Source organism: Vibrio rumoiensis 1S-45, from assembly GCF_000286955.2.
Lineage (GTDB): Bacteria > Pseudomonadota > Gammaproteobacteria > Enterobacterales > Vibrionaceae > Vibrio > Vibrio rumoiensis_A.
The window spans coordinates 57,672-115,342 of sequence record NZ_AJYK02000043.1 but is presented as its reverse complement, the minus strand read 5'-3'; the positions used below and the strand labels follow the sequence as shown (position 1 = coordinate 115,342).

The window sequence follows — 57,671 nt, the reverse complement described above, 5'->3', positions numbered from 1 at the left end:
TATGCCTTTGTGCATCCAGATACCAAAAAGTCGCTCTTTGAAGCGGGTAAGCTTACCATTATGCTGATGTTTATCATTGCCAGTGCATTGATCTTAAAACACGTATTAACGGAAGAGCGCATTCCTCAAATGATCACTGAGTCGATGCTATCAGCAGGGTTTGGGCCTATCACCTTCTTGATTATGGTGAATGTCTTGCTCTTGATTGGTGGTCAGTTTATGGAGCCTTCAGGACTGTTAATTATTGTTGCGCCTTTAGTGTTTCCGATTGCAATTGCATTAGGTATTGATCCGATTCATTTCGGTATCATGATGGTCGTGAATATGGAGATAGGCATGATAACGCCTCCGGTGGGTCTGAATTTATTTGTGACTTCTGGTGTGGCTAAAATGTCGATGTTGAATGTAGTAAAAGCAGCGCTACCTTGGGTTGGTGTTATGTTCTTATTCTTAATTATCATTACCTATGTTCCAGCTATCTCAACTTGGCTCCCAACCTTGTTAATGGGTCCGGAGATCATTATTAAATAACCAAATAATAAATTTGGTATTGAAGTTTTGGCCTAGATTGGAAACAGAAGTAACGATTCACTTGTTAGGTTAAGCTTTTCAGTCACGCCCCTAGATCTTCCTAGCTAATACTTGGGTCTTGGGTCTAGGGGCGTTTTTTATGTCGGTTATTTAACTTATTGTTCTTACTTATAGTTATCTTTATCGAGTTGGTAGCGCTGCATTTTGTCGTATAACGTTTTTCTTGGCAGTTGCAGTTTTTCCATGGCAAATTTTATACTGCCATCAACTTCAGAAAGGGTTTGCTCAATCAGCATTTTTTCAAATTCAGCGACTTGTTGCACAAGCCCAACAGCGGCGTTGGTTTCTTGAGAAGCTTCTGGGGATTTTCCATCTAGATCATTTAACTTGCCCAGTAGTACAAAGCGTTCTGCTGCATTTCTCAGTTCGCGGACATTTCCGGGCCAATCATGGCTAAGCAAACGTTGCAAATCTTGATTGGAAAGGCTGGTGGCCGCTTTACCATAACGAGCAGCAGCCACTAACAAGAAGTGATGAAAAAGCGCGGGAATATCTTCACGTCGTTGGCGTAGCGGTGGCAGATCTAAGGTGACGACGTTAAGCCGGTAGTAAAGATCTTGGCGAAAGGTTTGTTGCTCAGACGTTTGCCTTAAATCTGCTTTGGTCGCCGCAATCACACGAATATTAATCGGTATCGATTGGTTAGAACCAATGCGTTCTATCTGGCGCTCTTGTAGCACTCGTAATAAACGGATTTGTGCCTGCATCGGCATGGATTCAATTTCATCAAGGAAAAGAGTGCCACCATCGGCGTATTCAAACTTACCTATTCGACGGCTTTCAGCGCCAGTAAATGCCCCTTTTTCATGGCCATATAATTCACTTTCTATTAAGTTCTCCGGGACCGCACCACAGTTCACAGCCACAAAATTTTGATCGCGTCGACTGCTTTGTTCATGCAATGAACGGGCGACTAATTCTTTACCAGTACCGGTTTCCCCATACAGTAGAATATCGGCATGTGTATCGGCTATCTGATTGATGGTTTGGCGTAATTGTTCAATGCTCGCGGTGTTACCAATAATCCGAGGGCCAAGGGTTTGATTGGCTTTTAGTGCGATTTTTAGCTGTTCATTTTCAAGTAATAATTGACGTTTATCTATGGCTCGTCTTACGGTTTCGATCAGGCGGTCGGATGAAAATGGCTTTTCGATAAAATCGTAAGCGCCATCGTGCATCGCTTTTACCGCCATAGAAATATCCCCATGTCCTGTGATCAATATGACAGGTAATTTGGCATCTTTTTTTTGTAAAGTGGACAACATAGCCTCACCAGAAATACCTGGTAAGCAAATATCACTGATGACAACTTTTGGCATATTGCCTTCTTGCATAGCAATTAATGCCGATTCAGCGTCAGCAAAAAACTCGGCGTTTAAATCGGCTAATTCAAAGCTTTGCTCTACGGCAACTCTTAGATCGAGTTCGTCATCAATGAAAAATATATCCGTCATTACGTTTTCCTTTTTAATTATTCTGTTTTTTGGAATAACATTGGTCGCTAGGGCGCGATTAAAGCCGTTTATACTTTTACTTACTTAGCGGTATGGTAAGAGTAAATTTTGCCCCGCCAGAATCTTTATTCTTAGCCGAAATTGAACCCTTCATGCTCTGCATAATTTGTTGAGAGATAGATAAACCCAGCCCCAAGCCATTTTGTTTACTGGTATAAAATGGGTCAAAAAGGTGATCGAGTTGGTCTGAGCGGATCCCACAACCATTATCACTAATATCAATCTTGATACCGTCTTGATTGGCTTTCAGTTCAAGCTCAATATGTTTTTGCTCTTGGTCAGATACCGCATGAATTGCATTGGTGAGGGTATTAATAATGACTTGCTCTAAAGCAATCGGGTTTACTTTTGCCATGATGGGGTCTGTGGGTAAAATCAGAGCCACATGTACGCCTTGTACTTTGAGCTCTGGTTGCATTAAGTCATAAGCTGATTTAATGACAATCGCCACATTGGCATTGATTAAATCATTCGCGGAGGTCCGTTTAGCGAAATGCTTTAATTGCTGGCTGATTTTTGCCATTCGAACCGTGAGTTCAGAAATACGTTCTAAGTTCTTCTGCACTTTTTCATTATCGTTTTTCAATAGAAATTGTTGGGCATTATCCGAAAAGCTACGAATGGCGGCGAGTGGGTTATTTAACTCATGGCTAATACTGGCAGACATTTGCCCCAAAACAGCCAGTTTGACGGTTTGAATCAACTCATCTTGGGTTTGTCGTAGGGCATTTTCTGTTTGAATACGAGTGTGAATTTCTGTGTGCAATTCTGCGGTTCTTTCCAATACTTGAAATTCAAGTTCTTGGTTGGCTTGAGCGCGTATCCTCTCTATTTGTAATAACCGAATCTTACGCTGGCGATAAAATAAAACGATAAAAAAGAGTAAAATTGCCATTAAGGTAAAAATGAATAACACACTCACGACATCCCACACAACCAGCATTTTTGGGGTTAAAATACGAACATTAAGATCTTGCTTGGGTAAGTATTGAGACACCGACATATAGCGGTGATATAAACCTTGTTGGCCATTAATGTAGATTTCGATAGGTTGATTACTTAGGTTGCCAATAAAGCCAAGTGACGATATTTGTTTGTCCAAATAGCGACGGCCATGTTGAATTTTTAAAAGAGTAGATTGAGGTAGGTCGATCAAGCTTTTGTATAGCCAACTATCTTGGTCTGTCATCATCACAATGTGATTGTTATCGCTGACTACGAAATGGTTTTGTTGATCGTTCCAGTTATTCTCAATAGTTGAAAGTTGAATTTTCACGACAACCACGCCGATGATTTCTGCCGCGTGAATGATAGGGGAGGAATAATAATACCCTCTCAATCCAGACATAGAACCTAAAGCAAAATATTGGCTGTTTTGCCCTGAAATTGCCTGTTGAAAATAAGGCCTAAAAGAGAAGTTTTGCCCAATGAAAGTGGCTTTGTCTTTCCAGTTACTGGCCGAAATAGTATTGCCTTTTTGATCAATTAGATAAATGTCGGAGGTATTAACTAATTGATTTATTTGCTCAAGATACCGATTGGTGACTTCTATTTGCGCAGAATTTTTATGTTCTAATAATGTGTTGGTTAGGCGCTTATTTTGAGCAAGTAATTGTGGGATAAACGCGTATTTATCTATTTGGGTGAGAAAGTGCTGCGAGAATTGTTGCAACTGCAATTGGCTGGTATTTAAACGTGACTGATAATAATGTTGCCACGAAAAAAAGACGGCACAAATAGCCACAGAAAAATACAGAATAAATGAGATAACAATAAAGGGTTTTGGTTTTCTCACAGAGCGTTCTCATTGGGAAGTAGGCTTTAGAATAAGCATCCACATACAGGTTGCCAGTTTGCCTATTGGAAACCTGAGCTGGATCTCTTTTTCTGAGTTTAGTGAAAAAAACCGTTAGATTCCCTTGAAAAGTGAGGTAACGTCCCCATTTAATTCACATATCCTAATAATTAATCATTTAGGACGAGAATTTAGGACTTATCTCGACAGTCGCGGTTCAGATCGCTAGAATGATGCGTCGAATTTTATCCTGAGACTAATTGGAGAGGCCTTTCACTTTGATTTTTATTGTGAATTTTGTTTGTGATAAAAATGAAAAAGGTTTCGCTCATTAGTTCAGTCATCGCTAATCTCTGTAAACCAGTTTGATTCGTTGATTGATGCTCACAATTTTATGTGTTCAATTGAACGCAACACAAGAAATGTAGCTAACACTAATCTTGAGAGGAATACTCTTTAGAACCATACGTTAGTTCATACGCTCATAATTATTGAGCCAGTTTTGAGGTTTATAAATAATGCAAGCTACTGTTGAAACTCTAGAAGGCCTAGAACGCCGTCTTACTATTACTGTTCCTGCTGCTAACATCGAAGATGCAGTGACAGCTGAATTGCGCAACATCGCGAAAAACCGTCGTTTTGATGGCTTCCGTAAAGGAAAAGTACCGATGAAGATGGTTGCACAAATGTACGGCAAAGCAGTACGTCAAGACATCATGGGTGAAGTGATGCAGCGTCACTTTATCGAATCAATCGTTAAAGAAAAAATCAACCCAGCAGGCGCACCAACGTTTGCTCCTGTTGAGTTTGAAGAAGGTAAAGATCTTGTCTTTACTGCAACTTTTGAAGTTTACCCAGAAGTTGAATTGAAAGGTTTAGATAACATCACTGTTGAAAAACCAGCAGTAGAAGTTAAAGAAGAAGACGTTAATGAAATGATCGAAACACTTCGTAAGCAACAGTCTACTTGGGCTGAAGTTGAAGAAGTCGTTGGCGAAACAAGCCGTGCAACTATCGATTTCGTTGGCTACATCGACGGTGAAGCATTTGAAGGCGGTAAAGCAGACGCTTTCCCTCTTGAAATGGGCCAAGGTCGCATGATCCCTGGTTTTGAAGACGGTATCCTAGGTAAGAAAGCGGGCGAAGAATTTTCTATCGACGTGAACTTCCCAGAAGATTACCACGCTGAAAACCTAAAAGGTAAATCAGCTAAGTTCGATATTAAATTGAGCAAAGTTGAAACTCGTGAGCTTCCTGAACTAACTGATGAGTTCGTTGCTAAATTCGGCGTAACTGAAGGCGGTGTAGACGCACTTAAAGCTGAAGTTCGTAAGAATATGGAACGTGAACTTAAGCAAGCAATCAAAGGTCGTATCAAAGAGCAAGCGATCAATGGTCTTGTTGAGCAAAACGAAATGGACGTACCTTCTGCACTTATCGACCAAGAAGTTGAAGTGTTACGTCAACAAGCAGCACAACGTTTCGGTGGTAACCCTGAAGCAGCAGCTCAACTGCCACGTGAATTGTTTGAAGAGCAAGCTGCTCGTCGCGTAAAAGTTGGTCTACTTCTAGGTGAAGTAATCAAGACTGAAGAATTGAAAGCTGATGATGAGCGCGTGAAAGCACTTATCGAAGAAATGGCGACTGCTTACGAAGATCCATCAGAAGTTATCGCTTACTACGAGCAAAACGAGCAGATGATGAACAACATCCGTAACGTGGCTCTAGAAGACCAAGCAATTGATGCAATCATTGCTAAAGCAAAAGTTTCTGATAAAGAAGTTAGCTTCAATGAGTTAATGAACCAGCAACAACCTGCTTAATCTTTCATTTTGTTAAGTAAATCAGGTTTCGCTGAGCAGAAGGGTTGACAGCCTTTTAACTCTTTTGCTAACAATGGCTCGATATGACTCTCTTTTCTATGAGTAGATCATTCGGGCCATTTATTTTTATAGCTTGCTACAACAATCGTTATTCTCGGTTGGCATCGGTAAGCATCTAGGTTTATGATTAATCAAACGATTATTGCATTTATAAACTTATCCACTACAGGGAAAGCGAATATGAGCTACCAAGAAAATCATTCCATGTCTCCAATTGTTGATGCGCTTGTACCAATGGTGGTAGAGCAAACGTCTCGTGGTGAGCGTTCATACGATATCTATTCTCGTCTATTAAAAGAACGTATTATTTTCCTTACTGGGCAAGTCGAAGACCACATGGCAAACCTTGTTGTGGCTCAGTTACTGTTTTTAGAGTCAGAAAGCCCAGATAAAGATATTTTTCTTTATATCAACTCACCAGGTGGTTCTGTAACAGCAGGTATGTCTATCTACGATACTATGCAGTTTATCAAACCAAATGTGAGTACAGTATGTATGGGTCAAGCGTGTTCAATGGGCGCATTCTTATTGGCTGGTGGTGAAAAAGGTAAGCGTTTTGTGCTACCAAATTCACGCGTGATGATTCACCAACCACTAGGTGGTTTCCAAGGCCAAGCGTCTGATATTCAAATTCACGCACAAGAAATTTTAACCATCAAGCAACGCTTAAATGGCTTACTTGCTGAGCATACTGGCCAGCCATTAGACATCATCGAGCGTGATACCGATCGTGATAACTTCATGTCGGCTCAACAGTCGGTTGATTACGGTTTAGTAGACGCCGTGCTTGAAAAACGCCCAGCGTAAAGACTTCAAGGCACTTTGAAGTGAAATTTTTACTCGTGCAATCGGGTCATTACTTGAAAGTGTCGATGTTTTCTTTAACTCAACGGTTTCCTACAAAGCAATGTACAGAAATTTGTTGTAGACTGAATTTAAGAAGAAAAGGCTAAGAGGTTAGCGAATGACAGATAAAAGCAAAGAGGGTGGTAGTACTAAACTGCTGTATTGCTCTTTCTGCGGTAAAAGCCAGCATGAGGTTCGCAAGCTGATCGCAGGTCCGTCCGTATATGTGTGTGATGAGTGTGTCGACTTATGTAATGACATCATCCGCGAAGAAGTGAAAGACGTGGTTCCGAAGAAAGAATCGGAAGCGCTGCCAACGCCAAAAGACATTCGTGAACACTTAGACGATTATGTTATTGGTCAAGACTACGCGAAAAAAGTGTTGTCTGTTGCAGTGTATAACCACTACAAACGTTTACGTAATGGTGATAAGACCAAAGATGGCGTTGAGCTAGGTAAGAGTAACATCTTGCTGATTGGCCCAACCGGTAGTGGTAAAACACTGCTTGCTGAAACATTAGCTCGTTTCTTGGATGTTCCTTTCACAATGGCTGATGCAACTACGTTGACAGAAGCGGGTTACGTGGGCGAAGACGTTGAAAACATCATCCAGAAGTTACTGCAAAAATGTGATTACGACGTAGCGAAAGCAGAGCGTGGTATCGTTTATATTGATGAAATTGATAAAATTTCACGTAAAGCTGAAAACCCATCCATCACGCGTGATGTATCCGGTGAAGGTGTGCAACAAGCACTTCTGAAACTGGTTGAAGGTACGGTTGCATCGGTTCCACCTCAAGGTGGACGTAAGCACCCTCAGCAAGAGTTTTTACAAGTGGACACATCTAAGATCCTATTTATCTGTGGTGGTGCATTTGCTGGCCTAGATAAAGTGATTGAACAGCGTGTTGCCGTTGGTACTGGTATCGGTTTTGGTGCGGATGTTCGCAGTAAAGACGAAAGCAAAACCATCAGTGAATTGTTCAAGCAAGTCGAGCCAGAAGATTTGGTGAAATACGGTTTGATCCCAGAATTCATTGGTCGTTTACCTGTCACTACCACGCTGACAGAGCTTGATGAAGACGCATTGATTCAAATTCTTTGCCAACCAAAAAATGCACTGACCAAACAATACGGTGCACTATTTGATTTGGAAGGCGCAGAGCTTGAATTCCGTGAAGACGCATTAAAAGCGATTGCGAAGAAAGCAATGGACCGTAAAACTGGTGCTCGTGGACTTCGTTCAATTTTGGAATCAGTATTACTTGAAACCATGTATGAGTTGCCATCAAACAAAGATGTGACCAAAGTGGTGATTGATGAATCTGTAATTAAAGGGGAATCTGAGCCTCTTTTGATTTATCAAAATACTGAAAACCAACTCGCAAGTTCTGAATAAATCAGAATAAAGGCGAAAATATGAACAATAAGGAGGCGGTAAGCCTCCTTTTTTTATTTATGTTATTGAAACTAGCTAGATAGCCCCCATATACTCCTCAATGAATGTGCAAACGGAATAGAGAGAATAATATGAACTTGGAGCGTTCCGAGCGTATCGAGATTCCCGTATTACCCCTACGTGATGTTGTGGTTTATCCACACATGGTCATTCCACTTTTTGTTGGCCGTGAAAAGTCGATTCAATGTTTAGAAACCGCAATGGAAACCAATAAACAAGTATTATTGGTTGCACAAAAAGATGCGGAAACTGACGAGCCTACTATTGATGATCTGTTTTCAACAGGAACAGTTGCAACGATTTTGCAGTTGCTAAAGCTTCCTGATGGCACAGTGAAAGTACTCGTCGAAGGTCAACAACGTGCCAAAGTGCATACCTTTTCAAATGAAGACTTCTTTACTGCCGATGCGGAATTTTTGCTGACCCCAGAAGTTGATGAACGAGAGCAAGAAGTTATTGTTCGCAGTGCAATCAATCAATTTGAAGGCTTTATTAAGCTTAATAAAAAGATCCCACCTGAAGTTCTGACTTCGTTAAATGGGATCGATGAAGCTGCGCGTTTGGCAGATACTATTGCTGCGCACATGCCACTTAAGCTCAATGATAAGCAACGTGTCCTTGAGATCCCAAATGTGGTTGAACGCCTTGAGTTTTTAATGGGGATGATGGAATCGGAAATCGACTTGTTACAAGTTGAAAAACGTATCCGTGGCCGCGTTAAAAAACAAATGGAGAAATCACAGCGCGAGTATTACTTGAATGAGCAAATGAAAGCCATTCAGAAAGAGCTCGGTGATATGGATGATGCTCCAGATGAATTTGAAGCGTTAAAGAAAAAAATTGAAGACGCTAAAATGCCAAAAGAGGCACGCGAAAAAACGGAACAAGAACTGCAAAAGCTGAAAATGATGTCACCAATGTCAGCTGAAGCCACCGTTGTGCGTAGCTATATCGATTGGATGGTTGGTGTGCCTTGGAGTAAGCGCTCTAAAGTGAAAAAGAATTTAGCCAAAGCCGAAGAAATCTTAAATGAAGATCACTATGGTTTAGAGCGAGTAAAAGAGCGCATCTTAGAGTATTTAGCGGTTCAAACCCGAATTAATAAACTCAAAGGTCCTATTCTTTGTTTAGTCGGTCCTCCGGGTGTAGGTAAAACCTCATTAGGACGTTCGATTGCGGCTGCTACTGGACGCCAGTATACGCGTATGGCGCTTGGTGGTGTACGTGATGAAGCGGAGATCCGTGGTCACCGTCGTACTTACATTGGTTCAATGCCAGGTAAACTTATTCAGAAGATGTCTAAAGTGGGCGTTAAAAACCCATTATTCTTACTGGATGAAATCGACAAAATGGCTTCAGACATGCGTGGTGATCCTTCTTCAGCCTTGCTTGAAGTTTTAGATCCTGAGCAAAATAACTCATTCAACGATCACTATCTTGAAGTGGATTATGACCTGTCGGATGTTATGTTTGTCGCGACATCGAATTCAATGAATATTCCGGGTCCGTTATTGGATCGTATGGAAGTCATTCGTTTGTCTGGTTATACCGAAGATGAAAAGCTCAACATTGCTAAAAAACATCTAACTGATAAGCAAATTGAACGAAATGGTTTAAAACCTGCGGAAATTACCATCGAAGATTCTGCGATCATCGGGATTATTCGTTATTACACACGTGAAGCTGGTGTGCGTAATCTTGAGCGTGAGATTTCAAAAATCTGCCGTAAAGCCGTGAAGAATATCTTGCTCAATCCTGAGTTGAAATCTGTGACCGTAACAATGGATAACTTGAAAGAATATCTTGGTGTTCAGCGTTGCGATTATGGTAAAGCAGACGATAGCAATCGTATTGGCCAAGTAACTGGGCTTGCTTGGACAGAAGTTGGTGGCGATTTATTGACCATTGAAACTCAATCTATGATAGGTAAAGGTAAATTGACTTATACCGGTTCATTGGGCGATGTCATGCAAGAGTCGATTCAAGCGGCAATGACGGTTGTTCGTTCACGCGCTGAAAAATTGGGTATTAATCCTGACTTCTACGAGAAGCGTGATATTCACGTACACGTGCCAGAAGGAGCAACACCTAAAGATGGCCCAAGTGCAGGTATTGCGATGTGTACAGCGCTTATTTCGAGCTTAACGGGTAACCCTGTTCGTGCGGATGTGGCCATGACAGGTGAAATTACCCTGCGTGGTGAGGTGCTGCCTATTGGTGGGTTGAAAGAGAAATTACTTGCAGCGCATCGTGGTGGCATTAAAACTATTCTTATTCCAAAAGACAACGAACGTGATTTGGAAGACATTCCAGCCAACGTCATTGCTGACTTAGTGGTGAAACCAGTCCAATGGATAGAAGAAGTTTTGCCTGTCGCTTTAGTAAATGACCCTACAGGTTGTGTGATTGGTATCACAAAGTAGTGATATTAAACAAGTTTAGTTGAAAGTTTGACGCTGACAGGACTGAAAGTGCTTGTCAGCGTTTTTTTTCAAGGCTAAGTTAACCTTGATAGACCTGAGCTGATAGTCGAAAAAGACATTAAATAAAAACGGTTCAGTCTTAATTATTTGTATAGAACATATATTGTCAATTTGAAGTTGATAGTGAAAAGGGGAACAACAAGTGAATAAAACTCAACTAGTAGAAAAAATTGCCGGTGACGCTGATATATCTAAAGCTGCAGCTGGTCGCGCATTAGATGCATTTATCGACGCGGTAACAGAAACATTGAAAGCTGAAGAGCAAGTTGCTCTAGTCGGTTTTGGTACTTTTAGTGTTCGTACTCGTGCAGCACGTACTGGCCGTAACCCTAAAACGGGTGACGTAATCCAAATCGCTGAAGCTAAAGTACCTGCTTTTAAAGCTGGTAAAGCATTGAAAGATGCTTGTAATTAATATTGTTTCTGATGGTTTTTAACCATCAAAAGGTGAACAGGTTTGGGTTTTTACGTTTAACCTCAATCTTTCTCTATCAAAAAGCGCATCTTACTGGTGCGCTTTTCTTTTTCTGATATTATCGACGTAATATTTTTTATCTTACCAAGCGTCGTTTTCTACAAGTAATGTTATAGGTAAGTAACATTATGCGCAGTTTACTGCATTTGGTGTCAGTCAGTATTGAGAGAGCAATTAAATTATGATGGATCGACTACGCGAAGGCGTAAATGGCATCGCAATTAAAATCATCTTAGGATTAATTATCCTTTCATTTGTCTTTGCCGGTGTGGGTAGTTACTTAGTTACTGGTGGCAGTAACACTGCTGCTAAAGTAGGTAATACTGAAATTGATCGTGGTTCATTTGAACAAGCGTATCAAAATGAACGTAATCGTATGCAATCTCAAATGGGCGATTATTTTTCTACGCTTATGGGTGATCCGCAATACGTACAATCTTTTCGTAAAAGCGTTTTAGATCGAATGATTAACGATGTGTTACTAGAAGAGTATGCAAAATCATTAGATTTACGTATCAGTGATGATCAAGTACGTCAGTTAATTTTGACAATGCCTGAATTCCAAACCGATGGTAAGTTTGATCAAGATGTTTATGCTGCTACATTGCGTCGTGCAGGTTTTAACGCCGATAGCTTTGCTGAGTATTTACGTAAAGATCTACTGCGTCAGCAAATTGTTTCTTCATTGCAAGATACAGAGTTTACATTACCAAACGAAGTGACTCAGCAAAGTGAGCTGATGACACAAAAACGTGATGTTCAATCGATTGTGTTGAATGTGAGTGATTTTGCTAAGAAAGTCAGTGTCACTGACGAAGAACTGGCAACTTATTACAAAGAACATTCTGATCAGTATGCTCGCCCTGAGCAAATGAAAGTGGCTTATATTGAACTTTCAGCTGACCAACTTAAAAAATCGATCACGATTACTGATGAAGAAGCGCAGAAGTATTACCAAGATCATTTGGATAAGTACTCAACAAAAGAACAACGTAAAGTACGCCATATTCTGATCAAAGATGAGAAGAAAGCCGAAGACGTGTTAGCTAAACTGCAATCAGGTGAAGATTTCGCTAAATTAGCAAAAGAAACATCTGAAGACGTAGGTAGCGCTAAGCAAGGCGGTGATCTTGGTTGGATCGAAAAAGGGGTGATGGACCCTGAGTTTGAAACTGCAGCATTTGACCTGAAAAATAAAGGTGATATTTCTGCGATTGTAAAATCGAACTTCGGTTACCACATTATTCAATTAGAAGATGATAAAGCACCCGATGCGAAACCCTACTCTGAAGTGGCGGCTGAAATTAAATCTGATCTTGTCGATGAAAAAGCACTCGATCAATTCTATAAGTTGCAAACTAAGCTAGAGTCAGTGGCATTTGAATCACCAGATTCGTTAGATGATTCAGCAAAAGCGATTGATCAAAAGATTCAAACGACCGATTTTATCTCACCTGAAACGGCACCTGATGTACTTAAAGTGCCAGCCGTTGCTAAAGCACTGCAAAATTCAGATGTGAAAAAAGAAGGTTTGAACTCGGAAGTTCTTGAAGTGGCTCCTGAGCACATCATTGTTGTTCGTGTGAATGACTTACGCTCTGAAACAACGCTGCCTCTTGAAGAAGTTAAAGATAAAGTGAAAGCTCAACTAGCGGCTTCAAAAGGCGAACAAGAGGCATTAAATCTTGCATCTAAAGTTGTTGACTCGTTGAAGAAGGGCGATGATTCAATATTGTCTGCAAACCAACTAACATTTGGTGAAACACAAAATATTGATCGTCGTTCACCTTTAGCGGCTCAAGCATTTGCGTTGCCTCATCCTGAAGATGGCAAAGCAACGTATGGTCAAACTAAAGATGAGCAAGGTAATGTTGTCGTTCTTAAATTGAATAAAGTTACAACAAGTGATGATACTCAATTCCAACAACAAATTGCTTCTCAGCTATTACGTATGAATAATCAACAAGACCTAGAAGCGGTACTGGATTCACTACGTAAAACGACTAAAATCTCTTATGAAGCGATCTCTGAGCAATAATCTGGATTTTTTATAAGTGTCAATAACCAAGAGCTGCCAGTGCGCAGCTCTTTTTTTATCCATTTGAAAGCTATTTATCCATTCACCATCACCTCAAACAAAGTTCAACATCATCATTCTTTAATACCTTTCTTGTGCATCACTCACTTGCCTCTGTAATTAATATGCCTGTAACTTAGTTTAAAGGTTGCAGTGCTTCTCATGTCCATTTTTGAGACAAATCGACATTCCAGTTTCGTTTAGCGTTAAGTTTCTTTTTAAAAAACAGGAGATGTGTAAATGAAATTAATTCGTAGCTTTTTCATGGTGTTACTTTCAATGGGTTTGGTTCTAAATGTTGCTTATGCTGCAACAGATACCAGTACAAAGCATGAAGGGATTGAAATCACAGTGAATGTGAATAAAGCCGATGCAGAAGAAATTGCGACTATGTTGAAAGGCATTGGAGAAAAGAAAGCACAAGATATCGTGGATTACCGTGCAGAACATGGCAACTTCAAATCAATCGATGACTTGACGCAAGTGAAAGGTATTGGTCAAGCGACTATTGAGAAAAACCAAGGGCGCATTGTTTTATAATGCATTCTTGAATGATGCCCAAGTGCTGACAGGTGCGTGATCCGCTTTCCTTGTTGTGACTTGGGCATGATCGATTTAAGTTTAGCTATTCTTGGATTGGCGTATCAATTGAGATGGTCGAAAAAGAATAAAACTTAAAGTAAAGCCAGTTAAGCAACCAAACAGATGAGCGTTGATCGCTACGCTTGCGCCAATCAATGCTTCACTTCCCGTAGGTGAACCAAAAGCCTGTTCCCAAGCGATCTTGATGATTAAGCCTAACACGAGCCATAGGCTGTTTTTGTTACCTTTTCTATATTCTGTTAGTGCGTAACAAGCAAACAAGCCATGCAGCACCCCTGACAGCCCTACGTAGATTTGCATCGAGGTTATTAAGAGCAATGTGCCAACACTAAAAGATAAACAAGCAACAATCAGGCTAAAGGATTTGACTCTTAACTCGGGCTTAAAAATATAACAAATTAACCATAAACCTATCAGGTTCATGCCTAAATGATAGAGATTGGTATGCGTAAAGTTTCCTGTTACGATCCGCCATACTTGACCAGTAAGAATCGCACTATGATCCCAAAGCATCCATTCATTAAGAATAGGAATTTGGAACGCGATCATAATTGCGCTAATGATGAAAAGTAAAAGGATCAATTGGAACCCCATGTCTCGATATTGTGTTCAATGCGGAAAGGCTAATAATGCCTGTATTTGTGATTGGATTAAACCCATAGATGCGCAAATACAGCTGGTGATCCTTCAGCACCCATCAGAAACCAAGCGACCGATGGGAACTGCCAAAATATTACACTTGAGTTTATCAAGGTGTGAGTATTTCGTGGGTGAAGATTTTTCTCAGAATGAAGCATTAAATCAATTGCTCACTGATGATCAATACTTGTCTATGGTGTTATATCCGAGCGAAGAAAGCCGTGTTTTGTCGTCAGAGTCACTGAATCAGATTAACCCATTGAATAAAAAGATCCGCTTAATTTTAATCGATGGAACTTGGAAGAAAGCCTATAAAATATGGCAGCTATCGACCAATTTACATCACTTAATGCCAATTGCCTTACCGAATAATTTGGTCGGTAACTATCGTATCCGTAAAGCACCAAGTGAGCAGCACTTATCGACTGTTGAGGCCGGGTTTCATGCATTGTGTATTATCGACACAGAAACCGATTTTTCGCCGCTAATGAATACATTTACTCAAATGGTTGATTATCAAATTGCCCAAATGCCAGAAGGAGTATTTGAGAAAAATTACATTAAGTTAAATTAGTGAATCTAAGTGATACTGACTTCCTGTACTATTGGAGCTTAAACGGAATTAAATCAAAATGATGTATGCGCCGAAAACAGTTGTTGATGCATACGCTGAGCGTAACCATCCGTCATCGCGGAAATATAATCGGCTAAGATACGAGTTCCGCCTTGGTGATCGGTTTCTGCTTCTTGCCATTTTTTCTTGGTTGCATCTGGTAATAAGCGCATTGGATCAGCATTTAAGGCTTCAAAAATATCCATGATGATTTGCTGACCTTTATATTCAAATTGTTGAACTTCAGGTACATGAATAACGTATCGGTTTACAAAGTTTTTGAATACATCTAAAGCGTAAGCCATCGGGGCATCTAGGTAAGCATTGGTACTTAACAGTGGATCATCAAACTCAGATTCACCGTAGACTGGTTTGAGCTCAATGCTGGTCAATAACGCATTTACAATTCCGCCAATAGCATCTTTTCGTTCATGATGTTGACCTGAAAATAATTTTTCGCTCAATGTATCGATGTTTTTCTCAAACCACTCGTCACCGCAATCGGCAAGCTTACTGGCTGCACCTTCTTGCCATTGCTTGCGATTCACCATATCTAAGACGATGGCATCTTCCAAATCATGCACGCCATAAGCGATGTCATCGGCCAGTTCCATGATTGAACAATCAAGGGACTTGAAACGAGTTTTTTGATGTTCGTATGGGTTGCTGTCACTTTGCTTTCTTTTGGTCGCAAGCAGAGCTCTATCATGTTCAGATAATGGTTCTAAAACCCAATTTAAGAAAGGCAAATCAATGTCGTATATACCTTTAGCGGGCAGCCAATCTCTTGCTTTTAGTTGGCGTGGTGTCGCCACATCGTTAGGGCGTTGTTGAGCATGTACTTGGCTAATTAAGGCTGGGTATTTTAGTAGCCCGAGCAGGGTTCTTCTTGCTAAGTTCATACCATAAAACTCGGTATAAGGTTCAATTTGAGTCACGATGCGAAATGTTTGGGCATTGCCTTCAAATCCGCCGTGATTGCGCAGCATATAGTTGAGCGCGACTTCACCACCATGACCAAAAGGTGGGTGACCAATATCATGAGCAAGGCACAAGGTTTCGATTAGGCTCGCCGGTGGTAATAAGTGTTTATATTCAGGCTGCTTGCGTTTGAGCTGCTCTAAAATACCAGTGCCGATTTGCGAGACTTCAAGTGAATGCGTTAAGCGAGTACGGTAGAAATCATTTAAACCGGTGCCATGTACTTGAGTTTTCGCTTGCAAGCGGCGAAATGCAGCAGAGTGCAATACGCGCGCGCGATCGCGTTGATAGACATCGCGGTGATCGTTGCGTCTTAGCTTTTGCTCATTATTAATACGAGCTTGCCAAGTGTCATTGTTGGTCAGTTGAAAACGTGTCGATTCAGTAGATGATTTTACTTCCATGATGGCTCGCTATATTTCACTTATAAGGGCTTAGCTTATTTCATCTAAGGTTAGCTCAAAACTTGGAGCAAAAACATCAAGGAAATAACGCATCTCTGGTGTTTCTCGCTCTTGCAGCGTTTTTTCTAAACGACCTTTTGCTAGTTCGTATTCGTGATTACCTGCCGACAGTTCTTCTAAACATTTCAAATAGGCACAAAGGCTGTCTGCTTGTTTTACCATGGCTTTGTCTTCGGGCTCAATTGAATCACTGATCAAAAAAGGAGCGAAGTCTTCTTGAAATTCTTCTGGAAGCATGGAAACCAGTTTCTTTTCGGCGGCGAGTTCTATCTTCTTATATTCATTGGCAATGGCAGGATTGTAGTATTTGACGGGCGTCGGTAAATCCCCAGTGAGTACTTCACTGGTGTCGTGATACATGCCAAGCAGCGCAATGCGCTCTGGATTGACGTTACCACCAAACTTTTTATTTTTAATGATGGCTAAAGCATGACCAACAAAGGCGACTTGTAAGCTATGTTCTGAGATGTTTTCAGCTGAGATAGAGCGCATAAGTGGCCAGCGTTGGATCAGTTTCATGCGAGCTAAATGAGCAAAAAAATGGCTAGGTTGAGATTGAGTCATACTATCTCCGGACGAGTAGATTGGTGCTTCTGAAAACAAAACAGGCTTCTCATGATAGGAGAAGCCTGTGGGGGATTATTGCGAATAGGTCGACAAGAAGCGTTCAAAGCGACCGATTGCCGTTTCTAAATCTTCAACATGTGGCAAGGTAACAATACGGAAGTGATCCGGTTGCTTCCAGTTAAACCCGGTACCTTGTACTAACAATACTTTTTCTTGCACTAAGAAATCGAGTACTAACTTGGCGTCGTCTTTAATGTTGTATTTTTTAACATCAATTTTTGGGAATAAGTACATCGCACCTTTTGGTTTTACACAGGTGACTCCCGGAATTTGAGTGATCAGCTCGTAAGCTCGATTGCGCTGCTCTAATAATCGACCACCGGGTAGTATTAATTCATTGATACTTTGGTATCCACCTAACGCAGTTTGAATTGCATGCTGCATTGGCACATTCGCACACAGACGCATCGAGGCCAGCATATCCAAACCATCTACGTATCCTTTTGCAAGGTGTTTAGGGCCGGTTAAGAACATCCAACCACCACGGAAACCACAAACACGATAGGCTTTAGATAAGCCATTAAAGGTTACCATTAATACATCGTCGGCCAAGGTTGCAATCGAAGTATGGGTTGCACCGTCATAAAGGACTTTATCGTAAATTTCGTCGGCAAAAATAACCAAGCTATGTTGGCGAGCAATCTCAACCACTTCTAATAAGAAATCACGGCTGTAGACAGCACCAGTTGGGTTATTTGGATTGATTAACACAATGCCACGAGTTTGTGGGGTAATTTTGCTCTTTATATCATCGAGATCAGGATACCAATCGGAAGATTCATCACAGATGTAATGGACTGGTTTACCACCAGCTAATGACGCTGCGGCTGTCCATAATGGGTAATCAGGGGCAGGGATGAGAATTTCATCGTTGTTATTAAGCAATGCTTGCATCGACATGACGATCAATTCTGATGCGCCGTTGCCAATGTAAACATCTTCGACTTCAAGTTCGCGAAGCCCTAATTTTTGATAATGCTGAACCACTGCTTTACGAGCAGAGTAGATCCCTTTTGAGTCGCAATAGCCTTGAGATGTCGGTAAGTTACGAATTACATCTACTAGGATTTCATCAGGGGCATCAAAACCAAACGGGGCAGGGTTGCCGATGTTTAGTTTTAGGATTTTTTGCCCTTCCTCTTCCATGCGTTTAGCATGTTTTAGGATTGGCCCTCGAATGTCGTAACAGACATTATCGAGTTTTGATGACATCTCGATGTTGTTCATAGCCTTATACCCATAATGAAAATTGTTTGTGACCCACCAAGTTACACTATTTTCTATACTCAAACCATATCCTGATGCGGTGTTTTTATGGTATTCATTGCTTTTTTTGCTCGTGAATACAAAACAGTTACTATTGCCGTAAAATCTATAGAGTAATCTGATCTTTTCGATGATGGTTCACTATGTTTAAAATATCATCATGGTCTAAAAATCAACGCTTAAATTATGGTTATTACTTGATTTGCTGTAAGTGAATACTTACAGTATGCGCCTACTAAGAAGAGTGAAAGATGTCACTTGGGTATATGCTTAATCCAATAAAAACAATATTGAGAGGTTGACTTGTCTGAATTAAATCAAGTGATTGAATCACTCATTGAAAAGATTATAGATGGACAAGTATCGAGTGAAAACCGAGTAAGCGAACCCGTCAATTTACCGGCTGATTTCAACGCGACTGATTGGTTACAAGAACAAACCTTATACCCGCGATTTTATTGGCAATCACGTGATGAGCGTGAAGAAGTGGTTGCACTTGATCAAATTCATGACTTTACCGATCCTATTGCTGCCTATGCCATTCTCGGTGAGCAGCAACGAGTGTGGGGTGGAAAATCGTTTGATAGTGAACACGCCAACAATCACCATCAGTCTAGCTATTTCTTTTTGCCTAAAATTGAATTAATGCGACAAGATGATCAATGGACATTAAATGCCAATTTATCATCTGATTTTCAAAGCATCATTGTTGCACTAAAAAACCTCAAAGCCGATTATCAATTAAGTGCGCCATTATTGCCGCAAGCCAGTAGCGTTCATTACTCCCCACAATTTGATGAATGGAAGTCTATTTTAGACAAGGCGCTTTCTGCCATTGAAGATAATCAATTTGAGAAAGTGGTTTTAGCTCGTGAAACCATGGTGGAACTTAAGCAGCCGATCTATGCTTCTCAACTGCTAAAAGCCAGTCGTGAAAAAAATCGCAATAGTTTTCATTTCCTAATATCTCTTGCCCCTAATGATAGTTTCTTAGGATCTACACCTGAACGTTTATATTGCCGTAATGGAGATATGTTAGAAACCGAAGCATTAGCTGGTACGACGGGACGTAGTGACGATCTGGCAGAAGATAAACAATTGGCGGATTGGTTGTTAAACGATGATAAAAATTTACGAGAAAACCAAATTGTTGTGAACGATATCATCGAGCGTTTAGCGCCTTATGCTGAAACGATCGATGTACAGCCTGAAGCGCAATTGATTCAATTGCGCCGTGTTCAACACTTAAAACGCCATATTCACGGTAATTTATCACTTGGCGTTAAAGGTGTTCAATTATTAACTGCGCTGCAACCGACAGCGGCGATGGCTGGATTACCGCGTGAACCATCCCTCAATTTTATTCGTATTAATGAGCCTTTTACTCGTGGTTGGTACAGCGGTTCAGTAGGATACTTTAGTCATAACCATGCTGAATTTTGTGTGGCCATTCGCAGTGCTGTGATGAGTGGGAATACCGTCAAACTTTATGCAGGAGCGGGGATTGTTCTTGGCTCTGAAGCGGAATATGAATGGCAAGAATTGAATAGAAAAACCGCAACATTATTGAACTTAATTTCAGATTACCCGATTGAAAATGACCGTTGTGAGGATGCATGAGCCAAGCAGGACTTAACCGAGTTTGGGCGCAAGCTTTACTAGAAACCTTGTATGTCCAAGGTGTTAGGCATATTTGTATTGCTCCCGGTTCTCGTTCAACGCCATTAAGCCTTGAAGCATTAGAATTGGCAGAACGTACTGATTTGACAATTCATACTCACTTTGATGAACGAGGCTTGGGCTACTTAGCGTTAGGCTTAGCAAAAGCAAGTGATGAGCCAGTTGCGGTGATTGTCACTTCTGGAACTGCTGTGGCTAATTTATTACCTTGCGCTGCAGAAAGCGGCTTAACGGGGGAAAAGCTGGTGCTGTTAACAGCTGATAGACCTCAAGAGTTAATTGATGTGGGTGCAAACCAAGCGATTCAGCAAAAAGGTATTTTCTCGACCCATGTGATTAAAAGTGTCGCGCTGCCAAGCCCATCGGTTCAGCACGATTTAGGTCAAGCATTGATATCAATTCAACAAGCTTTAGCTTATCAAGATGCTAGGAGGGGCTCTGTTCATATTAACTGCCCGTACCCAGAACCTTTATATATTCAATCTCACCAAGAAAAAGAACAATACCTCGCCTATTTTGACGTCGCCAAGTCGGTATCTTTAACCAATTCTCAATTGAATAAATTGTATACAGGTTACAACGTCGCAGAATTAACCAATTGCCTTCAACAAGAAATCATCAATCGTATTTATGATTTAAAAACGGTGGTGGTGATTGGCAAAATGCCATTAGAAGAGTCCATTAAAGTAAAAGCGTTTGCTGAAAAGTTTGGTTGGCCCATTTTGTGTGATCCCCAAAGTGGAGTTAGCAGCGATTGGGCCCATTTTGATTTGTGGTTGCAAGTGCCTCGTTATGCTGATCTTTTGTCTGAAGCCGAATGCGTGCTGCAATTTGGCGCGAGATTGGTGTCGAAGCGCCTTGGTCAATGGATCAAGCAAGTGGTTACTCATAACGCTTCGAATTACTGGGTTTTTGATCCGACGCCAAGTGTGTTAAATCCGGATCATTTACCTCAATTAAGAACGGTGGCGACGATTTCTGAATGTATAGACATGCTGGATTATTCCATTTTACCTGCCAATGAGTTTTTGGATACAACGTCAGGATGGGCAGAAGAAAGTAAGCTTGCCGGTCAAGCGGTTCAATGGGTTGCGCAATCTTATAAAAAATCTGAGCATTTAACGGAATGCCAATTGGCGCTGCGCCTTGATGCAGTAATTGATATATTGCTTGATACTGTGGGACCAACGGCTCTATTTATTGGCAATAGCTTAATTGTTCGTTTAGTGGATATGTTGTCTACAATTGAGAATATAGAGGTGTATACCAATCGTGGTGCCTCCGGTATTGATGGATTGATTGCGACGGCGGTAGGGGTACAACGTCAAAAGCAGCAAGCAATGCTGACGTTAATAGGTGACACTTCGTTATTATACGATCTGAACTCTCTAGCTTTATTAAGTAAGACAGATCACCCCCATATTGTCATTGTGACTAATAATGATGGTGGGGCAATTTTTGATTTATTGCCCGTTCCAGCGGCGCAAAAGCAAACACTGTATCAAATGCCTCATGGGTTTCAGTTTGAATTTGCGGCGAAGCAATTTGGGTTATATCACCAACAACCAACGTCTATGTCGCAATGCTTAGAAGGTATTAGGGCATACTTAGAACAGTACCAACGGGGTGTGGTCAATTCAGCGTTGATCGTTGAAATACTCACACCACCAGAACAGGCTTCTCAACATATTAAAACAATTGTACAGGCGGTAAAATCTCATGCTTTATAGTCAAATGGTAGAAACGCAAGACAGTACAGAAAATGAGGCACAAAAGCCTATTCCTGTGTTTTTACATGGATTTCTAGGGTCGAGCCTAGATTGGGATGGCTGCTTATCACACTTGGATCTACCTCACGCCATTTGTATCGACTTACCTTGCCATGGTTTGAGTAAATACTGCGAAGTTCAAAATTTTGAAGAGGCTTGCCAGCAAGTTCAGCTCACTATATTGAGCAAGTTAAAAAAAGAAAAGCGTTCGCTCAATACGCCTTTGGTGTTTGTGGCCTATTCGCTAGGCGCTAGAATTGCAATGTTTGGAATGGCAAAGAATGCGTTTCCTGATCTAAATGTTCAAGGGGCTATTTTTGAAGGTGGTAATTTTGGCTTGAATCATGAAGAAGGCAACGTTTTACGTTGGGAGAATGATAAACATTGGTCAAAACGTTTTGCGACTGAAGCGATTGAAGAAGTCTTATTTGATTGGTATGAGCAAGGCGTATTTAGTTCATTAAATGATGATCAAAGACAAGAACTGGTCGAGCTAAGAAGTGATAATCTTGGGTCACAATTAGGTTGCATGTTACGTGCGACATCACTATCTAAACAACCTTACCTGCTTGATGACTTAAAGCAACTTGCTTTACCTTTGTTGTACATTTGTGGAGAACATGATCAGAAATTCAGGTCAATAGCAGAAAATAGTGGGCTAGCATTTAAAATGGTTCAAGAGGCAGGTCATAATGTTCATCATGAACAACCACAAGCCTTTGCTGCTCTTGTGAGTGATTTTATCGATCAGCTGTAATGAATGATGGATGTTTAAGGATTAAACAAGGTATGCCTTATCGCATGCCTTTTTTTATTTTTTTGTGGTTTTAGTGAGGGCTTATGTCAAATCAGTACCCATCTTTTCGTCAAGTAAAGCTGTATCGTTATCGACTCTCAATGGACAGTGGTGTGATTGTTCGTGAGCAACGTCTACGACATCGTGAAGGCTATATTGTTGAATTGATTGAGGATGAGTCTTCTGCCTTAGGTGAATGTGCACCTCTGCCTTCTTTTAGCCGTGAAAGCTTAGAGCAAGTTGAAGCGCAATTGGTTTCCGTATTGTCTACTTGGCAGAAAACAGGAGAGTGGCCGAACTTTGATGCACTTTATCCATCGGTCGCGTTTGGATTGTCTGCTGCACAATACGAGCTCGAACAGACGTTGCCACTTGAAGGTGAATATCTTGCAGCGCCTTTATGCAGTGGCGATCCAGATGAACTTATTCCTGTCTTTGAAAGCATGGCAGATAGCGATCATCAAAAAGTAGCAAAGGTGAAAGTGGGTTTATATGAACCGATTCGTGATGGGATGTTAGTGAATTTATTTTTGGAATCGATTCCGGATCTGAATTTACGATTAGATGCCAATCGCAGTTGGAGTTTAGATAAAGCGTTAAAGTTTGCACATTATGTTTCTCCAGATCTACGACAACGAATTACTTTCTTAGAAGAGCCTTGCCAGACTCAAGAACAGAGTCTTGAATTTGCTCGCCAGACCAATATTCAGATTGCTTGGGATGAAACGTTACAAGAAGCAGTAGCAACGTCAGAGTTCGATGTTTCAAATTTATTAGATGATAAACTTGCGGCATTAGTGATTAAGCCGACTTTGATTGGCTCGATTGACCGATGTATTGCCTTAATTGATGATGCTAAGCAACACGGCCTACAAGCTGTGATCAGTTCAAGCCTTGAATCAACCATAGGCTTAACTCAATTAGCACGTTTATCAGCATGGCAAACCCCAAAGCAAACTCCAGGCTTAGATACTTTGCAATTGTTCCAGTCTCAATTGGAGCGCACTTGGCCTAACAGCGCTTTACCGGTTGCTGCATTAAATGATCAAGTGCTTATTTGGCAGTCTTGAATATAGGTGAAGGGGCAATATGGATATCATTCAAAAATGGGCTCAAGCCGAGCCAAATAAAATAGCGTTCGTGACACCGACTCAAGGCTATAGTTGGAAGGTGCTTGATGACACCATTGATGCGTTATCTTATCAATTAGCCCAACAACAAGTACAGCAAGGTTCCGTTATTGGGCTTATCAGTAAGAATGAACCCAAAGCTGTTTTACTTTATTTAGCCTGTCTTCGACTTGGTGCTTTGTGTGCTTTTATGCCACCTCAGCCGTTAAAAGCGATTCAACAGAAAATAACGATTATTCAAGCCGATCTTTGTTGGCTGGGCGACTCCGCTGTGGGGATTGTTCCCTCAATGGAGTGCCCGATGTTGTCGATTAATTTTGATGCGATCTCGGCTCAAGGTACTTTGACTGATGATGTGTTTGATGATACTCAGCCAGCCAGTATTGTTTTTACTTCTGGGTCAACTGGCGCGCCTAAAGCGGTCGTTCATTGTGTTAAACATCACTTGGCAAGTGCGCAAGGTTTGACTGAGCATTTTCAATTTGATGCTGAGGATTCATGGCTATTAAGCCTGCCAATTTATCATGTTTCTGGTTTGTCGATACTCTGGCGCTGGTTATGTAAAGGTGCGCAGTTAGTGATGGGTAGTGGCGAATTAATAAAGGATTTACAGCAAGTAACGCATGCTTCACTTGTCCCTACTCAGTTGCAACGTTTACTAGAACAACCTTATGCCATTAAAGTGAAACGAGTTTTACTTGGCGGGGGGCATATACCGCTAAGCTTAACACAAGCCGCCAGTGAGCAAGGCATTGAATGTTGGGTGGGCTATGGTATGACCGAAACGGCGTCTACTGTGATTGCAAAAAAGGTAGATGGCTCTCCAACTTCGGGCTTTTTATTACCGAATCGGAAAATAAAAGTCGAAAGTGGAAGAATATTTGTTGCAGGAGATACTCTAGCGCTTGGGTATTTAGTCGAAGGAAAATTAACGCCTCTGATCAGTGATCAATCACCTTGGTTTGATACCAAAGATTTAGGGCTAGTGCATTGCAGAGAAAGCCACGCAGATGAAATTGAAATATTAGGTCGTGTTGATAATCAATTCATTTCTGGTGGGGAAAATATTCATTGTGAGGAAGTTGAATCGGCGTTAAATCGACATCCGAATATAAAACAAGCGATGGTATTGCCTATCCCTGATGCTCAATTTGGGCAGAGACCGATTGCGTTCATTGAGTATGTAAGTGAGTTACCTGATGAGGAATATCAGACGTTTTTATTGCAGTATATTGATAAGTTTAAGTGCCCAGATGTTTATTATGCCTTACCAAATAGTCTAATGAATACAGGGATTAAACTTTCTCGCTCAGAGCTTAAACGCTATTACCATCAACATTATTCTAATGATAGTCAGCGAGACAAACTTTAACCTGGTCATTCATAAAAGTTATTTTATAGTCCAAAACAGAATTTATTGCTTAAGTTTGATTCAGCCATACTAATACTTATCGAATATTTCGATATGAATTTTAGTGAGTTAAATTTAAGGGAAGAAAATGAAAGCTCTGTTGATATTGGCGGTCGCCGCTTTTGTTATTTTGTCTATTTACACCGAAGGTTTGGTATCAGCGTTAGCGGAACTTGCTGCGTTTGCTACTGTGATTGCTTGGGTATTAAAGAGCAAATCTGTGGTGAAACGTAAACATGAGGCTCAGATTGAACCCCATGTTTAGTAGCAAGTTTTGCAAAATATATTTGTTCTACTGAATGTGGGTCATGATGTAACTTAAAGAACTCACAGAAATAATCACCCAAAGAACCACACCAAATAACATCGGTTTAGAACCAGTGGCTCTAAGCTTACTGACCGAAATGCCACACCCTATTAAGAATAAACAAAGCACTAAGGTTTGTTTAGCAAAGCTGTATATGCCGTGATAGACCGCTGAGAATTGCGGTACTTGGTCACTAAATACGATGGCAGCACAGTAAAATAAGATAAAGAATGGAATGGTGATTTTCTTACTGTCACTTTTAAACATTAACGCACTGATGAATGCCACCGGAACAATCCACAATGCACGCGCTAATTTAAGTGTGGTAGCAATTTGGAGTGATTCCTCACCATAAGCCTGCGCTGCACCTACTACTGACGATGTATCATGAATCGCGATAGCCGCCCAAGTACCAAATTGAACTTGGCTCATACCTAGCGCGTGCCCAATCACTGGGAATAAAAATAATGCAATGGAATTTAAAACGTAAATAACGGCTAATGACATTGCCACAGGCTGATCTTTTGCATTAATCGCAGGGGCGACTGCTGCAATCGCACTCCCGCCACAAATGGCGGTACCAGATGCAATTAAGTGCCCAGTTTCTCTTTCTAAACCAATCCACTTTGCAATAAGCGTCCCTAAAATTAAGGTGCTAAAAATGGTGGTAACAATGATCCCAAAACCATTTTCGGTTGCGGTAACGGCTTGGCTGATGTTGATGCCAAAACCTAAGCCGACAATTGAATACGCTAAAAGCTTCTTAATGATTTTAGTGAGTGGAATGGTGTGTGGCACGAATCCAAAACTGGTTAATAGAAAACCTAAGGTCAGTGCAATAGGTGAGCTTACCCAAGGGGTAAAGCACATTAAGGCACCGACTACAAATAAACCATAGTTACGAACATGTGAAAGCATAGTAAGCCTAAATGGTAAGTACAAAGGAAAACAGAGAGTATCCTATTTATTTGGTTAAGTAAGTCTGGAACTTTTTAACAATGCGTTAAGTATATCTAAACGAATTTCAAGTTACTTATTTATCGAAGTATATAACCAATAAATGACCACTAAATTTAAGACGCCTAATAAGATGAAAAATTGGTGAATAGCTAAAGAAAGAAGACTAAGCAATACGATACTAATAATAGCGCTTCCTACCATAAACAAAGCATTATAAATATTGTTTGCCGCGATCACTTGAGCGCGAGTATCCGCTGAAGCCAAGGTCTGCATCAGTGTGTAGAGTGGAACAATGAAAATCCCACCACTTACTCCTAAAAAGAACAGACTTAAGAAGACTGGAATGTAAGCACTCGAGGTGAGCATTTGGGCTACGGATATTATATCTTGAGACAGTAATGTTTGAGCAGTTAGAGCAAAAACACCTAATAAAACACTAAACAGGCTGATTCCCACACCACCAAAGATGACAAATTTCAGATTGATTTTCTGGTGAGACAGTTTGGCGCAAAGTAATGAACCTACCGCGATGCCTACGGAAAATAAGGCAAGTAAAAAGGAAACACCAGTGCTGTTGCCATGAATGTATGTTTTTGTGAAGTTGGGGAATTGTGTTAAGTAACAAGCGCCTAAGAACCAGAACCAACTGATGGCAATGATAGCAAGGTAAATGGAGCGATTTTGTTTGGCGATACTTAAAGTCTGTTTGGTGTGTTGTATTGGTTTCCAAATAAATGTTCGTTCTTGCTGGTTGGTGAGCGTTTGATTAGAGAGATGAGGGCTAGGAAATGCTTTAGGGATAAATAAACTGGCGATAAAGCCAAGCAAGGCAAAGGTAACGACAGCTATCGCGGTCACCCAAAGTGTATTGGGCATTGCAACGATGAACCCTGCACCAATAGTGCCAAATAAAATGGCTAGGAATGTGCCGGTTTCAACCCAAGCATTCCCTTTTAATAATTGCTCTGGCTTTAAGTGCTGAGGAAGCAGGGCGTATTTTACTGGGCCAAAAAAGGCCGATTGTGTTCCCATTAAAAATAATAATAAGAGCAACGTAAGGTAGTTTTCATAAATGAAGCTGACCGCGCCAGCAAGCATGATGATGATTTCTGCAAATTTGATCCAACGGATTAATTGAGATTTTTCATATCGATCAGCCATGACACCGGCTGTTGCTGAAAATAAAAAGAAAGGCAGGATGAAAACACCAGCAGCAAGGTTGATGAATAGGGTGCTTGATATGGATAATTGCTGCGTGCTGGCAAAAGCAACCAGAATGAGTAACGTGTTTTTATAAATATTGTCGTTAAAAGCACCGAAAAATTGGGTAATAAAGTAAGGAAAAAACCGTTTAGAGAAGAAAATCGCGTCTGATTGAGGTGCCTTGTCCATGTTTTCCCTTAAATTGATAACGTCCACACCGTCAGTGTAACGACATTCAGTTCAATCGTTAAACAAATTTATAATATATCCAAGTAACTAAGTCACTTAGTCTACACGTACGTTAATTATGACCATCTTGACTCCTTGCAATATTCTGAAACATAGCTGTTGTGTACTCATGGTGTATTCAAGCTATGATGAAGCGAGTTTCTTCATAAATAATAAAGGGATCCTATGAACCGACTTTTTGTCATGGTTGCATTGATTATGGTATCAATGGTAGCTGCGCCATTGGCTGAAGCAAAACGCTTTGGTGGTGGTAAATCATTTGGTAAAAGCTTTAAAACAGCGCCAGCACCAAAACAAAATGTACAAAACACCAACACATTAAATAAAAAGCCTGATGCAACGGCACCTCGTCGTGGCGGTATGATGGGTGGAATGCTCGGTGGCTTATTAGCTGGTGGGTTACTTGCATCATTGTTCATGGGTGGTGGTTTTGAAGGTATTCAATTCTTTGATATCTTAATCATGGGCTTGATTGCTTTCGTTGCTTTTAAATTCTTGAAAGGGATGATGGGAGCGAAGCAAAGCAGCGTGAATCGAGGGCCGCAAGCCGCGTATTCTGGCGCGATGAATCGCCAACAATTTGAGCAGCCTAATGTTCAAAACTTTGAACAACCACAATCAAATGGTGGTTTTGGTGCGACAGGTCAATCGGATGTACCGCATAGTTTTCCTCCAGGCTTTGATCGTGTGGCTTTTGTTGAAGGTTCTCGTGAACACTACCGTACCTTACAGGGCGCATGGAACTTCAACCAATTAGATAAAATTGAAGAATATGTGTCTCCAGCTTTATTTGATCAACTGAAAGCAGAACGTGCAGAGCTTCAAGGTGACCAACATACTGATGTCATGTACGTTGATGCTGAGATTGTTCGTGGTGAATACGATGCTTCTAAAGCGCAATTGAGCATTCAATTTACTGGTCGTTACCGCGATACAGTAGAAAGCGTAGAAGAAGAGATTGATGAAGTTTGGCACTTAGAGCGTGATTTGGTAGCAAATAACGCACCATGGTTAATCGTGGGCATTCAAACGAACTCTTAATAGCTTCGATAATGAAATAAATGAAAGCCAATGGATTTTTCCATTGGCTTTTTTGATGTGTGAAATAAAAAATCTCCAGTAACTGTAAACGTTACTGGAGATCGTTATGTCACGTAAACTCTAATTAAGCGTCTGCGTTTTGTGCTGCTTGAATAGCGGTTAGTGCAACGGTGTAGACGATGTCGTCAACCAATGCGCCGCGAGACAGGTCGTTTACTGGCTTACGCATGCCTTGTAGCATCGGGCCAATAGACACTAGGTCTGCAGAACGCTGTACCGCTTTGTACGTTGTATTACCAGTGTTTAGGTCTGGGAACACAAATACGGTTGCTTTACCCGCTACAGGCGAGTTTGGCGCTTTAGAAGCAGCGACATTTTCCATGATCGCTGCATCGTATTGTAGAGGACCGTCAATCACAAGATCTGGACGTTTCTCTTGAGCAATACGAGTTGCTTCACGTACTTTATCTACATCAGCACCTTTACCTGAAGTACCAGTCGAGTATGAAATCATCGCAACACGAGGATCAATACCAAAGGCTTTAGCAGAATCTGCAGATTGAATCGCGATTTCAGCTAATTGCTCAGCGTTTGGATCTGGGTTGATCGCACAGTCGCCGTATACCAATACTTGATCAGGCAGAAGCATGAAGAAGATTGATGATACGATAGAAGCATCCGGTGCCGTTTTGATGATTTGGAACGGTGGTACGATCGTGTTAGCCGTAGTGTGAACCGCACCAGATACTAGACCATCAACTTCACCACGCTCAAGCATCATTGTGCCTAAGAATACGGAGTCTTCTAGTTTTTCACGAGCGACTACTTCAGTCATGCCTTTCGCGCCACGTAGCTCAACTAAACGCTCAACGTAGTTTTCACGTACTTTTTCTGGGTCGATGATTTCAACGCCAGCGCATAACTCAACACCTTGTTGAGCGGCTACACGGCGAATCTCTTCAGGGTTACCAAGAAGTACACAGGTTGCGATACCGCGTTCAGCACAAATGGCTGCTGCTTTAACGGTACGTGGCTCATCACCTTCAGGAAGAACAATACGTTTACCTGCACGACGAGCAAACTCAGTTAGTTGGTAGCGGAATGCTGGTGGGCTTAGACGACGAATGCCTTCAGTACCTTCAGATAAAGAATCAATCCATGGGCCATCGATGTGGCTTGCAACGTGATCGTTGATGAATTCAATACGTTCTTTATCGTCTTGTGGTACTTCAAGATTGAAACTTTGTAAGTTCAGTGAAGTCTGCCAAGTGTTACTTTGTGCTTTGAAGATTGGCAGGCCAGCGTCAAATGCTGGTTTGCATAAATCGGCAATAGTTGGTGGGATATCGTAACCGCCAGTCAATAAAATCGCACCAATTTCAACACCATTCATAGAAGCTAACGCTGCTGCTACGATTACGTCTGGACGATCAGCTGAAGTCACCAATAATGAACCTGGTTTAAAGTGTTCGATCATGTTTGGTAATGAACGTGCACAGAAAGTGATGCTCTTAATACGGCGAGTATTGATTTCACCAGCATTGATAATGTCAGCATTTAAGTGCTTAGCCATATCGATTGCGCGAGTTGCGATCAATTCAATTTTCCAAGGCACACAACCTAGCACGCGAATTGGGCTAGAGTTGAAAATTTGCATAACTTCAATATTTGCTTGTGATGCGCCATCACTTTCATCAAAAATTTCAGATAAGTCAGGGCGAGTACGGCCAGCTTCATCAACAGGAGCATTGAGCTTGTTGATGATAACGCCAGAAATACTTTTATTCTTGGTACCGCCAAAGTTTGAACAAGCAACGTCAATACGTTCTTTTAACTGAACGGCGTTGTTGGTACCTGGTGTGGCAACAAAGACAATTTCAGCGCCCAGTGTTTTGGCAATCTCTGAGTTTACTTGGTTCGCAAATGGATGCTTACGTGTTGGTACAAGACCTTCAATTAAGACGACTTCAGAACAATTGCTAACGTCGTTATAACGTTCAACGATTTGCTCAAGCAGAACATCCATTTTTTCATTACTGATCAACGATTCTGCATCCGACATTGATGTGGATTCAGCCACTTTCATATCACTGTTTGCAGAGATAATTGTCGATGTTAGATCCGGCAGATCAGCCCCGCTACGTGGTTGAGCAATCGGTTTAAAAAATGAAACATTTACACCCTTACGCTCCATCGCGCGTAAGACACCCAAACTAACGCTAGTAAGACCAACACCAGCGCTAATAGGAACAAGCATAATAGTACGAGACATGGAAAGTATTCCTCTAACTATTTAAAGAAACTAATGAGTTTTCATTAGGTAGAAAGAAAACAGGCTAACCGAAGTTAGCCTGTAAATTATTATAGGCCAGTAAGGCGAGCAGTATCTTCTGCGATAACCAACTCTTCGTTGGTTGAGATAACCATTGCAGGTACACGGCTGTTTTCAGTTGTGATCATACCTTCACCACCAAAACGCGCAGCAAGGTTTTTATCGTTGTCTACTTCGATACCGAAAATAGCAAGACGGTTTAATACAAGCTCACGGATTGGACCTGAGTTCTCACCAATGCCACCAGTAAATACGATAGCGTCTAGACGACCTTCAAGTGTTGAAGTATAGCTAGCAATGTATTTTGCTAAACGGTGGCAGAATACATCCATTGCACGTTTTGCTTCAGGCTTGTCTTGGTAGTTATCTTCAACGAAACGACAATCAGAAGTGACTTGAGTTAAACCAAGGAGACCTGATTCTTTGGTCATCATGGTATTAATTTGATCAACAGAATAACCAAGCGCGTCATGCAGGTGGAAGATCACAGCCGGATCGATATCACCACAACGAGTCCCCATGACAAGGCCTTCTAGTGGCGTTAGACCCATTGATGTATCAACCGATTCGCCGTTTTTAATTGCACAAACAGAAGCACCATTACCTAAGTGACAGTTAATGATGTTTACTTCATTTACTGGCTTATCCATGATACTTGCAACTTCACGAGTAATAAATAGGTGAGAAGTACCGTGCATGCCGTAGCGACGAATGCCGTTTTCTGTGTATAGGTTGTATGGGATTGCGTACAGGTATGCTTCTTCAGGCATAGTCTGGTGGAATGCAGTATCAAATACCGCCACGTTTTTCAAACCAGGGAATGCTAGTTTAGCTGCTTCAATACCTGCGATTGCTGCTGGGTTATGAAGGGGTGCTAGCGTAATGCAGTCAGTGATGCCTTTCATTACTGCGTCATCGATCAATACTGAAGACGTGAAGTGCTCGCCGCCGTGGACAACACGGTGACCGATAGCACCAAGACCTTGTCCAAGCTCAGGCTTAGAAGCAAGAATGGTTTCTACGATAAATTTTAACGCTTCAGCGTGGGCTGCACCGTTGCCGAGTTGAGCTTCATGCTTTCCATCTAGTTTCCATTTAATACGTGCTTCTGGAAGGCCTAAACATTCTGAAAGGCCTGTAAGAAGCTCATCGCCAGACTCCGCATCAACGATTGCAAATTTTAGTGAAGAACTACCGCAGTTTAAAACTAGGACTAGCTTTGACATGAGTGAATACCTGTATTCGTACAAAAATGACTGTAATGAAATAAAACAATTTCAAGAATAGACGACAATCATGGATCAACGTATTATTCTTTAAAGTAGACGAAACCAGTTGAATCTGACATTCATTGGATTCGTTCAGAAATCTTAACTTGTGCGACATGCCTCTCGGTTTTACCTGAAATTTTGGTGACGGAGATCATGAAAGCGTGCAAAGGATAACGATTATATCCCAATATAACAAAAAAAATTTTAGCTAATATTAACTTTAATCAATTTAATTACAATTTTATTTGAATTTTTACTGGGATTTTTTATAGGTGAGGAGGGCGTATGAGTCATAAAGGTTTTATTCACCGTTTAAAAGATGGTCAACATTACATGGATCTTTGGCCGGTTCGTAAAGAGCTTACGCCAATATTTCCTGAACCACGCATTATTAAGGCGACTAAGTTTGGTATTAAAGTTATGCCAGCAATCGCTGCTATTAGTATATTAATGCAGATGACCTTACAAAATTATGGAGCGATGCCCCAAGCTATCATTGTGGCGCTCTTTGCCATCAGCTTGCCATTGCAAGGTATTTGGTGGTTGGGCACTCGCTCTAATACCGTTTTACCCCCAAGTTTAGCGAATTGGTACCGTGAGCTTTATCAAAAAGTGGCGGAATCAGGCGCTGCACAAGAGCCGATAAAATCCAATCCACGTTATAAAGAGTTAGCCATCATGCTTAAGCGCGCATTTCGTCAATTAGATGATTCCGCTTTAGAACGCTGGTTTTAACCTCTTAACGTCTTCAATTTTTCTATAATACAGAGCCCTAATAATCAGTTATTAGGGCTTTGTTGCTATTTTGTAAACTGCAGCTTCCCTTTATCAGAATTAACTGGTAAGAATATAGATTCAATGTAAAGAGTTACAATGAAAATAATGCTACGAGACTGTAAATTAATTTATACAGTTTAATAATAATAAATTAAATACAACATTCTATTGCTGAATCAAGGAGCCAAGATGAAAGCAAAACAACTTTTCGCAACTGCTATTTTTGCAGGGGCGGCATTAATGTCTACAGCAGGTGTATCGGCAAAAACATACAAAGTGGATGTATCACAAATCGTGGAACACCCAGCGTTAGATGCCACTCGTAATGGTTTAATCGACGGATTGAAAGCAAAAGGGTATGAACAAGGTAAAAACCTCGATTTAGTATATAAGACAGCACAAGGTAATCCAGCGATTGCTTCTCAGATTGCTCGACAGTTTGTTGGTGAAGGTGCAGACGTTTTAGTGGGGATCGCAACCCCTTCTGCACAAGCGCTCGCGGCCACTACCAAAAATATTCCAATCGTTTTTACCGCGGTGACGGATCCAGTTGAAGCTAAACTGGTTAAATCGTTAGATAATCCTACAGGCAATGTGACAGGTTTATCTGATCTTTCACCGGTTGGTCAGCATGTAGAATTGATGCAAGAGTTTAATCCAGACCTGAAAAGTATCGGTGTGGTTTATAACCCAGGCGAAGCAAACTCAGTTGCACTAATGACACTTCTTAAGGCTGAAGCGGCGAAGCGTAATATCCAAGTAAATGAAAGTACTGCCCTGAAAAGTGCCGATATTCGCTCTGCAACTCAAGCAATTGTGGCGAAGTCTGATGTCATTTACGCGATGATTGATAACACAGTAGCGAGCGCTATTGATGGCATGGTTGCTGCAGCTAACCAAGCTAAAAAGCCAGTGTTTGCCGCATCCACTACTTATATTGAAAGTGGCGCGGTGATTGGTCTAGGTGCGGATTACTACCAAGTTGGTATTCAAACTGCAGATTACGTTGCGGCTATTTTAGAGGGTAAAAAACCGACGGACTTACCTGTGACAATAGCGAAAGCGTCTGATCTTATTATTAATAAGCAAGCTGCAGAAGATCTAGGTATTACAATACCAAAATCTATTTTGGATCGCGCTGAAGTATCGAAATAGTAAAATAATGAGCGTTATCGGGCTTGAGTGGCTCAATAACGCTTTTTTACATAATTATTTTTAAGTCCATAGCAATTTAAGAAATGGATTTTCATTCCAACGCTAGTTTATTAAGGCACTTGGGATGGTAAGCAGCAAAGGAGTTAGTATGTCTGCTTTTGCCTTTTATGGCGCATTAGAATTAGGCTTAATTTATGGCCTAGTTGCTTTAGGTGTTTATCTTACCTTTAGGGTTTTGGATTTCCCCGATTTAACTGTTGATGGTAGCTTTCCTATGGGCGCTGCGGTTGCCGCCGCCGCTTTAGTGACCGGTGTTAATCCTTGGGTTGCCACAGCAATGGCCTTTTTTGTTGGTGGGTTAAGTGGCCTTGTGACTGCGTTTTTAGCAGTACGTTGCGGGATCTTACATCTACTGGCTTCTATTTTAACGATGTTAGCGGCTTTCTCTATCAATATACGAATTATGGGCCGACCAAACTTATCCCTCCTTGGTGAAGAAACGATTTTCACGCCATTGGATGCATTTAGCGGTGATTTATTCGTCCGCCCGTTAGCTGTCGTGATTTTAGTTGTGGTGTGCGCACTTTTGATTGTTCGTTTATTAAATAGTGACTTTGGTCTAGCACTAAGGGCTACCGGGGTAAACGCTCGTATGGTTGCCGCTCAAGGGGCGAGTACGGGTTTTTATACTTACTTTGGTTTGGCATTATCGAATGGCTTAGTTGGCTTTGCAGGTGCAGTTTTGGCGCAAGCAAATGGATTTGCAGATGTAACTGCAGGCGCTGGTACCATCGTAGTGGGTTTAGCTGCTGTGATTTTAGGTCAAACATTAATACCGAGTCGTAAGATTTGGGTTGCCGTTGTGGCGGTAATTGTCGGCTCAGTTTTATACCGAATTGCGATTCAATTTGCCTTAAATACCGGAATGTTTGGTATGCAAGCATCTGATTTGAATTTGGTTACAGCTCTGCTAGTTGCGGTTGCACTCGTTGCTCCAAAAATAAAGAGTAATATGAAAGCGAAGCGTGCTGCGAAGGAGGCCTTATGATTGAATTAAAAAATATCGAAGTGACCTTTAATCCCGGTACGATTTTAGAAAATAAAGCGTTGAGAAAAGTCTCTCTTAATGTCCCTCAACATCAATTTTTGACTGTTATCGGTTCAAATGGTGCAGGTAAATCGACGTTGCTCGGTGCGGTAACGGGTGAAACGCCGATGATTGGCGGCCATGTAATTATTGATAATGTTGATGTGACAAAACGTACTGTTGATCAACGTGCTCGAATGTGTGCACGGGTATTTCAAGATCCGCTTGCGGGCACTTGTGGTGATTTAACTATCGAAGAAAATATGGCGATTGCTTACATGAGAGGCAAACGTCGTAGTTGGACAATGTCACTATCGAACAAGCGCCGTAAAATATTTCAAGAACGTATTAGCATTCTTGGATTGGGGTTAGAAGATCGATTAGGTGACAATATTGGGCTATTGTCTGGCGGCCAACGCCAAGCGGTGAGCTTAATTATGGCAACACTTTCTGAAAGTAAGCTTTTGTTATTGGATGAACACACTGCAGCTCTGGATCCCCGAATGGCTGCTTTTGTGATTGATTTGACAAAGAAAGTGGTTAAAGAATTTGATTTAACAGCTATGATGGTGACGCATTCAATGAAAGATGCTTTAGATTGTGGTGATCGAACTATTATGTTGCATCAAGGTGAAATCGTTTTGGATGTCGATGGAGAAAAGCGTAAAGGTATGCAAGTACCTGACTTACTCGATATGTTCACTAAAGTCAGAGGTGAGGAACTTGCCGATGACAGTTTATTGTTAGGTTAAATCACCATTCAACATTGATTGAAGTGGCGGTGATACTGGACGCATTTCAAATCAGAAATTAAGCCCTCAGTAACTGTGTTATTTGAGGGCTTAGTTTTATAAATAATATTTTGTCCATGTTATTTAATCACTGATACAATTTGAAGTGTGATTTTAATTAAAAGGTTCTCATGATCCCTTATACTTCTCGCCTATCATTCAAGTGTATTATCCTTGCGCCACTTGCTCTAATGCTTAGCATGGTGTCTTTACTCGCTTATAATTTCACGCAAAGTCTCGGAGATAACGTTCAGTCAGAATATGACAGAATGACAGAAGATATTGCACATTCAGTTAAGTTATTGGGTTCTTTGAACTATAGTTTTGCTACCTACTTTACCCATAAGTCTGAATTACTACCAAGTAAAACTGCTCACCACAAGGTGATTGGAGAGGATGGTTTATGCTTATGGAAACAATCTGCAGAATCGATTCAATCGGCATATCGTGCAGATGCACGTAAAGTACTGCAAATTGATTATGCTGTTAAAGGGTTACCAGAAGCGTGTGATCCAAATAGTGAAATTTATAAAGATATTTCAAGTAAGTTATTGCTTGCCCCAACGTTTTCATTCTTAAATGGTATTGAAGATTATATCGTGGGTTTATATTACGTCTCACCACTTGGGTATATAATCTCTTCGCCTGCGAATTTAGCCACCAATGTTCATAAAGACTCTATTCCCATCATGAAAAGTCGTAAGTATTGGATTGAAGGTAAAAGCGGTCACAGTGTCTTACGTCTAACTGGGCCTGTTGTCGATGTTGCTACTGGCAAGCCAGTGCTAAGCATTTCTGCTGGCTTATTCGATAACGATCAGTTTGAAGGTCTAGTCTTACTTGATATTTCGGTTTCAAAACTGGTATCGGTTGATCCCGGTTTAGATCAAAGAATTACGTTTCAAGTGCTAGGAGAAAACCCTTTACCACAAAACGCATGGATGCCAAGAACTCTACTCATTGATGGGGTTGAAACCAATCAAATTATGTACTTTAATCTTGATTTGAAAAAAGAAGTACATACGTTTTTTGTCCAGAAACAGACGTCTTTGTTTGGGCTTGTTGGCTTATATTTCCTGACCGTTATCTTCTTGATTTATTGGCGAGTGAGAGATGAAAAACGCCATTTCCACTCTTTAGCATTGCATGATCCCATGACTGGGTTGCTGAATCGCAGAGGTTTTTATCAAGGTTATCAACTGAAAACGGTTCAACCTTTTGAAGCTATCGCAACGTTTGATATTGATGATTTTAAAAAAATCAACGACACGCACGGCCATAATATCGGTGATGATGTCATCATTTTTGTGAGTAAAGTTTTAACTGAAAATATAAGACTGGATGATATCGTTGCTCGTTTTGGTGGGGAAGAGTTTGTTGTTTATTTACAGTCCGATAGCAAAGAATCCATGATTGGCGCTATAGAAAGGGTTCACCAGGTTATTGCTGCAACGTCATCCGATTTTATTGTTGGTGGATTTACTGTTTCAGGTGGTATAGCTATTCAAGATGAAAAAAGAGGGGTTGGGTTAGATAGGCTAATCAAACAAGCGGATGAGAAGCTCTATCAAGCGAAGAGAACAGGCAAAAATAAATTGATTTATTAATACCGGAACGGAAGGTTTTATAAGCGGGGTAGCGAACGTATGTATTCTGCGATGGGTTCGGCTTTATTGAAGCGTCGAATATTGCGAAATAAGTCGTCTGCTGCTTCATACTCATGGCGAAGATAAGCCAACCATTGCTTAATTCTATTTGGGTAGTACAGCCCTTTGTCGCCTTTAATCTCAAACTCTGAATATTTCAGCATTAATTCAACCACTTGATGCCAAGGCATCGCTGGATGATTATGTTTCACTACATTACCTAAATTAGGAAGATTGAAGGCACCACGGCAAACCATAACGGCATCGGCTTTGGTTTGGTGTAAACAATCTTGTCCATCTTGATAGTTCCAGATTTCACCATTAGCAATAATAGGGATTTGGCAGCGTTGCTTAATTTTTTCAATATACTCCCACTTGATCTCACTTGCTTTATAACCACCCATTTTGGTTCTAGCATGAACAGTGAGTTCTGTCGCTCCTGCTTGCTCAATCGCATCTGCTATTTCTAAGCAATCTTGAGGGTCTTCCCACCCTAAACGGATCTTGGCTGAAACAATGACATCAGCAGGTACCGCTTCACGGCATGCCTTAACAATTTTATATAATTGTTCAGGATGCTGGAGCAAAGCGGCTCCACCTTTACTTTTATTGACCATTTTTGCGGGGCAACCAAAGTTGAGGTCAATGCCTTGTGAGCCTAGTTCGACTGCTCTAACGGCATTTTCTGCCATCCAATCAGGTTCTTGACCGAGTAGCTGCAAACGAACGGGAGTACCGGAACGAGTTTGACTACCATGTTCTAATTCTGGGCATAAACGGGTAAATACGTGCTCGGGTAACAGACGATCAACGACACGCACAAATTCAGTCACACATAAGTCGTAATCATTGATGTCGGTAAGTAGATCTCGCATTAAATAATCGAGAACACCTTCCATAGGGCCAAGAACGACACGCATGTTTATCTCCAAGTAAATAGATATGGGATGGTCAAAGAGGCGAGATTGTAATGGCTTATAATAAAAAAGTCACTGTGAATACAGTTACACACGAGTTTCATTTGATCGAGTATATTTACTGGTTACACTATGCCTATCATTTTTTAGGTAATTGTTATGACTCAACTAATAAATAGCTATATTTTAGAACACACAGATTATACGCCTGAATTTATTGAAGGGGCGATCCTAGCAGCGAATATGACGCCAAAGGCACTTGATCCTACGATATGGATTGAACCGCTATTAGAGCTAGATAAATCGATAGCCCAACCGTTACTCGTTCAGCATTTTGAAGTGCAATACGCTCAATTGATGACATGTGAATATGATGCTTTACAGCTATTGGGTTTTGATGGCCTAGTAAACAATAAGATTGTTGATTTTGCAGAAGGGTTTATGACCGTTTGGTCTGTGATTGAACCCGGTTGGAATGAAGTTGATCAGCTTTCTGATGGCACGGTGCGTATGTTACAAGGTTTACTGACGACATTGATGTTGACGATTGATGAACAATCAACGCACCAGCAAATGAAAGAGGCAGGTATTGAACAACCCCCCACGCTCGTCGATATGTTGCCACAGTTGAATTTAATGATTAATGAAGTGAGCAAAGCCGCGAATGATGCGCTACAAGGCGATCAATCGGTAAGAGTGAATCCGTATAAAAATATCGGTCGTAATGACCCGTGCATTTGTAATAGCGGCAAGAAATTTAAACAATGCTGTGGCCGTTCATAACGACCACAACTAGCATTATTTTGTTTTAAAGAACTGTGAAATAACGATGATGGTCAGTGCGATTAAGTTTGCACTGAAAATGATCACAAGCCATTGTGGCATCGATAAGCTCAAGAATTGCCATACGATTTTTGAGCAATCTCCCGTTGGTTCAAACATCCACGGAACCCATTGATTTAATGGCGCCCAGCTTGGAAATTGCGGGAATATGTCACAAGTTGCGAAAGGTGACGGGTTAAATTGATAACCGACGTGCTCTAAAGCAAGTTGTAGGCCTCTAAATGCTGTGTAGCCCCATCCTGCAAGTCCTAGCCAACGTATCATCTTATTAGACGGTTGAATTAATCCTATGGTTGCTGCAACTCCCATCCCCATCATTGCTACACGTTCATAAACACACATTACGCATGGTGCGAGCATTAAAACATGTTGGAAGTAAAGTGCACTGAATTCAAAAAATGCGACAACCAGTAATAACAAAAGCCAAGATACACGCTTTTGAGAGAATGAATGAATGGATGATAACCAAGCCACGTTAATGTCCTTATAAAAAGAAAGCCCTGATTCCTCAGAGCTTTAAACACTAGAATAGTTCAAAATTATGAAAGGGGATTATAGTGTTGTAAACCGATAATCCCAATTCAACATCATTTTGTTGTTATTGGCTCAATTAGTGACCAATTACAGCTGATCCCTGAGTGGCAATTTCTACTGTAGAGGAAGTTAGCCAGCCAGATTGAAGGAAGTAAGCGGTCATTGGCTCTAACAAGAACATAATGCCTAAGTAGCCCACAATTGCTAACACAACTGTATATGGAAGTGCCATGATAACCATTCGCCCATAAGATAAACGGATCAGTGGAGCAAGCGCTGAGGTTAATAAGAACAAGAAAGCAGCTTGTCCGTTTGGCGTCGCAACCGATGGTAAGTTGGTACCAGTGTTAATCGCAACCGCTAGTAAATCAAACTGTTCGCGAGTAATCGTACCATCAAGTAATGCTGCTTTAACTTCATTAATGTAAACCGTACCGACAAATACATTATCAGACACCATAGATAACAAGCCATTGGCGATATAGAACATGGTAATTTGCTTATCACCTTCTAATTGAAGAACGGCTTCAATAATAGGCTTAAACAAGTGTTGATCGATGATCACGGCAACGACAGCAAAAAAGACAGCAAGCAGAGCGGTAAATGGTAATGCTTCTTCAAATGCTTTACCTAATGAATGCTCTTCTGTTATCCCAGTAAAAGAGGTGGCTAAGATAATGACAGATAAACCAATTAAGCCTACAGCCGCTAAGTGACCAGCTAAGCCAATGATCAACCAAATTGCGATAAAGCCTTGCACATAGAGTTTTGCTACATCTTGCTTAGTACGCTTTTGTTGTTCTTCATAATCTACTTCAATTAGGATCTTACGAACATTTTCAGGTAATTTTGCTCCGTAACCAAAGACTTTTATTTTTTCAACGGCAACACAGGTTAGCAGTCCAAAAATGAACACAGGGAAGGTAACGGGAGCCATTCTGAGAATAAACTCGCCAAAACCCCAACCTGCTTGATCAGCGATAATCAAGTTTTGTGGCTCACCAACCAATGTCATTACTCCACCAAGTGCGGTACCAACACCTGCATGCATAAGTAATGAGCGTAAAAACGCACGGTAGTCTTCTAAATCAGAACGAGTAATTTCTGGGATGAGTTCATCGGTGGTGTGATCGTGGTGTGATGTACTACCTGGATTAGAGACCACTTTATGATAAATGGCATAAAACCCAATCGCGACACTGATGATCACGGCAATCACCGTTAATGCATCTAAGAAGGCAGATAAAAAAGCGGCGGTCACACAAAAAGCAACAGAAAGAAGGGTTTTAGAACGCACACCTAGTAAGATTTTGGTAAAAACAAAAAGCAATAATTGCTTCATGAAATAGATACCCGCGACCATAAAAATTAGAAGTAGAAGCACTTCAATGTTGGCAGCAAGTTCATGCTTGACTTGTTCTGCACTGGTCATACCGATGGCTACAGCTTCTATTGCGAGTAAGCCACCTGGTTGGAGTGGGTAACACTTTAACGCCATGGCAAGTGTGAATATAAATTCAACGACAAGAAGCCAGCCGGCAGTAAAAGGGTCGATTAAGAAGAACACGATCGGGTTAATGATCAGAAAGGCAATAATGGTAACTTTGTACCAATCAGGAGCCTTTCCTAGAAAGTTTTTAACAAAGGCTTTTCCTAAAGACATGGTCATGAATGTACTCTTTTATAAGTCAAAAAAAATTAATTTAAATACAGTATGCAGTGTTTTTCATTTCAAGCTGTGAAAATGATCAAATTAATTTGATTTCTTGTATGATTTATCACGCTTTGTTCATTGAAAAATTACATGTTTGTTAATGTTTTTGTGCAAAGATTATTTGATCTGAGCCACTATGTTTTGGGTTTGTTAAAACAATGGCGATGACAATACACTCTGTGTTTAGATAGTAAACGGTAAAAATGAAATAACTGGAACTGGATTATATTTTTTAAACAAAAATCTGAATAATGCTTGGAATTATTCATGTAATATTACTGGGATGTGACTTTCATTCAGGTTGGTGATGATATTGCTTGTTTTAAGACAGATACAAGTAGTGGTATGATGAGTGCAATTTTATTTTTGAATTCGGACAAAGTGAATACATGGTTATTAAGGCAAAGAGCCCAGCTGGGTTTGCAGAGAAATACATCATAGAGAGCATTTGGAATGGTCGTTTTCCTCCTGGTTCAATTTTACCTGCCGAGCGAGAATTGTCTGAACTCATCGGTGTCACTCGCACTACCTTACGCGAAGTACTGCAGAGATTGGCTCGAGATGGCTGGTTGACGATTCAACATGGTAAGCCAACGAAAGTGAATAACTTTATGGAGACATCGAGTCTGCATATTTTAGATACTTTAATGACATTAGATAGCGAAAATGCGACCGGTATCGTTGAAGACTTACTGGCAGCTCGCACCAGCATTAGCCCAATATTTATGCGCTATGCATTTAAGTCGAATCCAGAAGCGTGTGTGAATACACTAAACCGCGTGATTGATTCATGCGAGAACTTACTCTCCCATGATTCTTGGGAATCTTTCATTGCTCAATCGCCTTATGCAGATAAGATTAAACAGTCTGTAAAAGAAGACAACGAGAAAGATGAAGCTAAGCGAGATGAAATACTTATCGCGAAGACCTTTAATTTTTATGACTACATGCTTTTTCAACGTTTAGCCTTTCACTCTGGAAATCAAATCTATGGTTTAATCTTTAATGGTATGAAAAAGCTTTATGATCGAGTGGGTAGTTTTTATTTCTCGAATCCAGAAGCTAGAGCATTAGCACTGCAATTTTATAAGCATCTTTTGTCTTTGTGTGAAGATGGAAAACGTGAAGAACTTCCTGCTTTGATCCGTCAGTATGGTATTGAAAGTGGTCATATTTGGATGCAAATGAAACAGAACTTACCTTCGAATTTTACCGAAGATGATAGTTAATTCTGATTCAATCAACATTGAATTTTTCGATAAGCCTGCTCACTGAGCAGGTTTTTTTTCGATAGCGTCTAAATTTTCTAATGGTAAATAGATGCTTTCACATATATCTGAAAGGATTTGATCATAAATATTAAAAATGATCAAAGAGGCATCTAATGACAACTGATAAAGCTCTAATGGTGACTTTTCAATGATTTCGGAGTCTTGCCATTGTTTTAATGTTTGTATAACACCGTTTTGGTCACTATCTGCGGTGGTTAAAGGGCATATGAGTGACAGTTGGTTTAATCGCCTACTCAACACAGAAGCATGATGTCTAAATCTTTGCTTTCCTAAATCGCTGTCAATTTCTTGAATACTAATTCGAAAGCGAGTTAACACTTCCAGAGTGTCGAGAACTTTTTGCCAACCATGATGGTAATCAGAGGCAATATCATCATGGTGCGAATCAACTAGCCAACTAATTAATACTTCATCGATTAAGAATAATATTTGTCGAATAACTCGACCATGCTCTAGTTGATTTTTTGCGATACTGTATGTTGACCAATGATCAAGAAGGATCTGTGTTTTTTCATGCAGAATGCGGATTTCAAGCTTAGTATCAGGAGCAGATACGACCTTAAGTTGCGTAAATGTTTCGGTCATTTGAGCCGTGATACTTTCTAATGATGCGGTGTTATTTTGCATTTCACTTAAGTGAGAATGTGTAGTTGCCCGATGTTGGCGCACTAAAAAAATCAAGGCACGTAATTGGTTTATTAAAGCATGGCGAGAGTGATTGTTCTTTTCTCTCATCCCACTGAAATAGATTAAACACGCCACAATAGCCGCCACAATGAATAGGCTTACCGAGATAAACATACTAACCTCGCATTTTTACATCATTCAAATACTTAGCAAAGCAATTTACATACCAATATATTATCTTTTGAAAAAGATTAGTGCTTTTCTTTGGTGATAGAAAGCGTGATCCAATTCTTCTTTTGATAATATTATTAATAGTGGTCGGGTTTTAGTTTAGATAGGATTAAAAATTAAAAATTAAACTAACTATTTGTATTTAAAAGGTAAATATTATTTTTTGTTTGAGATGTTCAGTATAAGGTATTCGCACCTACAACTAACGTCGTACTTGATAATTGTATCAGTAGTGTTACTTTTTTGTTAAAGGTCGAAGGATGAATATTTCTAAGACAGTGTCGATATAATTATAAAGGTACAGGGAGAGGTACATAAATGATGCTGAAGTATAAAAGAAGTTTACTATTTTGCGCACTGTTACCGATGATGGTTGCACCAGCAATGGGCGCTGGTTATCAATTCTCACGTTTCAATTATAGCAATTTATACAATAAAGATGACAAGGTGACTTTAGCGTACTCTTGGTTTAATTATGATGTAGAAGGCCAAGCACCTAACGGCCAAAAAACGGGTAACCTCGCAGATGACACCCACTATATACAAGGTGGCGTTAACTATCACTTTACTGATAATTTTTCGGGTAATATTCAATATTACCGCGCGCACAATATTAATACTGAACATACACAAGGTGTGTATGAAGGGTCAGGAGCATTTGTACGTAGCCGAGTACTTGCATTTACAGGTAAGTATCAATTCAACCCATACTTTTCAGCATTTCTAGGCCCAACGATTAATGATACTGAAATCCAAGCAGATTTTGATGGTGCACTTACGCGTAATCGAGGTAACTTAAATCTCGATTTAGGACAAGATTATGCACTTGGGTATACGGCAGGGGCTTCATTCCATTACCCTGATATTGCATTACGAGCGACGCTAGGCTATCAATCAGAAATAAAGCACGACTTTGATGATATACAAGAAACGGGATCATTAACCCGAGGAGCAACGCTTACAAGCCAAGGTGAGATTGTGTTACCGCAATCAGTCACTTTCGATTTTCAAACCGGGATTGCTCCCAAAACATTGCTGACTTTTAATGCTTTTTGGACGAACTGGAAAGCGCATACTATTGATAGCCAAGTGCTTGGGCAAGTGGTTGGTTTTAAAAATAATACAATGAACTATAGTCTAGGTGTCGCTTATCAGTTTACACCACAATTTGTGGGCCTAACTGAATTGCTTTATGGTGAAGGTGCGGGTGAGAAAGGGGTCGTTAACCCATTAGCTCCTGCCAATGGTTCTAAAGGTGTTAAGGTTGCAGGGCGTTATAAGTTTGATGACTTTGCTGTCTTTATGCAAGCAAGGTATACCATGATTAATGACGGCACTGATAGACCAACGCAGTCGACTTATGAAGGGAATAGTGTTGTGATTTTATCCGCTGGTGTTGAGTATCTATTTTAAAACATTTTCGACTTAACACTAAAAAGTGAACATTAAAAAAGGCTGCGTAATTGCAGCCTTTTTTATGAGATTAAACCGTGAAAAAATAATGCTTACATTAGTTTAATATCATTAATGTCAATCATCTTCTTACATGACTCTCATGCCTGGTTGTGCGCCATCATGAGGCTCTAAAATCCATAAGTCTTTGCCACCAGGACCAGCAGCTAAGATCATGCCTTCAGACATACCAAACTTCATTTTACGTGGTTTTAGGTTCGCAACCATAACGGTTAACTTACCAACCAGCTCTTCAGGTTTATAAGCAGACTTGATACCAGAGAAAACTTGACGCGTTTCACCACCGATATCCAATTGGAACTTAAGTAGTTTGTTTGCTTTTGGTACTTCTTCACAAGAAATGATTTTAGCAATACGCATATCAATTTTAGCGAAATCATCAAATTCAATTTCAGCTCCAACTGGCTCTTTATCCAGTTCAGATTGTGTTTTTTGCTCAGCTTGTTCCTTTACTGCTGCTTCTGCTGCTGCATCTTCTTTGGAAGCTTCAATCATCGCTTCCACATGTTTCGGGTCGATACGATTAAATAGCGCTTTGAATTTAGTCACTTCATGATCCGTTAACGGGGTATCAATGCCTTCCCACGTTAGTGTGTCATTTAAGAAAGCTTCGCTGCGTTCTGCAAGCTCTGGCATGACTGGTTTCAAGTAAGTGATCAATACACGGAATAAGTTTATACCAACGGTGCAGATATCTTGTAGCTCTTGATCCTTGCCTTCTTCTTTGGCAATCACCCAAGGGGCTTTTTCATCAACGTATTGGTTGGCTTTATCGGCCAATGCAGTGATTTCACGAATGGCACGACCAAATTCACGCGTTTCGTATAATTCAGCAATACGATCCGATGCATCAACAAACTCTTGATATAGTGCTGTCTCAGAGAAGTTCGCCGATAGTTTGCCTTCAAAGCGTTTGGCAATAAAACCTGCATTACGTGAAGCAAGGTTGACAATCTTATTAACAACGTCTGAATTCACACGTTGTGTAAAGTCTTCTAAATTCAAATCAAGATCATCAATGCGACTGTTCAGTTTTGCTGCGTAGTAATAACGTAGGCATTCTGGATCAAGATGCTTCAAGTAGGTGCTTGCTTTAACAAAGGTACCTTTAGATTTTGACATCTTGGCGCCATTCACCGTGACATAGCCGTGAACAAAGACATTGTTTGGTTTACGGAAACCTGCGCCGTCTAGCATCGCTGGCCAAAATAGGCTGTGGAAATAAACGATATCTTTACCGATGAAGTGGTAAAGCTCTGCGGTACTGTCTTGTTTCCAGTATTCATCAAAGCTTAAATCATCACGTTTGTTACATAGGTTTTTAAATGAACCCATGTAACCGATTGGGGCATCAAGCCAAACGTAGAAGAATTTGTTTTTCTCACCTGGGATCTCAAAGCCGAAGTATGGTGCATCACGCGAGATGTCCCATTGCTGAAGACCTGATTCAAACCATTCTTGCATTTTGTTGGCCGTTTCAGTTTGTAAGGAGCCTGAACGTGTCCATTCCTTTAACATGCTTTGAAACTGTGGCAAGTCGAAGAAAAAGTGCTCTGAATCTTTCATGATAGGTGTTGCGCCAGACACGGCTGATTTTGGATTAATCAAGTCGGTTGGGCTGTAAGTTTCACCACATGCATCACAGTTGTCGCCATATTGGTCTTCTGCTTTACATTTTGGGCAAGAACCTTTTACGAAACGATCCGGTAAGAACATTTCTTTTTCTGGGTCAAACAATTGAGAAATAGTGCGGCTGGTAATGAAACCATTCTCTTTAAGGCGTAGATAAATATCAGAAGCTAATTCGCGGTTTTCGTCACTATGTGTGCTGTGGTAATTATCAAAACTGATATTGAAGCCAGAAAAGTCTTGTTCATGTTCTTTTTGAACCGCAGCAATCATTTCTTCAGGTTCAATACCTAATTGCTGGGCTTTTAACATGATAGGGGTGCCATGAGCGTCGTCAGCACAAATAAAGTTAACCGTATTACCACGTAAGCGTTGGTAACGAACCCAAACATCGGCTTGGATGTGTTCTAACATGTGACCAAGGTGAATTGAGCCATTAGCATAGGGAAGAGCACAGGTTACGAGAATTTTTCTTGGGTCAGTTGCCATTATTTACCATCACTTTTTATTCTGGGGAAGATCCGATGCACTTAGTTTGATTTGTTTTCTAAGTTGGATTCGAATCAAAAACTTCCGAAGATTCTACCTTATGCCGGCCTTGACTCCAAGAAATGGACTAGTCAATTGAGCATATTTTTAACTGAATTAGTCAAATGGTTCGTGTTCATCGATGAAGGTGCTAGGATGCGTAAATATGCATTGTGATTTCGAGGTAGTATGTCTTTATTTTCTTTTCGTTCTCAATCTGCTAATTGGTCAACACTTTCAGTATTAAGTGAATGGTTAAATCAGTTTGAACACCCACTTTTGATTCAGCAATGGGCAGATACGCCTGGATTCGTCTCGTTAACGTCGAATGACAGTGTAATTATCCGATTGCCTTTCTATGGGCAAGGATTGCAAGACCAACTGCAAATGTGGATTGATGAGCAAAGAAAGGATCATGCTGACCTTCCTAAGATTGAACTGTCCACTCAAGTGAAAACCATGCAAACCCCACATGGTTCGCCTGTGAAAGGGGTGAAAAATATCATTGCAATTACATCGGCAAAGGGTGGGGTGGGTAAATCAACCACGGCTGTTAATTTTGCATTAGCGCTTCAACAGTTAGGCGCTAAAGTTGGCTTGTTGGATGCTGATATTTATGGACCTTCTGTGCCATTAATGTTGGGCACTCAGGGAAGTAAACCAGAAGTCATTGATAATAAATGGATGAAACCGGTGGAGGCTTATGGGTTATTTACCAATTCCATCGGATATTTAGTCGCAGAAGGTGATGCAGCAGTATGGCGAGGCCCTATGGCATCAAAAGCGTTAGCTCAAATATTAAATGAAACCTTATGGCCAGAGCTCGACTATTTAGTGATCGATATGCCGCCAGGTACCGGTGACATACAGCTTACGTTATCCCAACAAATTCCAGTGACTTCAGCATTGATCGTCACTACCCCCCAAGATTTAGCATTAGCGGATGCTATTAAAGGGGTGAATATGTTTGATAAAGTAGGCGTACCTGTACTGGGTGTGGTAGAAAATATGAGCTATCACATTTGTTCGAACTGTGGTCACCATGAAGATTTATTTGGCCATGATGGCGCTCAGAAAATGGCAGAAAAAATGGAATTAGCTTTATTAGCTCAGATTCCTCTTCATATTGACCTGCGTCAGGATATTGATAATGGTTGCCCAACGGTAGCTGCGACACCAAGCAGTGAACATTCTCAATTATATTTAGAATTAGCCGATCAAGTGGCTTGCCGTTTATTCTGGCAAGGCAAACCTGCACCCGATGCGATTATGTTCACCGAAGTGAAGTAAAAAGAAGATAAAATAAGCATCTAAAATCAGATGTTTATTTTTTGCTCGAATCTTTACCGCAAATAAATAACAGAAAATGATATTTACGGTTAAATCCATGATTCCATAGCATTGGAAACTCCCTTTTTACGTTGTTTAGGTATATAATCAGACGGTTTATTTCCCCTTTGGGGTCCCGTTATTATCGAGCTTGGGTGCTTTACATGTCAGAACAACAAATGCCTGAAACAAACAAATGCGTCATTGTAGGAATTGCCGGCGCATCGGCATCAGGGAAGAGCTTAATTGCGAGCACCATTTATAAAGAATTACGTGAAAAAGTGGGTGATCATCAAATTGGTGTGATCACCGAAGATTGTTATTACCGTGATCAAAGCCATTTAAGTATGGAAGATAGAATAAAAACCAATTACGACCATCCCAACGCCCTTGACCATGATTTATTGTGTGAGCAACTTGAAAAGCTAGTTCAAGGTGAATCGGTTAATATTCCAGAATACAGCTATTCAGAACACACCAGAACAGAAAGCACCACATTAATGACCCCTAAAAAAGTGATCATTTTAGAGGGCATTTTGCTTTTAACAGAGCCTCGTTTACGTAATTTAATGCATGCTTCGGTATTTATGGATACACCATTAGATATCTGTCTGCTACGACGTGTTAAGCGTGATGTACAAGAGCGTGGTAGAACGATGGAATCGGTTTTGAAGCAATATCAAAAAACGGTTCGCCCAATGTTTATGCAATTTATCGAACCTTCAAAGCAACATGCAGATATCATCGTGCCTCGTGGTGGTAAAAACCGTATCGCGATAGATGTATTGAAAGCACACATTGCTAAGTTATTGAAATCTTAAGGTTGGATGGCTGGGCTCATTCCATAATGATTAAGATGAATGCTAGTGACAACCATTAACCATGCATTTAAGAGCTTTGTACTTAGGCAAAGCGACTTTAGGAGATCCACCCGTGAGATTGTGTGATAGGGATATAAAGAAATACATGGCAGAAGGTAAAATTACCATGACGCCAGCACCGTCGGAAGACAGCATTAGTGGTTTGACAGTTGATGTCCGCTTAGGGCATCAATTTCGAGTATTTAATGATCATAGTGCGCCATATATTGATCTCTCTGGTAAAAAAGAGCAAGTCACTGCGCAATTAGAAAAAGTCATGAGTGATGAAATCGAAATTTCAGACGATGGTGAGTTTTATTTACACCCTGGACAACTCGCTTTAGCGGTGACTTATGAGTCGGTTGATCTTCCTGCTAATATTGTTGGTTGGCTTGATGGTCGATCATCATTGGCACGGTTAGGGTTAATGGTTCACGTTACCGCACATCGTATCGATCCAGGTTGGTCGGGTAGAATTGTACTGGAGTTTTACAATTCTGGTCGTTTGCCGCTTGCTTTAAAGCCTATGATGCCTATTGGTGCGCTAAGCTTTGAAGTGTTATCAGGTGATGCAGAAAAACCTTATAACAAGCGCGATAATGCTAAGTATAAAAATCAACAAGGCGCAGTAGCAAGCCGCATTAATGAAGATTAATTCATTAATAATGATTTGTAATGACTGTCATAAGCCTGATGGGCTTTAGCTTGACAGTCATTCAGATTTTTCTGACATGACTCACCTTACCAACCTAGAGTAGGGTTTGTTATACTGACGATGTTAATTCTTGTCGCATTGTGTGAGGGACCTCCATGAAAAAAATTCTAATCTTCATCTCCATTCCTATTGTTGCCATTTTGATTGCAATTTTAGCTTTGGTTGTTTTTGTTAATCCAAATCAATTCAAGCCCTTAATTGTAGAACAAACAAAAGAACAAACTGGTTTCGATCTTGTGATTGATGGGGATATCAGTTGGAGTTTCTTCCCTCATATTGGTTTTAATATTGGTAAGACTCAAGTGTTGAATCCGAATGGATTTAAACAGGCTCAAGTCGTCAAGATTGATGAAGTTGCTCTTGATATCTCGGTATTACCATTACTTGAGAAAAAGCTGGATATTGGCAATGTCACACTAAATGGTGCAGACATTTTTATTCATACATTAAAAGATGGTCGTTCTAACCTCGATATTATGAAGCAGTCAGTAGAAGGCAATGCGGATGATAGTGGTAACAAAGAGGCCGAAACGGTTGCTCAGAAAGATCCTGAATCAACAACAGTGAGTGGTGCAACAGACGAATTAGCCGCTCCATGGCAAGTAAGCTTAGCGGGAATTGCCGTAAATAATGCCAAATTGGAGATGATTGATGATAAAAATGGCTCACAATTATCACTATCTGATGTGAATTTTGCTCTATCTCAATTCCAATTTGATCAATGGAGTAAAGCTGAATTCAATATTAAAGGTAAAAATAACCAACAAACTTTTTCAGCGGCTGGTGAAACGGAGTTTAAAGTTTCTCAAGATCTAAAAGACTATGAATTACGCAGCACCCAGTTAGAGGCTAAATTTAAAGATCCATCAACAGATATTGAAAAGCTGACTGTCAATTTAGATAGCTTCAAGTTTGATAATGCCAACAGCATGAAAGTGGGGGTGAAAGGTAAAGCCGCTGACATGAATATTGATATCAACCAAGCCGCGTCGTTGACTGTCAATAAAGCGATGACGTTCGTTCGTTTAGATGACATGACAGTAAAAGGCAAAGTAGATGGTAAAGCGCTACCGCTCAGCCCGGTTAATATTGATATGGCATCGAATGTGAGTTTTGATCTTACAAAGCAATATTTAGATGTCACATTGAAAAAGTTAGGTATTAACGATTTGCTGATCGATGGCAACGCACAAGTGAGCCTTGCTCCAAGTATTCCTAAAATCGTGTTTGATTTGCATAGCCCAGAAATTAATGTTGACGCTTTATTAAAGCAAATGAATAAAGGACAAACTGCAGCAGATCCAAAAACGGCTTCAACAGCAAATAAAGCACCCGCTAAGTCAACAAGCAATGTAAGCCAAAGTGAGCCTGATTTAAGTGCGACACGTACCTTAGATGTTACGGGGAAGGTTGCAATTGATAAATTGACGGCAAACAATGCCAAAATGCAAAATGTGGTGACTCAATTTAAAGTGAATCGTGGTGTAATTGATTTACAGCGATTGGCTGCCAACCTTTATGGTGGTTCTGTTAACGCCAATGCACGAATTGATGCGCGTAAAAACACGCCTACTTATAGTATCCATAAAGAAGTAAAAGGTGTGCAGGTGCAACCTTTATTGAAAGATGTAGCTAATATGGATTTTGTTTCTGGTACAGGAAATATTACCGCAGACCTAACAGGACAGAGCTTCATTACCGATAAAGTGAAGCAAAATCTGGCTGGTGTGATTAAACTAAATTTTGCTGATGGTTCTTTTTATGGGGTGAACGTTGCCCATGAAATTCGCACCGTTCAGGCATTATTTAATGGTAAGAAAGCAGAAGCCGACACAGTTAAGAAGACAGATTTCAGTGCGTTAACCTCGACAATGAACTTGTCTAAAGGTGTAATGAAAACGGATAACTTAGCGATGCAATCACCTTTATTGCGTATATTAGGTAAAGGACAAGCAAACTATGTAAATGAAACCGTTGATTTTTTAGTTACGACATCCATCGTTGGTACTCTAAAAGGGCAAGGCGGCAAGGATACTAATGAGCTAAAAGATATTACCTTGCCGATTAGCATAAAAGGAACATGGGCAGAGCCTAAGATTCGCCCTGATCTCAATGCTGCGCTAGATGATCAGACAAAGCAAAAAGCGAAAGAGAAAATTGACGAAGCGAAAGTGAAAGCGCAAAAAGAAGTCGATAGAGGCATTGATAAATTATTAGGTGGAAAAGATTCAGATAAAAATGATGATGTGAAAAAAGCCGCAGGTGATTTACTCAACAACTTGTTTAAGTAATAGTTATTTGTATAACGATCAAGTTTAAGCCATGAGAAGTATATAATAACGCCACCTTAAAATAGGTGGCGTTATTTATGGATACGGATACAGAGCAGTTTACCAATATTAATTAACGCCATTGATAAATTACCGCTATTACCAGTCAACTCCTTTCAGTGCCTTTACACCAGATTCAAAAGCATGTTTGACATTTCTGACTTCAGATACGGTATCTGCTGCTTCAATTAAACGACGATGAGCTGCGCGGCCGGTTAACACCACCGATTGCATCTTAGGACGCTGTGATAATGCTTCTAGCACTTCATCCAAGTCAATATAGCCATACGTCACCATATAAGTGATCTCGTCGAATAAGATGACATCGAGCGATTCATCTTTAAGCATTCGTTTACATTCTTGCCATACTTTTTGCGCCGCTACTGTATCGCTTTCTTTATCTTGTGTCTCCCAGGTAAAACCTGTTGCCATGACTTGAAATTCAACCCCAAGTTTTTCTAATAAGTTTTTCTCACCATTATCCCAAGTGCCTTTAATAAATTGAGCAACGGCACAATTAAAACCATGTCCAACCGCACGTGCAATTGTGCCAAAGCCCGCTGTAGTCTTCCCTTTACCGTTACCGGTAATGACAAGCAGTAGCCCTTTCTCTTCTTGAGCAGCTTCTACTCTTTGGTCGACTTCTTGTTTGATTTTTTGCTGGCGCTCTTGGTGTCGGTCTTGCTTTTTCTGGGGCATATACAGATTCCATCATCGAGAATTTTCTTGATGATAGCGAAATAAGACAAGTTTAAATACGGATAAATGATAGGGGAAAGGGGCAGCAAGTTATAAAAAGAACAAAGCCCAACACATTGGCTGGGCTTTATGAGACGAGTTAAAAATTAATCAGCGAGTAGATCGTCGATAACTTTATAAGTTGGGTCTTCTTTCACATTTATTTCAACTAAGCTGCCAGCCTTATGCAATAAGGTTTTGCAATCTTGGCTAAGGTGGCGTAAATGCAATGTTTTACCCACTTTGGCATAACGATCAGCGATGGTTTCAATCGCTTCAATTGCTGAGTGATCAACTACACGTGATTGACCGAAATCGACGATAACATCCATTGGGTCATCAACAGCATTAAATAGCTCCGTGAAGTTAGCCGCAGAGCCAAAGAAGATAGGGCCATTGATATGGTAAACTTTAGAGCCTTCTTCGTTAATACTGGTTACTGCATTAATGTGTTTTGCATGCTGCCAAGCAAACATGAGAGCAGAAGCTACAACACCAACACCAACCGCAACCGCAAGGTCAGTCATTACAGTCACAATCGTTACAAGGATAATGATAAAGAAATCTTGCTTTGGAACACGACGAGCAAGCTTGAATGTTGCCCATTCAAATGTCCCGATAACGACCATGAACATCACACCGACTAAAGCCGCAAGAGGGATCATTTCAATCCAAGTTGCAGTGAATAGAATAAAGCAAAGTAGGGCAATTGCAGCCGTAATACCAGAAAGACGACTACGGCCCCCTGAATTAATGTTGATCATAGATTGACCAATCATGGCACAGCCACCCATTGCACCAAAGACAGAACAGGTTAAGTTTCCGAGGCCCTGTCCAATACATTCACGGTTACCTTTACCGCGTGTGTTGGTCATTTCATCTACGACTGTTAACGTGAGTAACGATTCAATTAAACCAATTGCGGCAATAATTAGCGCATATGGGAAAATGATGCGTAAGGTTTCTAAGTTAAATGGCACTGCTGGAATTGCAAAAGTAGGAAGTTCACCGGCTAAAGTCGAATTAACATCACCAGACATGGTACGAAGGAAGTCAACTACAGTACGCGTATCTAAGTTGAAGATCTGCGTGATAGCAGTAACAGCGACAATAGCAACCAAAGATGACGGAACTGCTTTTGTGAGTTTAGGTAGAAAATGAATGATGGCCATAGTTAATGCGACTAAGCCAAGCATGATCATCATTTGACCTTGGGGCAGCCATTCCATAATGCCATTAATATCTGGGGCTTTGAACTGTCCTAACTGAGCCATAAAGATAACGATAGCCAAACCGTTAACAAAGCCAATCATTACGGGGTGAGGGACAATACGGATAAACTTGCCTAGTTTTAAAAGACCTGCAAGAATTTGAATCACACCGACTAATAAAATTGCTGCAAACAAGTATTGCACACCATGAACGGCAACAAGGCTGACCATAACAACAGCGGTTGCACCGGTTGCACCAGAAATCATACCGGGACGTCCACCAAAAATAGAGGTCATTAAACCCATGATAAAGGCAGCGTAAAGGCCAATCATAGGATCAACACCGGCAACAAATGCGAAAGCCACGGCTTCAGGAACCAGAGCTAAAGCAACGGTCAGGCCGGATAGCACATCATTTTTTACAGATTGACTAGAAATTTGTGGAAATTCGAACATGTTTACTCAGTTAATAGTAAGAGGTTGATGACTAATTACTAATTAAATAAATTGGATATAAGAGTGTATTTAATGAGCAACAAGCACGTAAATTTGTTGGCGAATGTTACAGAATGGTTGAAATAACTGCAACCAGTTATGTTTATCACATACTAAGAAACCATAAATGAAATATTTGCTTATATTATGGTTTACCAATATTGCCTTGTAATCATTTGATGATTTCTAAATCTTTATTGGTAGATTATAAAAAACAAGGCCACATTAAGTGGCCTTGTTTGCATTATGATGACGAATATAGATTAGTCATTTAATGTTTTTGACATACCAGAAGAGGCTTGACCAGAAGCTGCTTGGCTACCGGCTGACTTTCCTGTGAACGTTGGCTCACGGAAAGGCGCCGCAATCACGGTGATTTCATTTAGTTCACCAGTGCCAGAGGCTTTAGCCATTGGCGCACTCACTTGTGATTTCACACGTAGTGCATTTGCTTTAGTCGCTTTAGGTGCCGTTGGTTTCGTTTTTGCTTCCGTGACAGGTGTGATTGCTGCTGTTTCAACAACAGAGGCTTCACTTGCTTTTTCAGCTTTAGTTTCTTCTATCGCTGTGGTCACTTCTTGTTGAGGTGTCATTGCTGGTTGTGATGCTGATGTTTCGATAGCAACAGGTGAATCGACTTTCACGGTATCTACAACATTTTCTTGTGGCTTAACATCAACAACAGTGTCGGCTTGTGCTTCAACCAATTCAGGTTTTGGCTCATTCTCAGCGCGTGACACAATAATCTTGCCCATCGACATTTCTGGGAAGGCAAACCCACCTAGTGCAACTGATTCAGCCTTTGGCGTTTCAATAGCTTCAACCGTTGGGGTTTGTACTTTTTGAGTCGGCTTTTCTGGTACATACTGTGGCCATACTTTACCCATTGCCATCTCAGGAGATGCAACACCACCAGTACGCAGACGGTACGGATTAGGACGACGATCGCGAGTACGACGGCGACGTTGACCACTTGCACGTAGGTGACGTGGTGAACGGCGATTACGACGTTGTTGACCATCTTCTTTATCAGTGGCGTTCTTATCTTGAGCGTTGTTCTCAGTATCTTGAGCAACAATCGTATCTTGAGTCGTTGTTTTCTGAGAAACAGGCTCTTGAGTTACGGCTTCTTGATTAGCGATGTCTTGAGTTACAACCTCTTCGGCTACTTGCTCATTAACGCGAACTTTTTTCTTCATTTGACGACGTTGACGACGTTGTTTTACTTGAGTCGTCTTTTCTTCATTTGAAGTAGAAGATTTTGTTGTTTGTGCTTCCGCGGCAAGTTGTTGTCCTTGCTCGACGACTTTTGTTGTCGCTTTTGCAGGCTTCTTATCTTGCTTTGGCTTACGGCGCTTGTCGTTACGAGCATCTGTCGATTGAGCTGCAGTTGTTGTTTCTGCTACTTTTTCTACAGGCGCTTCATTGCGAGGCTTACGGCGTTTACGTTGTTCGTTGTTTCTTTCGTTGCGATCGCGGTTATTACTACGACGACGATTGTCACGTTGATCATTGCGTTGACGGTTTTGCGTTGTTGGTTTTTGCTCTTCAGCCGGTTTTTCTTCTTCTGTTTTAGTGCCAGCACCAAACAGGAAGTTACCAATGGCTTTAAACAAACCACCAATGCCAGAAGATTGTTCAGTTTTCTCTTCTGCTTTCGGTTTTGCCGCTGGTGCTGGGGCAGCTGGTGCCGGTGCACTTGATGGAGCAAAGCCTTTCAATACTGGTTCTTCAATGCGACGAGGCTTAAGATCGGCAACAATCGGTTCTTTACTTTCTGCTTCTTTAAATGCTTCAATACGTTGAGGCATTAGGTATGACAGAATTTGATGCTCTTCACCGTCACGCAAACGAACCACTTCAAAGTGTGGTGTTTCCATATCAGCATTTGGTACCACGATGATGTTCACATCTTGGTGCTTTTCAATATGCTGAATAGACTTACGCTTTTCGTTTAACAAGTAAGATGCAATCGGTACAGGCACAACTGCTAGTACTTGAGAGCTGTTATCTTTTAACGCTTCTTCTTCAATTAATCGAAGAACCGATAGAGCTAATGATTCATTGTCACGGACGACACCGGTACCGGTACAGCGAGGACAAATATGGTGACTTGCTTCTGCCAAAGAAGGGCTTAAACGTTGGCGAGACATCTCAAGTAAACCAAAGCGAGAAATACGGCCTATTTGAACGCGAGCACGATCCATTCGAACCGCTTCACGCATACGTGTTTCAACTTCACGTTGATGGCGAACTGGCGTCATATCAATGAAATCGATAACCA

45 protein-coding genes and 1 pseudogene (2 of these 46 cut by a window edge) are annotated in these 57,671 nt (G+C 40.7%); 28 read left to right on the top strand and 18 right to left on the bottom strand.

The window, feature by feature from the left end:
* A protein-coding gene (locus tag A1QC_RS05845; protein WP_017025247.1) for a TRAP transporter large permease crosses the window boundary here: on the top strand, positions 1–531 show its final stretch. It extends 831 nt beyond the left edge of the window; only the last 531 of its 1,362 coding nucleotides appear in the window; its start codon lies beyond the left edge, outside the window; the stop codon is at positions 529–531.
* Positions 532–695: 164 nt separating this feature from the next.
* On the opposite strand, the gene A1QC_RS05840 is transcribed toward A1QC_RS05845, so the two are convergent.
* Positions 696–2,045 carry a sigma-54-dependent transcriptional regulator gene (locus A1QC_RS05840; RefSeq protein WP_017025246.1) on the bottom strand — a complete coding sequence of 450 codons (1,350 nt, stop codon included), beginning with the start codon at positions 2,043–2,045 and terminating at the stop codon, positions 696–698.
* Between the two features lie 76 nt (positions 2,046–2,121).
* A complete protein-coding gene (locus A1QC_RS05835; protein ID WP_017025245.1) occupies positions 2,122–3,900 on the bottom strand; it encodes a sensor histidine kinase in 1,779 nt (592 codons plus the stop codon).
* A gap of 518 nt (positions 3,901–4,418) precedes the next feature.
* On the opposite strand from A1QC_RS05835, the gene tig reads away from it, so the two are divergent.
* From tig to A1QC_RS05800, 7 genes are all read left to right on the top strand, one after another.
* Positions 4,419–5,723 (top strand): trigger factor, encoded by a 1,305-nt coding sequence (gene tig, locus A1QC_RS05830; RefSeq protein WP_017025244.1) that lies wholly within the window; start codon positions 4,419–4,421, stop codon positions 5,721–5,723.
* A gap of 240 nt (positions 5,724–5,963) precedes the next feature.
* Positions 5,964–6,590: an ATP-dependent Clp endopeptidase proteolytic subunit ClpP gene (clpP, locus tag A1QC_RS05825; protein ID WP_026025833.1), complete on the top strand. Its 627-nt coding sequence runs from the start codon at positions 5,964–5,966 to the stop codon at positions 6,588–6,590.
* A 157-nt stretch (positions 6,591–6,747) separates the two neighbouring features.
* Positions 6,748–8,028, top strand: coding sequence for an ATP-dependent protease ATP-binding subunit ClpX (gene clpX, locus A1QC_RS05820; RefSeq protein WP_017025242.1), 1,281 nt, complete (start codon positions 6,748–6,750; stop codon positions 8,026–8,028).
* 131 nt (positions 8,029–8,159) lie between these two features.
* Positions 8,160–10,511 carry an endopeptidase La gene (lon, locus tag A1QC_RS05815; RefSeq protein WP_017025241.1) on the top strand — a complete coding sequence of 784 codons (2,352 nt, stop codon included), beginning with the start codon at positions 8,160–8,162 and terminating at the stop codon, positions 10,509–10,511.
* Between the two features lie 202 nt (positions 10,512–10,713).
* Positions 10,714–10,986, top strand: a complete 273-nt coding sequence (locus A1QC_RS05810; RefSeq protein ID WP_017025240.1) for an HU family DNA-binding protein — start codon at positions 10,714–10,716, stop codon at positions 10,984–10,986.
* A gap of 241 nt (positions 10,987–11,227) precedes the next feature.
* Positions 11,228–13,084, top strand: coding sequence for a peptidylprolyl isomerase (gene ppiD / locus A1QC_RS05805; RefSeq protein ID WP_017025239.1), 1,857 nt, complete (start codon positions 11,228–11,230; stop codon positions 13,082–13,084).
* A 318-nt stretch (positions 13,085–13,402) separates the two neighbouring features.
* Positions 13,403–13,663, top strand: coding sequence for a ComEA family DNA-binding protein (locus A1QC_RS05800; protein WP_431305838.1), 261 nt, complete (start codon positions 13,403–13,405; stop codon positions 13,661–13,663).
* Between the two features lie 81 nt (positions 13,664–13,744).
* On the opposite strand, the gene rrtA is transcribed toward A1QC_RS05800, so the two are convergent.
* The gene (rrtA, locus tag A1QC_RS05795; protein ID WP_241796549.1) at positions 13,745–14,275 is read right to left on the bottom strand and encodes a rhombosortase; all 531 of its coding nucleotides are present in this window, start codon (positions 14,273–14,275) and stop codon (positions 13,745–13,747) included.
* Between the two features lie 43 nt (positions 14,276–14,318).
* Between rrtA and A1QC_RS05790 the strand changes: the two genes are divergently transcribed.
* Entirely contained in the window at positions 14,319–14,939 is a 621-nt protein-coding gene (locus A1QC_RS05790; protein WP_017025236.1) for a tRNA-uridine aminocarboxypropyltransferase, read from the top strand.
* A gap of 53 nt (positions 14,940–14,992) precedes the next feature.
* Here A1QC_RS05790 and A1QC_RS05785 read toward each other — a convergent pair whose 3' ends face one another.
* The 3 genes from A1QC_RS05785 to A1QC_RS05775 all read right to left on the bottom strand — a co-directional run bounded on the left by A1QC_RS05785 (position 14,993) and on the right by A1QC_RS05775 (position 18,277).
* Positions 14,993–16,363 carry an anti-phage deoxyguanosine triphosphatase gene (locus tag A1QC_RS05785; protein ID WP_017025235.1) on the bottom strand — a complete coding sequence of 457 codons (1,371 nt, stop codon included), beginning with the start codon at positions 16,361–16,363 and terminating at the stop codon, positions 14,993–14,995.
* 30 nt (positions 16,364–16,393) lie between these two features.
* The gene (gene yfbR, locus A1QC_RS05780) at positions 16,394–16,987 is read right to left on the bottom strand and encodes a 5'-deoxynucleotidase (RefSeq protein ID WP_017025234.1); all 594 of its coding nucleotides are present in this window, start codon (positions 16,985–16,987) and stop codon (positions 16,394–16,396) included.
* Between the two features lie 75 nt (positions 16,988–17,062).
* Positions 17,063–18,277 (bottom strand): pyridoxal phosphate-dependent aminotransferase, encoded by a 1,215-nt coding sequence (locus tag A1QC_RS05775; protein ID WP_017025233.1) that lies wholly within the window; start codon positions 18,275–18,277, stop codon positions 17,063–17,065.
* Positions 18,278–18,619: 342 nt separating this feature from the next.
* On the opposite strand from A1QC_RS05775, the gene A1QC_RS05770 reads away from it, so the two are divergent.
* From A1QC_RS05770 to A1QC_RS15605, 6 genes are all read left to right on the top strand, one after another.
* Positions 18,620–19,936 (top strand): isochorismate synthase, encoded by a 1,317-nt coding sequence (locus A1QC_RS05770; protein ID WP_017025232.1) that lies wholly within the window; start codon positions 18,620–18,622, stop codon positions 19,934–19,936.
* On the top strand, positions 19,933–21,726 hold the full coding sequence (gene menD / locus A1QC_RS05765) for a 2-succinyl-5-enolpyruvyl-6-hydroxy-3-cyclohexene-1-carboxylic-acid synthase (RefSeq protein ID WP_017025231.1): 1,794 nt from the start codon (positions 19,933–19,935) through the stop codon (positions 21,724–21,726). The genes A1QC_RS05770 and menD overlap by 4 nt, the downstream gene beginning before the upstream one ends.
* Entirely contained in the window at positions 21,716–22,522 is an 807-nt protein-coding gene (menH, locus tag A1QC_RS05760) for a 2-succinyl-6-hydroxy-2,4-cyclohexadiene-1-carboxylate synthase (protein WP_017025230.1), read from the top strand. Before menD ends, menH begins: the two co-directional genes overlap by 11 nt.
* Positions 22,523–22,605: 83 nt before the next feature.
* The gene (menC, locus tag A1QC_RS05755; protein WP_017025229.1) at positions 22,606–23,631 is read left to right on the top strand and encodes an o-succinylbenzoate synthase; all 1,026 of its coding nucleotides are present in this window, start codon (positions 22,606–22,608) and stop codon (positions 23,629–23,631) included.
* A gap of 19 nt (positions 23,632–23,650) precedes the next feature.
* Positions 23,651–25,063, top strand: a complete 1,413-nt coding sequence (gene menE / locus A1QC_RS05750) for an o-succinylbenzoate--CoA ligase (RefSeq protein WP_017025228.1) — start codon at positions 23,651–23,653, stop codon at positions 25,061–25,063.
* A 127-nt stretch (positions 25,064–25,190) separates the two neighbouring features.
* Positions 25,191–25,367: a hypothetical protein gene (locus A1QC_RS15605; protein WP_017025227.1), complete on the top strand. Its 177-nt coding sequence runs from the start codon at positions 25,191–25,193 to the stop codon at positions 25,365–25,367.
* Between the two features lie 27 nt (positions 25,368–25,394).
* On the opposite strand, the gene A1QC_RS05745 is transcribed toward A1QC_RS15605, so the two are convergent.
* Together A1QC_RS05745 and A1QC_RS05740 are read right to left on the bottom strand one after the other, a co-directional pair.
* Positions 25,395–26,327, bottom strand: a complete 933-nt coding sequence (locus A1QC_RS05745) for a YeiH family protein (RefSeq protein ID WP_017025226.1) — start codon at positions 26,325–26,327, stop codon at positions 25,395–25,397.
* Between the two features lie 120 nt (positions 26,328–26,447).
* A pseudogene (locus tag A1QC_RS05740) lies at positions 26,448–27,761 on the bottom strand (MFS transporter); the annotation flags it as partial.
* 225 nt (positions 27,762–27,986) lie between these two features.
* On the opposite strand from A1QC_RS05740, the gene A1QC_RS05735 reads away from it, so the two are divergent.
* Complete coding sequence (locus A1QC_RS05735) at positions 27,987–28,862, top strand: Tim44 domain-containing protein (protein ID WP_017025224.1); 876 nt, start codon at positions 27,987–27,989, stop codon at positions 28,860–28,862.
* 124 nt (positions 28,863–28,986) lie between these two features.
* Here the strand turns inward: A1QC_RS05735 and pta are convergent, their stop codons facing one another.
* On the bottom strand, positions 28,987–31,134 hold the full coding sequence (gene pta / locus A1QC_RS05730; protein WP_017025223.1) for a phosphate acetyltransferase: 2,148 nt from the start codon (positions 31,132–31,134) through the stop codon (positions 28,987–28,989).
* A gap of 89 nt (positions 31,135–31,223) precedes the next feature.
* Positions 31,224–32,420: an acetate kinase gene (locus tag A1QC_RS05725; RefSeq protein ID WP_017025222.1), complete on the bottom strand. Its 1,197-nt coding sequence runs from the start codon at positions 32,418–32,420 to the stop codon at positions 31,224–31,226.
* Between the two features lie 330 nt (positions 32,421–32,750).
* Between A1QC_RS05725 and yfbV the strand changes: the two genes are divergently transcribed.
* From yfbV to A1QC_RS05700, 5 genes are all read left to right on the top strand, one after another.
* Positions 32,751–33,200 (top strand): terminus macrodomain insulation protein YfbV, encoded by a 450-nt coding sequence (gene yfbV, locus A1QC_RS05720; RefSeq protein WP_017025221.1) that lies wholly within the window; start codon positions 32,751–32,753, stop codon positions 33,198–33,200.
* Positions 33,201–33,431: 231 nt separating this feature from the next.
* A complete protein-coding gene (locus tag A1QC_RS05715; protein WP_017025220.1) occupies positions 33,432–34,397 on the top strand; it encodes an ABC transporter substrate-binding protein in 966 nt (321 codons plus the stop codon).
* A gap of 148 nt (positions 34,398–34,545) precedes the next feature.
* The gene (locus A1QC_RS05710; RefSeq protein WP_017025219.1) at positions 34,546–35,445 is read left to right on the top strand and encodes an ABC transporter permease; all 900 of its coding nucleotides are present in this window, start codon (positions 34,546–34,548) and stop codon (positions 35,443–35,445) included.
* Positions 35,442–36,236, top strand: a complete 795-nt coding sequence (locus A1QC_RS05705; RefSeq protein ID WP_017025218.1) for an ABC transporter ATP-binding protein — start codon at positions 35,442–35,444, stop codon at positions 36,234–36,236. The genes A1QC_RS05710 and A1QC_RS05705 overlap by 4 nt, the downstream gene beginning before the upstream one ends.
* A 170-nt stretch (positions 36,237–36,406) precedes the next feature.
* Positions 36,407–37,882: a sensor domain-containing diguanylate cyclase gene (locus tag A1QC_RS05700; RefSeq protein ID WP_017025217.1), complete on the top strand. Its 1,476-nt coding sequence runs from the start codon at positions 36,407–36,409 to the stop codon at positions 37,880–37,882.
* Positions 37,883–37,899: 17 nt separating this feature from the next.
* Here A1QC_RS05700 and dusC read toward each other — a convergent pair whose 3' ends face one another.
* Positions 37,900–38,841, bottom strand: coding sequence for a tRNA dihydrouridine(16) synthase DusC (gene dusC / locus A1QC_RS05695; RefSeq protein ID WP_017025216.1), 942 nt, complete (start codon positions 38,839–38,841; stop codon positions 37,900–37,902).
* A 156-nt stretch (positions 38,842–38,997) separates the two neighbouring features.
* Between dusC and A1QC_RS05690 the strand changes: the two genes are divergently transcribed.
* Positions 38,998–39,621 carry an SEC-C metal-binding domain-containing protein gene (locus A1QC_RS05690; RefSeq protein WP_017025215.1) on the top strand — a complete coding sequence of 208 codons (624 nt, stop codon included), beginning with the start codon at positions 38,998–39,000 and terminating at the stop codon, positions 39,619–39,621.
* Positions 39,622–39,636: 15 nt separating this feature from the next.
* Here A1QC_RS05690 and dsbB read toward each other — a convergent pair whose 3' ends face one another.
* Together dsbB and nhaB are read right to left on the bottom strand one after the other, a co-directional pair.
* Positions 39,637–40,155, bottom strand: coding sequence for a disulfide bond formation protein DsbB (dsbB, locus tag A1QC_RS05685; RefSeq protein ID WP_017025214.1), 519 nt, complete (start codon positions 40,153–40,155; stop codon positions 39,637–39,639).
* Between the two features lie 136 nt (positions 40,156–40,291).
* A complete protein-coding gene (gene nhaB / locus A1QC_RS05680) occupies positions 40,292–41,884 on the bottom strand; it encodes a Na(+)/H(+) antiporter NhaB (RefSeq protein ID WP_017025213.1) in 1,593 nt (530 codons plus the stop codon).
* 434 nt (positions 41,885–42,318) lie between these two features.
* On the opposite strand from nhaB, the gene fadR reads away from it, so the two are divergent.
* Complete coding sequence (fadR, locus tag A1QC_RS05675; protein ID WP_017025212.1) at positions 42,319–43,158, top strand: fatty acid metabolism transcriptional regulator FadR; 840 nt, start codon at positions 42,319–42,321, stop codon at positions 43,156–43,158.
* A 39-nt stretch (positions 43,159–43,197) separates the two neighbouring features.
* Here the strand turns inward: fadR and A1QC_RS05670 are convergent, their stop codons facing one another.
* Positions 43,198–44,022, bottom strand: a complete 825-nt coding sequence (locus A1QC_RS05670) for a hypothetical protein (RefSeq protein ID WP_017025211.1) — start codon at positions 44,020–44,022, stop codon at positions 43,198–43,200.
* Between the two features lie 375 nt (positions 44,023–44,397).
* Between A1QC_RS05670 and A1QC_RS05665 the strand changes: the two genes are divergently transcribed.
* The gene (locus A1QC_RS05665) at positions 44,398–45,492 is read left to right on the top strand and encodes an OmpP1/FadL family transporter (protein ID WP_017025210.1); all 1,095 of its coding nucleotides are present in this window, start codon (positions 44,398–44,400) and stop codon (positions 45,490–45,492) included.
* Positions 45,493–45,621: 129 nt separating this feature from the next.
* Here A1QC_RS05665 and metG read toward each other — a convergent pair whose 3' ends face one another.
* Complete coding sequence (gene metG, locus A1QC_RS05660) at positions 45,622–47,670, bottom strand: methionine--tRNA ligase (protein ID WP_017025209.1); 2,049 nt, start codon at positions 47,668–47,670, stop codon at positions 45,622–45,624.
* Positions 47,671–47,898: 228 nt separating this feature from the next.
* Here metG and apbC point away from each other — a divergent pair, with 228 nt between their 5' ends.
* The 4 genes from apbC (at position 47,899) to A1QC_RS05640 (ending at position 52,904) form a co-directional block, all read left to right on the top strand.
* Positions 47,899–48,999 carry an iron-sulfur cluster carrier protein ApbC gene (gene apbC, locus A1QC_RS05655; protein ID WP_017025208.1) on the top strand — a complete coding sequence of 367 codons (1,101 nt, stop codon included), beginning with the start codon at positions 47,899–47,901 and terminating at the stop codon, positions 48,997–48,999.
* A 218-nt stretch (positions 49,000–49,217) separates the two neighbouring features.
* On the top strand, positions 49,218–49,859 hold the full coding sequence (udk, locus tag A1QC_RS05650; protein WP_026025828.1) for a uridine kinase: 642 nt from the start codon (positions 49,218–49,220) through the stop codon (positions 49,857–49,859).
* 112 nt (positions 49,860–49,971) lie between these two features.
* Positions 49,972–50,553 carry a dCTP deaminase gene (dcd, locus tag A1QC_RS05645; RefSeq protein WP_026025827.1) on the top strand — a complete coding sequence of 194 codons (582 nt, stop codon included), beginning with the start codon at positions 49,972–49,974 and terminating at the stop codon, positions 50,551–50,553.
* 155 nt (positions 50,554–50,708) lie between these two features.
* Entirely contained in the window at positions 50,709–52,904 is a 2,196-nt protein-coding gene (locus A1QC_RS05640; protein WP_017025205.1) for an AsmA family protein, read from the top strand.
* Positions 52,905–53,042: 138 nt separating this feature from the next.
* Here the strand turns inward: A1QC_RS05640 and cobO are convergent, their stop codons facing one another.
* From cobO to rne, 3 genes are all read right to left on the bottom strand, one after another.
* Positions 53,043–53,642, bottom strand: coding sequence for a cob(I)yrinic acid a,c-diamide adenosyltransferase (gene cobO / locus A1QC_RS05635; RefSeq protein WP_017025204.1), 600 nt, complete (start codon positions 53,640–53,642; stop codon positions 53,043–53,045).
* 146 nt (positions 53,643–53,788) lie between these two features.
* Positions 53,789–55,348, bottom strand: coding sequence for a SulP family inorganic anion transporter (locus A1QC_RS05630; protein ID WP_017025203.1), 1,560 nt, complete (start codon positions 55,346–55,348; stop codon positions 53,789–53,791).
* A gap of 302 nt (positions 55,349–55,650) precedes the next feature.
* Positions 55,651–57,671, bottom strand: partial view of a ribonuclease E gene (rne, locus tag A1QC_RS05625; protein WP_026025825.1) — the 3' portion only. 1,024 nt of this gene lie beyond the right edge of the window; only the last 2,021 of its 3,045 coding nucleotides appear in the window; its start codon lies beyond the right edge, outside the window; it ends in the stop codon at positions 55,651–55,653.

Coding starts and splice junctions, on each gene's coding strand:
- ppiD (WP_017025239.1), top strand. CDS start 11,228: ATGATGGATCGACTACGCGAAGGCGTAAATGGCATCGCAATTAAAATC.
- A1QC_RS05800 (WP_431305838.1), top strand. CDS start 13,403: ATGGGTTTGGTTCTAAATGTTGCTTATGCTGCAACAGATACCAGTACA.
- A1QC_RS05640 (WP_017025205.1), top strand. CDS start 50,709: ATGAAAAAAATTCTAATCTTCATCTCCATTCCTATTGTTGCCATTTTG.
- A1QC_RS05700 (WP_017025217.1), top strand. CDS start 36,407: ATGATCCCTTATACTTCTCGCCTATCATTCAAGTGTATTATCCTTGCG.
- A1QC_RS05725 (WP_017025222.1), bottom strand. CDS start 32,420: ATGTCAAAGCTAGTCCTAGTTTTAAACTGCGGTAGTTCTTCACTAAAA.
- A1QC_RS15605 (WP_017025227.1), top strand. CDS start 25,191: ATGAAAGCTCTGTTGATATTGGCGGTCGCCGCTTTTGTTATTTTGTCT.
- menC (WP_017025229.1), top strand. CDS start 22,606: ATGTCAAATCAGTACCCATCTTTTCGTCAAGTAAAGCTGTATCGTTAT.
- A1QC_RS05665 (WP_017025210.1), top strand. CDS start 44,398: ATGATGCTGAAGTATAAAAGAAGTTTACTATTTTGCGCACTGTTACCG.
- apbC (WP_017025208.1), top strand. CDS start 47,899: ATGTCTTTATTTTCTTTTCGTTCTCAATCTGCTAATTGGTCAACACTT.
- A1QC_RS05775 (WP_017025233.1), bottom strand. CDS start 18,277: ATGAACAACATCGAGATGTCATCAAAACTCGATAATGTCTGTTACGAC.
- yfbR (WP_017025234.1), bottom strand. CDS start 16,987: ATGACTCAATCTCAACCTAGCCATTTTTTTGCTCATTTAGCTCGCATG.
- menH (WP_017025230.1), top strand. CDS start 21,716: ATGCTTTATAGTCAAATGGTAGAAACGCAAGACAGTACAGAAAATGAG.
- nhaB (WP_017025213.1), bottom strand. CDS start 41,884: ATGACCATGTCTTTAGGAAAAGCCTTTGTTAAAAACTTTCTAGGAAAG.
- A1QC_RS05630 (WP_017025203.1), bottom strand. CDS start 55,348: ATGTTCGAATTTCCACAAATTTCTAGTCAATCTGTAAAAAATGATGTG.
- A1QC_RS05710 (WP_017025219.1), top strand. CDS start 34,546: ATGTCTGCTTTTGCCTTTTATGGCGCATTAGAATTAGGCTTAATTTAT.
- pta (WP_017025223.1), bottom strand. CDS start 31,134: ATGTCTCGTACTATTATGCTTGTTCCTATTAGCGCTGGTGTTGGTCTT.
- rrtA (WP_241796549.1), bottom strand. CDS start 14,275: ATGATCGCGTTCCAAATTCCTATTCTTAATGAATGGATGCTTTGGGAT.
- yfbV (WP_017025221.1), top strand. CDS start 32,751: ATGAGTCATAAAGGTTTTATTCACCGTTTAAAAGATGGTCAACATTAC.
- A1QC_RS05745 (WP_017025226.1), bottom strand. CDS start 26,327: ATGCTTTCACATGTTCGTAACTATGGTTTATTTGTAGTCGGTGCCTTA.
- A1QC_RS05715 (WP_017025220.1), top strand. CDS start 33,432: ATGAAAGCAAAACAACTTTTCGCAACTGCTATTTTTGCAGGGGCGGCA.
- cobO (WP_017025204.1), bottom strand. CDS start 53,642: ATGCCCCAGAAAAAGCAAGACCGACACCAAGAGCGCCAGCAAAAAATC.
- clpX (WP_017025242.1), top strand. CDS start 6,748: ATGACAGATAAAAGCAAAGAGGGTGGTAGTACTAAACTGCTGTATTGC.
- fadR (WP_017025212.1), top strand. CDS start 42,319: ATGGTTATTAAGGCAAAGAGCCCAGCTGGGTTTGCAGAGAAATACATC.
- A1QC_RS05790 (WP_017025236.1), top strand. CDS start 14,319: ATGTCTCGATATTGTGTTCAATGCGGAAAGGCTAATAATGCCTGTATT.
- A1QC_RS05705 (WP_017025218.1), top strand. CDS start 35,442: ATGATTGAATTAAAAAATATCGAAGTGACCTTTAATCCCGGTACGATT.
- udk (WP_026025828.1), top strand. CDS start 49,218: ATGCCTGAAACAAACAAATGCGTCATTGTAGGAATTGCCGGCGCATCG.
- A1QC_RS05690 (WP_017025215.1), top strand. CDS start 38,998: ATGACTCAACTAATAAATAGCTATATTTTAGAACACACAGATTATACG.
- clpP (WP_026025833.1), top strand. CDS start 5,964: ATGAGCTACCAAGAAAATCATTCCATGTCTCCAATTGTTGATGCGCTT.
- lon (WP_017025241.1), top strand. CDS start 8,160: ATGAACTTGGAGCGTTCCGAGCGTATCGAGATTCCCGTATTACCCCTA.
- menD (WP_017025231.1), top strand. CDS start 19,933: ATGAGCCAAGCAGGACTTAACCGAGTTTGGGCGCAAGCTTTACTAGAA.
- A1QC_RS05785 (WP_017025235.1), bottom strand. CDS start 16,363: ATGGAAGTAAAATCATCTACTGAATCGACACGTTTTCAACTGACCAAC.
- tig (WP_017025244.1), top strand. CDS start 4,419: ATGCAAGCTACTGTTGAAACTCTAGAAGGCCTAGAACGCCGTCTTACT.
- metG (WP_017025209.1), bottom strand. CDS start 47,670: ATGGCAACTGACCCAAGAAAAATTCTCGTAACCTGTGCTCTTCCCTAT.
- A1QC_RS05670 (WP_017025211.1), bottom strand. CDS start 44,022: ATGTTTATCTCGGTAAGCCTATTCATTGTGGCGGCTATTGTGGCGTGT.
- A1QC_RS05735 (WP_017025224.1), top strand. CDS start 27,987: ATGAACCGACTTTTTGTCATGGTTGCATTGATTATGGTATCAATGGTA.
- menE (WP_017025228.1), top strand. CDS start 23,651: ATGGATATCATTCAAAAATGGGCTCAAGCCGAGCCAAATAAAATAGCG.
- dusC (WP_017025216.1), bottom strand. CDS start 38,841: ATGCGTGTCGTTCTTGGCCCTATGGAAGGTGTTCTCGATTATTTAATG.
- A1QC_RS05840 (WP_017025246.1), bottom strand. CDS start 2,045: ATGACGGATATATTTTTCATTGATGACGAACTCGATCTAAGAGTTGCC.